The sequence below is a fragment of the Novosphingobium sp. GV079 genome (genome assembly GCF_003058045.1).
In the GTDB taxonomy this organism is placed as follows: domain Bacteria; phylum Pseudomonadota; class Alphaproteobacteria; order Sphingomonadales; family Sphingomonadaceae; genus Novosphingobium; species Novosphingobium capsulatum.
Genome location: NZ_QBUE01000004.1, coordinates 338,277 through 395,255, shown reverse-complemented (window position 1 = coordinate 395,255; position 56,979 = coordinate 338,277). Strand labels below are relative to the sequence as shown.

Below are 56,979 nucleotides of genomic sequence, written 5' to 3'. Positions count from 1 at the left end.
GCCGTCCGCGCTCATGATCGGTACGTGCGTCGCGCTCCAATAGCGCATTGTCGGCACTGTCCCCGGATCACCCACGGCATAAGGGATGAAGGCAATGTGATCGGTTTCATGGGCGCGCTGCACGCGATGGAGCGACTTGCGCAGCAGGCGGTAGCTTTCGCTGTCCGGATCAGCCGGAAAAGCCTCGAACAATGGCAGGCCGACGAAGGTTTCACGCGGGCGCCCCACGGCTGCGACATAAGCGTCGTTGCAACCCGCGATCGTCAGATCGGGTTGGAACAGCACATAGGCATTGGGTGCAGCGCCGATCAGCCCGCCCAGACGGCCATCGACAATAGTGATCTCGTCGATCGGTTCAAAGGCTGCGTCAGTTGGCGTGTGCGGGCGATCCATGCCGTTTCCTCAACATTGTGCACGGCGGTCCCGCAGCGATGAATCTGCCGCTGTGCAGACGGTTTTGGCAGATGTCATTCCGGGCGATAAAACACCAGATCGCCTTTGTCTGCCGACTTCAGCTTTCGGGCATGCTGTAAAACATTGCAAAGGGATTTTGCGCTATCTCGCTTTGCGCGCAGGCATTGCTAAGGAGGCGGTTGGTCGCCTGGGAATTGCGGGCGCAGAAGGGCCGCCGTGCGCATAGCGATTTTGGAAGATGACGTGGCCTTGGCCGGGTTGGTGGAAATGACCCTGGCCGAGGCGGGGCATAGTTGCGAGGTGTTCGGCGACGGGCAGGTGCTGACGCGCGCCCTGCATCGGACCACCTACGATCTGCTGATTCTCGATTGGAACGTGCCCGGCATGACCGGGCTTGCCATCATCGAATGGACACGCGGCAACCTGGAAGTGCCGCCGCCCGCACTCATGCTCACCAGCCGCTCGGCCGAGGAAGACATCGTGGCCGGGCTTTCTGCCGGCGCAGACGATTACGTGATCAAGCCGGTGGCGCCGGCCGTGCTCAAGGCGCGGGTCAACGCCCTGGTGCGCCGCGCCTATCCTTCGACCAGCCCCATGGTCGAACAGTTTGGCCCCTACAAGTTCGACACGCGCGCCGATACGGTGGAGCTGGAGGGGCAGCCGGTTGCCCTCACGGCCAAGGAATTTGCGCTGGCGCTCCTGCTCTTCCGCAACATGCACCGCGCCTTGTCGCGCGCCTATATCTTCGAGGCGCTGTGGGGCCGCAATCCCGATCTGCCCACGCGCACGCTGGATGCGCATATCTCCAACATCCGCACCAAGCTCAACCTGCGGCCCGGCAATGGCTTCAAGCTGGTGCCGATCTATGCCTATGGATATCGCCTTGAAGCGCTGGCTGCCTGACGCCGTGGCCCGGCCACGCCTTGCGCTCGCCCTTGCGCAGTCGCTGTCGCTGGCGGCGTTCCTGGCGCCTTGCGCCGCGCACGCTGCATCAGCGCCCGACAATGCGTTGTTGACGCCCGCCCCGGGTGACATGGTGCGGTACCTCGTGCGGCCGGGTGACAACCTGTTCCGCCTCGCCAGCGACTATCTGATTCGGCCCGAGACCTATCGCTCCGTCCAACAGCTCAACCGTGTAGCCGATCCGCTGCGCCTGCCCATTGGCAAGACCCTGTTGATACCGCGCGTGCTGCTCAAGCAGGAAGCGGTGCGCGGCACGGTGTTGAGCTGGCGCGGCGCGGTGCGCATCGATGGCCGGCCGGCGGCCAATGGCATGCCAGTGACCGAGGGCATGCTGCTCGAAACCGGGCAGCGCTCGTTTGTCACCGTCACGCTGCCCGATGACACGAGCATCGCGCTGCCATCGCAATCGGCCGTGCGGGTGCGCCGCCTGCGCAAGGTGGTGCTGGATCGGCATGTGGAGCGCCTGTTCGCGATCGAGCGGGGCCGGGCGAGCGCCGCCGTCACGCCGATGACCGATCCGGCCAGCACGTTTCAGTTCGCCACGCCCGGCGCCGTCACCTCGGTGCGCGGCACCCGTTTCCGCATGAGCTACGACGCCGATGCGCACCGTGCGACGAGCGAGGTGCTGGAAGGTAAGGTCGGGTTCGATCCCCAGGGGCGCAGCGCGCAGGTGCTGCCTGCCGGCTTTGGTTCCGCGAGCGATCTGGATGAGCCGATCGCGCTGTTGCCGCCGCCGCTGCTGGCTGATGCGGCAGCCCCGCAAACCGGAGCGGATCTGCGCTTTTCCTGGCAGGCCTTGCCGGGCGCGCGGGCCTATCACCTGCAACTGGCGGCCGATGCCCAGTTCCTCAAAGTGCTGGATGAAACCGTCGTGGCCGGATCTTCGGCGCAATTGGCGGGTCTGCCCGATGGACGCTATTTCGTCCGCGCTACCGCGATCGATGGCCATGGGCTGGAAGGCAAGCCGGCCCTCGCCGAATTCGAGCGGCGGCTGGAAAACAGCCTGCGCCTGTCGGTGGAAGAAAGCTGGAATGGCCCGGTGCGCCAGTATGTGTTCCACTGGGACCCGGCGCATGAAAGCCGCGCCACCTTCCGCTTCCAGTTGGCCAAGCCAGGCCGCGAAGACCGTCCGACGATCGACCGAGCCGGTCTTTCCAGCCACGCCTTGGTCGGTCTCGCTCTGGCCCCCGGCCGCTATCGCTGGCGCGTGCTGATGGACGAGATCATCGACGGGCATACCGTGTCGCGCTGGACCGATTATCAGGGCGTGCGGATCGAGGCATCCTGGTGAGCCTGGGCCATCAGCTGAAACTGCGCACGCAGTGGTGGCTGATCCTGCTGGCGGCAAGCGTGCTGGTCATCGTGCTGACCGCCGACCGCACGATGCTGCGGCTCGACAATGCATTCTACGATCGCCTGCTGCAACTGGGCGCACCGGCGCCGGGGCAGTCGGTGCTGATGGTTGAAATCGACGATGAAAGTATTGCGCGGCTGGGACGTTGGCCCTGGAACCGGGGCATCCATGCCGCGCTGATCGACCGGATCACGGCGGGGCAGCCGCGTGCAATTGCCTATGACGTGCTGTTTACCGAACCAGGCGATCCGGCCGTCGATGCGCTGCTGGCCGGCTCGATCGCTGCGGCCCGGCCGATCTTTCTGCCGATGGTGCCGCCCGCGCCCGGCCTTTCCGGTGTGGCCGCGGCTCCTGTGCTGCCGATCGCGCCCGTGCGTCAGGCCGCAAGCGGCATCGGCTATGCCACGATCGATCCTGACGCCGATGGCGTTGTGCGGTCTGCCACGGTTGCCGCCGGGCCGGCGCAGCACCTCATGGCCCTGGCCGCGTTGGCTGCCACCAGTCCGGCAATACCCGCTGATCATCTTGCGATGCCGGTCGGCGCGCGCTTGATTCCGTTCGGCGCTGGCGGCGGGCACTGGCCGGGTGTTTCGGCCGCGGCCGTGCTTGCCGGGCAAGTACCGCCCGAACTGCTGCGGGATCGCGTGGTTCTGGTCGGCGCCACTGCCACGGGGCTCGGCAGCCGCTATCCCACACCCACCGGCAGTGTCATGTCTGGCCTGGAAATCGAAGCCAATCTGGTGAACGGCCTGATCAGCCGCACGATGATCCGCCCGGCCGGCATGCCGGCGCGGCTTGGCCTGGGACTGATGCCACTTTGGGTGCTGATGATCGGCCTGGGTCCATGGCGACGGATGCCGGCCATGGTGGTCTTTGCTCTTTGCGCTGGCGTGGTGGTCGCGATCGCGGCGCTGTGCCTCTTGGTGTGGCGCTTGTGGTTGCCGCCCGGGGCGGCGCTCGCCGGGCTTGCCGTCGCCTATCCCCTGTGGGGCTGGCGACAGCTTGCCGTGATCGAGCAGTTCATGCGCGTGCAGTTGTTGCGGCTTGAGCAAGAGCCATCGATACTGCCCCGCGTGGCCTTGGTGGGGTCGGTCAAGCACGGTGTCGCCGGCACGATCGCGCTGTTGCATGCGGCCATCGCCCGCAACCGCGAGATGCAGCACTTCGTGGCCGATCGCCTGGACCAGTTGCCCGACGCCACCCTGGTGGCCGATCTGCCCGGCCGCATCGTGATGGCCAACGCCGCCGCCCATCGCCTGTTCACCACCTTTGGGCATCCGATTATTCCCGGCGCTACCCAGGCCCAGGCCCTGCTATCGGCGGTCCGCCTGGTTGGCAGCGGCAACCCGGTGCCATTCCCGCCGGAAGCGGAAGAGCCTGCGACACACGAAGTACAGCGCGATCAGGCGCATTTCTACCTGGTGGGCATGGCCCCACAGACGCAGGCCGATGGCCAGCGTGCCGGCTGGATCATCCGGTTTGTCGACATCAGCGAGTCCAAGGCCGCGCAGCGCCAGCGTGACGACGTGGTGCAACTCCTGACACACGACATGCGCTCGCCCCAGGCCTCCATCCTGGCGGTGCTGGAAACCGCGCCGGCCGATCGCATCGCTCCGGTAGAAGCCAGTGCCATCCGCCACTATGCCGAGCGCACACTGCGCCTGGCCGATGGTTTCGTGCAACTCGCCCGCGCGGAATACCTTGAGTATACGCTGGAAGAGGTCGAGTTGGGTGACATGCTGATCGACGCGATCGATGATCTCTGGCCGCAATCGCGCGCCAAGGCGATCGAGATCGTTACCCATGGCGAGGAGCAGATGCTGGTGATGGGGGAGCGATCCCTGCTGACGCGCGCGCTGGGCAACGTTATCGGCAATGCCATCAAATACAGTCCCGATGGCACCACCATCACCTGCACGCTGACGCGCCAGGTCCGTGCCGATGGCAGCGCCTGGGGTCTGTGCACGATCGCCGATCAGGGCTGCGGCATGGACGAAGACCTGCGCGCGCGCATGTTCGAACGATTTGCCCGTGGCCCGGTGGGGCTGGGGCCCAAGACCAGCGGCGCGGGTCTTGGCCTCAGCTTCGTACACACCGTGATGGTGCGCCACCACGGTGTGATTTCGTGCGAGACCGAGCCGGGCAAGGGCACCACGTTCACGCTGGCGCTGCCGATCAAGGATTGAGCGGCTGGACCCCGGCTCATGCCTGGTGTTAGCTTTGGTCGCCTTAGGGCCAGTTCCCACAAAGGGGAGGCGTGCATGCGGTTGGCGATCATGCTGGCGATGGCGATTGCGGCTGCAAGCACGCCGGCCTGGGCTAAAGACTTGCCCGTGCCCTTCGTGGGCTGCCGGTCAGACGGGCAAACCGGCCCGCTGGCGGCACCAAGGAATGATGACCATGCCCCTAAAGTGCCGGCGCAACTGGCACCACGGCTGGCCTGGTATGCCAGCAATACCACCGGCGGCGTTCTGGCACCGCGCGGTTGGCGCTGCTTTGAACTCTATGGTTCCAACGGTTCCGTGCTGATGCTTTCGCCCACGGGGCTTGGCGCCGATCCATTTTCGGCCAAACTGATCGGGCCCGCCATCCAGGTCAGCATCTCGCTGGGCGATACGTCTGGCCGGTTCGAAGCGGCGCGCATTGCGGCCCGCCTGTTTCTCGATCGCAAGGCTTTCGTGGAATCCGTCATAGCGGAGGGTATCGCGCCGCGTCGCCAGTTCCCTTTCGGCCCCTATCCGTATGATCGCATCCAGCGGGTAAACCGGGATTATGTGACGTTCGAAACCCCCGGCCACCGCGAAGGCCTTGGCACCATGACGCGCCTGCGTCCATCGGCGGACCCTATCAGGGGGCTGGTGTGGATGGATGCTGACAACAACGCCACCGTGCTGGCGGTGCGGCTCGCGCCGGCACAGCGGGATCTGGCAAACTATATCATCGCCGCGATGATACCGTGATAGCTGTAGGCCTGAATTTGCGAAGCGGCGAAGGTAGCATAATCTCTCCAGGCAGAAGTAGTGCCACAGCATTGGGTCCAGGGTTGACACATTACTGGTCACGGCAAGGCGTGTTACGTCAAGAGCATGTTGACTTCGATGATATGGGGCATTGCGATTTTAGGCGCCAGTGCATACTGCTTGGCGAAAGCCATCGCTGATTTTCGCGCGCGCAAATTCGTCTGGGGTGCTTTAGGCCTGGTAAGCGAGGTGGTGTTCTGGATGCTCCCGATCCAGACACTTCAGGTCATTGTCACCTTGCCCGAACCCCGACCTTAGCTGTTTTCTCAATTCCGGTTTGCGTCGTGGTGGTGCGGCACTGGTTCACGCTATGTCCTTGTCATAGCCTGTTACGCAAACATCTGGCAAACCAGCGCTTTGATCCCGTGTACCGATAACAGGCGGTTGTTGTCGCGTTGCGTCAGCCGTGCGTCACGAGCCAGGCTGCAACCAGCATGGCGCCCCACAGCGCAGTGTTGAGCGCGACAATATAGGCCAGCTTTCGGCCATTGGGTGCTTTCGCGCGCGATGCCTGGGCTTCGTCCGCGCGGGCGTGTGCCCACCCTGTGCTACGCCAATCCGTGCCGTGCCAATCCGTGCTGTGCATGCTTGTAGACACTACCGATACCCCGATCCATCCCCTCCGATTGCCATCGCACATCGGCCCGGCCCGCGCTTGTAAAGGAATGTCAATTTCGGATCATTCGACCGCGAACATCATCCGATCAGGAGCAGTTTGAATGAGCGCTGCGCCAGCGTGGCCGTTCAGGCTGGTGTTTCCACCAGTTCGGCTATCTCGAACCTGTGGCTTTTCCAGCCGCGCATGCGTGCTGCCTCGCGCGTCGGGGCCTCCTTGCGGCGCGCCTCGGCCAAGGATCGGGTGTGGCCCCAGAATACCTCGGTCTTGCCGTTTTCCAGCTCCGCCACGATCCGCCAGTAATGGGTAAAGCTGTCGGTGGTCGGGCCGATCGTCTTGACGTAGCCATCGGGCATCGTGGCAGTGAGATAGCGGCGTTTCTTCTTCATCGCAGCGGCCTTGTGCCCAAAGCTACGCGCCATCGCAACCGCGCTGCGCCGGCAAGATCGGCGGGCCCTTGGAACCAGGGCAGGTACGCGGCGTAGTGCTGGCAAGGCAAGCCGCCTGTCACTCCCCGCCAAGCCCGGAGCCAACGATGCGCCCGTTTGCCTGCCCTCAATGCCTGCGCCTGAATCACTTCGAAGTGCGGGTCTGCCCTGCCTGCACCGCAACGCTGGGTTATGACCCTGCGATCGACCGCTTTCGCTATCTGGCGGAAGAGGGCACCACGTGGAAGGATCGCACCGAGACTTCGGCCGATCTGGTGGTCTGCGCCAACAACAACGATTTCGGCATCTGCAACTGGCTGACCACGCGCGATGCGCCGGGCGGCATGTGCCGTGCCTGCCGGCACAACCGCACCATTCCCGATCTGGCCGATCCCGCCGTGCCGCCGCTGTGGGCCAAGGTGGAAGAGGCCAAGCGCCGCCTGTTCCACACGCTGATCCGCCTTGGCCTGCCGCTGGAGACCAAGGCAGAGGAAACGCCGGAACGGCAGGGGCTGGCTTTCGATTTCCTCTATGGCGAGCCTGGCGCTGCGGGCAGTGCCCCAAAGATCATCACCGGCCATGACGAGGGCCTGATCACGTTGAACGTGGCCGAGGCCGACGATGCGCATCGCGAGCAGGTCCGCCTCGACATGGGAGAGCCCTATCGCACTTTGCTCGGCCATTTCCGGCACGAGGTGGGGCACCATTTCTGGTCTCGCCTGGTCGCGACCGATCCCGCGACACTGGAGGCCTGCCGCGCCCTGTTCGGAGACGAACGCGCCGATTACGGTGCCGCGCTCGCCGCGCACTATGGCGGTGGCGCGCAGCCGTGGACCGAGGACTTCGTCAGCGCCTATGCCACCAGCCACCCGTGGGAGGATTTTGCCGAAACCTTTGCCCACTACCTGCACATCGTCGATGTGCTGGCAACGGCGCGGGGCTTTGACCTGTCGCTCACGGCGTTTGGCGGGCATGATGGCGACGGCCAGGTGGCGGTGGAGTTCGATCCCTATCGCGCCGATGCCGCCGCGCTGGCGGCGGAAATGGCGCCGGTGTCCTTTGCCATGAACGCGGTGAACCGGGCGATGGGGCAGGCCGACCTCTATCCCTTCCACTTGTCTGACGCGATCATCGCCAAGCTGTCTTTCATCCAGCAAACCGTGGCAGCCGCGCGGGTCAGCTAAAGCCTTTCGCTGCCAGAATGGGCGAGAGCACCTGCTCCATCACGGCATAGCCGGCCTCGGTCGGGTGCACGCCGTCATAGGCGAGGCCCGGCCGCATGCCGCCCGCGCCATCCTGCATCGCGCCGTGGTAATCGACAAAGGTGTGCCCGTGCGTGGCGGCATAGCTGGCCAGCCACTGGTTGATCGCCGCAATCGGGGTCACCGTATCCAGGCCCGGGCGCCAATAATACCGTGCAGCCGGTGGCACCGAGGCCAGCAGCACGGCAATGCCGCTGGCCTTGGCGAGCATGGCCATCGCCGCGAGGTTGTCCTGCGTCTGCTGCAGGGTCATTGGGCCGGTGTTGCCGGCAATGTCGTTCGTACCGGCCATGATGTGCACCGCGCGGGGCTTGAGCGCGATGACGTCGGCCATCATGCGCAGCACCATCTGCGGCGTGGTCTGGCCGCTGATTCCCCGGCACACGCGGCCCTCTGCCGCAAAGAAGGCGGGGTGCTTGTCGGGCCAGCCCTGCGTGATGCTGTCGCCCATGAAGACCAGCTTGACCGGCGTGGCGGCGGCGGTGATGCGTGCATTGTCTTCAGCATAGCGGGCGAGCCAGGGAAAATCGGTCAGCCGCCGCCGCTCGTCATCGGTCAATGCCACGGCGGCAGGGGGTGGCACAGGGGTGGGGGAAACGGGTGCCACGGCTTGCGCCGCGCGGGCGGCGGTGCTGGCGCCAGCGACACCCAGCGGCGCCGTTGCGATCAAACCCAGGAAGCGGCGGCGATTGGCAGGAATGGTCACAGATAGCGGCTCCAACGGCAGGGAAGGTCGGCCAGCGCCTCGCCAGTGCTGACGCCTTGCGGGCTGATGACAAGATGGGTGCGCTTTGGCGCATAGGCTGGCCATCCCGCGAGTGGCGCGCCATGTTGCGCCAGTGCGATCCAGTGGGCTTGCAGCGTGCTGCCATCGGCCAGCGGCGTGGCATTGTGGATATAGCCGATGTCCGCGCCGTGGAAGCTGCGCGCGCCACCTGGCCCGATATCGAATTCGTACCGCCACACCGGCCAGCCATGCGCGGCCAGGAGATCGGCCATGCGCCCGGTGGGGCAGCGGAACAGAATGTCGGTGGCGATCTGCAAATCGCGGCTGCCCAGGCGTGGGTCTTCGGGCGGATCGGGTTGATCCAGCCGATAGAATGCGCGCGCCTGCGCTTCATTGGGGCCAAAGGCCATGGCCACGTTGGCATCGCGATGCGGGCGGCCACCGGGCAGGCCAAATTCCGCGCGATTGGAACCCATGATCACGGGCCGGGGCGGGGCACTGGCCATCAGGGCTTCGGGTGCGGCTGGAAGCACGGCGCCATCCACTGTGGCGCGCAGCCACATGAAATCGTCGCTTTCCAGCGCGCTGTCGTGCAGCGCCTTGTCTGCATCGAGCAGGGCATGCGGCGATGCCGCGCGCAGCGGCGCGGCGCTGCCATCAGTGCCCAGTTGGGCGTCGAGCTGGTCACCCAGGCGCAGCGCCTCGGCCAACGGGCGCGGCGGCAGGCCAAAGCCAGGGGTGCCGCTTTGCAAGGCGGCGGCCTGGAACAGGCCGGGCGTTTGCGGGCTGGCAAGGAGATAGCCCACGTCTTCGGCGCCGGCGCTTTCGCCAAAGATCATGATCCGAGTGGGATCGCCGCCAAAGCGGGCAATATTGGCCTTGATCCAGCGCAGCGCGGCGATCTGGTCCATCAGGCCATAGTTGCCGGTCTTGCCATCGCGCTCTGCCGCCAGCGCGCGGTGCGGCAGAAAGCCAAAGATGCCAAGCCGGTACTGGATGGCCACCAGTATCACGCCGTGGCGCGCCAGGTCGCTCAACACCGTGCCCCCGGCCGATCCCGCGCGGTTGCTGCCGCCATGGATCCACACCATGACGGGGCGCTTGCCCGCCAGCGCCGGGCTGGCGATATCGAGCGTGAGGCAATCCTCGTTGCCGCGCACATAGTCGGCGTGGTTCCAGCCGTAATCGTTTTGCAGGCATGTTGCGCCTGGCGCGGTGGCGTCGCGCGGGGTCTGCCACGCCGGCGCCGGCTGCGGCGGTTGCCAGCGCAGCGGGCCTAGTGGCGGTGCGGCATAGGGCACGGCGCGAAAGCGCGTCACGCCATCGGCATCGGCCGTGCCGACCACCGGCCCGCTTTGCGTCAGCGCGACAGGGTGCCCGGCGCCGGGCGCTGCCCATGCCGGGGAAGCAGCCAGCGCCAGCGCGGCCAGGCCATGCCGCAGCCGCATTACTGCGACAGACCCTGTTGCGCGGCCGGCACGTTCCACCCTTCCAGCGTCACCGCCGCCGCCGTGCCGGCGCTGGCCGGCCAACGCACCGTGATGGTGCGGCTTTCGCCCGGCATGACCGCAACATAGTTGTCGCTGTAATAGGCCGGCAGGATGCGCTTGCCAGCCGCATCCACCAGCGTGGCGCGGGTGTTGAGAGCCGGCGTGCTGCTGCTGTTGGTCAGCGTGATGGCCATTTCCCGTTCGCTGCCGCTGTCCTGCGGGGCGCCGGTCTTGATCGCGAGCGGCGCGGCGCCCATGGCATTGAGCGCGCGATAGGCATCCTCGTCCTTGCCGCGCCAATAGACCGTGTCGCTGACCGCCTTGCCGGCACGATCGGTGATCTTGAGGCTGACGAGCACCATCGGCGCCGACGCAAAGATCGTGTCGAGCGGCAGGGGTTTGAGCGTGGTATCGCGGTTGGCCAGCGCGTCGGCACGGTCGCGCCGCGTGAACAGCACCTTGCCGGCCAGGTCTGTCACCGTGCTGGTCACCGTCAGTCCCCTGGCATCGTCCTGCGTGGTGTTGACTAGCACCAGCGCATTGTCGGGCAGGTTGAGCTGCGCGTGCAGCGGCCGGGCGGCACGCTGCGCGCCGTAATAGGCGGCGTGGGTGTCAAAGTCAGAGCTGTAGATTTGCCAGGCGTTCGATGGCCAGGACGGATGGGTCATCCAGAACAGGCGCCCGCTGTTCTTGGTCCAGAGATGGCCCAGGAAACCCTCGATCATGGCCTGGTGGGTTTCCAGGTTCATCATCTGCGCCTTGCGCTCGAAATCGGCAAAGCTGGTGGCCGTGCCGAACCGGCGGTTCAGGCTTTCCATGAACGTCTTGGTGTCGCCGTTCCCTGAAAAATGCCAGTCGTGATAGGCCAGCGTATCGCTCAGCGGCCAACGATCGGCCTCGGGCACATATTGCGCGATCGCGGCTGCCGTAGCCAGCGAGGGCGTGCCGGTTTCAACCGAAAAGCCGGTGGCCAGATCGGTGAAATAGCCCTGCGGCTGGCGATAGTTGTAGGGGCCCGATCCCTGCAGGTTCACGGTGTTGGAGCTGCCGGTGTACCAGCGGGTGCCGTCCAGCTTGAACAGCAGGTCGTCCAGCCCTTCGTTCAGCGTGGGATAGGGCACCCCTTCGTTGCGGCCGAACCAGATGATGATCGAGGGGTGGTTGCGATAGCGCTTCACCACGTCTTCGGCATTGGCCAGGAACAGCTGTGGGTCTTGCGGCTCCACCTGGAAATTCTGGGTCGATTGCCAGAAATCGTTGAGCACCATCATGCCGTACTCATCGGCCAGGTCATAGAATTCCGGCTCGGTGCTGGTGCCCATCCAGTTGCGGATGATGTTGAGGTGGGCTTCCTTGTGCAGGCGGAAGGCCGGCTCCAGCCGTTCGCGCGAAACGCGCTTCATCGCATCGTCCATGCCCCAGCTGCCGCCGCGCGCGGCGATCTTCACGCCGTTGACGCGGATCGTCAGATGCGGTTCGGGCAGCGTGTCGGCCGCGCCCAGCGCTTGCACACCGGACGAGGTTTCGCCGGCCGGCGTGAGCGATTCCACCCAGCCGCGCGGGGTTTCCTTGATCGCCTCGTGGCGCACGTCGATCAGCTTGGTGCCGGCAAGGCGCCCATCGGTGGGTTGCACGTTGACCCGGCGCAGCGCGCCGGCATGATCCATCAGCGAAAGGTCATAGGAAACCTCGCGAATGCCAAAGCGCGTCTCGGCACGGTCAGACACCGCGCCATCGACCGTGGCGGTGATATGCAGCGGGTGCAAGGCCTGCTCGCCATAGCCGTTGGGCCACCACAGGCGCGGGTTCTTGATGCGCAGTTGCGGGAAATCGGCGGGGGTAAAGCGCACTTCGCCTTCACCGGGGGCAAGCGTGACGCTGCGTTCGACGCTGACATCGTCAAACGCGGCGCGCACCGTCACCGTGCGCGGTGTCGTGCCATCGTTGCGCAGGGGCACGGTAATCAGCACGTCAGCGCTGTCGGTGCGGGGCAGGGGCAGGTCGGTCACCACCTGGCTGTCGAGCAGGCGCACATCGCCGCGTGCGCGCAACTGCACTTCCTGCCACAGCCCGGTGTCACGATCGCGAATGCCCGGAATCCAGTCCCACCCTTCGGTGGCCACGAACGTGGGGCCATCGATCGCCAACTGGCCACCGTTTTCACCCACGCCGGCGGCGATCGACTGCTCGTGCGGAATGCCCGGATGCGGCGGCGGCGAAACCCGCACGGCGATCACGTTTTCGCCGGCCACCGGCACCAGCGTGAATTCGCCGCGGGCAAAGGCGCCCTTGGTCTGCCCCAGATTCTGCCCGTTCACCCAGATTTCGGCGGCATAGTTGATGCCGTTGAAGCGCAGCGCCAGGCGCTTGCCCGCCGCATCCGCCGGCACGGTGAAGCTGGTGCGATACCACCAATCCTGCCGCGCCAGGCTTTCGGGAATGCGCAGGTTGTTGAGCCCGTAATAGGGATCGGGATAGACCCCGCGATCGACCAGCGTGGTCAGCACCGTGCCCGGCACGGTCGCTGCGCGCCATTGGCCCTTGGGCGTGCCGGGGCGCGAAAGCGTGGCCCCATCGGCACCCGGCACATCGGGCGCGCCAGCCAGTTGCCAGCCGTTGATCCGCCACACGCCATTGGCCAGCGGCTGAACCACGGCGGCAGCCGGCACGGGCTTGGCCACCGGTGCGGAGAAGCCGCCCTTGGCCTGGGGCAGTGTCCAGGGATCCTGCTGGCGCCAATAGCCGGTGTTGGCGGTCTTCTGGAATTCCCAGCCAACCCCCACGTGCCACATTTGCACCAGATCGAAATCGGGCCGTGCGGCAAACAGCGCCTGCACGGCGGGCAGCGGTAGCGCACCATCCTCGATCCGGGCGTCGACCAGGTCGCCGCCAAAGTGCGGCGCGCCGGGCATGGCGGGGGCGACGGCCAGGCGGGGCGCCAAGGCACCCGCATCGGCCAAGCCGCCGCGCGCCACTTCCTGCCCATCGACATAGAGCGTGGCGCGTTCACCATCCCAGCTGGCGGCCACATGGCTGAACCGCCCGGCGACAATCGCACGGGGCGCCACGATCATCGCCGATCCGATCCGCAGCGCCGGCTTGCCATCGATCAGGGCCAGGCAGCGGCAGGCCGTTGCCGGATCGCCCAGCGACAGCAGCACCACAGTGCCGCTTTGTATGGCCTGCGGGCGCACCCAGGCGGCCAGGGCCGTGGGGGCATGCGGGGCCAGCACCGCAGCCGTAGTCGGCACCTCGCGGGTGATGCCGATGCCGCCTTGCATCAGGGCAGCATTCCACGGGCCGCCGTTGGTCACAGGCGCAGCACCCGCGACCGGGGCCAGCATTCCACCCAGAATCGTGGCAGCAAGCAGGCTTGTGGCAAAACGCATCGAAAATCCCTCTCCTGGTCGGCGCGTCACCCGCTTGGCCGGGTGTTGGCACCAGTGTATGAGATGGCCCGTCGTCGCGGTCGCCAGCCCATCATCGTCGGTTCCTTTCTGACGCAAACCGAATTAATAAGTCAAATTGAATTAATGATTGGGAGAGCGCGATGCATGCGAATTTCGAGGGCGGTAGCGGCCCGGGGGAAGGGGCTCTGCAACCGATGCCGAAGGCGGCCGTGAGTGCAGCCGTCGCGGCCAGCCTGGCCGGGCTGCTGTTCGGGTTCGACACGGCGGTGATTTCCGGCGTGACCGAGGCGTTGCGCCAGCATTTCGCACTTTCCGCCACAGGGCTGGGCATTGCCGTTTCTGCCGCGCTGTGGGGTACCTTGGTGGGGGCCAGTGTGGCCGGGGGGCTGGGTGATCGCCTGGGCAGCCGCCGGGTGTTGACCTGGATCGGTGTCGCTTATCTCGTTTCGGCGATCGGTTCTGCCCTGGCGGGCGGGATGGCGCTGTTTGTGGCCTTTCGCTTTCTGGGCGGCCTTGCCATCGGCGGCTCGTCGGTGCTGGCGCCGGTCTATATCTCCGAAGTCAGCGCCGCGGCCCGGCGTGGCCGGCTGGTGGCGATGTTCCAGTTCAACATTGTTGCCGGCATCCTGCTGGCCTATTGCAGCAACTGGCTGCTGGCGCTGGCGCTTCCGGCTGACATCGCCTGGCGGGCCAAGCTTGGCATTGCGGCCCTGCCGGCGCTGTTCTTTGCGGTGATGCTGCCCGGCATTCCCGAAAGTCCGCGCTGGCTGGCGAGCAAGGGGCGTGGGGCGCAGGCACGGGTGGCGGCAGACCGGCTTGGCCTCGATGCCATGGCGCTGGCCAGCACCGATCAATCCGATGCACGCCTCGATTGGCGGCGCCATCGCCGGCCGATCCTGCTGGCGATCGCGATTGCCGCGTTCAACCAGCTTTCCGGCATCAATGCCATTCTCTATTACCTCAACGACATTTTCGCTGCGGCCGGCTTCACCGGTGTATCCGCCGATCTTCAGGCGGTCGCCATCGGATTGACCAACCTCGTTGCCACCATGGTGGCAATGACGGTGATCGATCGCGTGGGCCGTCGCCCGCTGCTGCTCACCGGCGCGATCGGCACCACGCTGGCGCTGGCGGGCGTGGCGGCGATCTATGCCACGGGCAGCGGCGCGCAGTTCCTGTTGCCTTTGCTCGTGCTGTTCATCGCTGCCTTTGCGTTTTCCCAAGGGGCGGTGATCTGGGTCTATCTGTCGGAAATTTTTCCCACGCCGGTGCGCGCACGCGGCCAGGCGCTGGGCAGCACCACGCATTGGGTGCTCAACGCCGCGATCAGCTTTGCCTTCCCGGTGGTCGCGCAGTTCACCCAGAGCCTGCCTTTCGTGGTCTTTGCCCTGGCCATGGCGGTGCAGGCGGTGGTGGTCTGGCGCTTCTTCCCCGAAACGCGCGGCGTCGATCTCGAGGAACTGGCCGCGCGGCTTTCGCACTGACCGTGCATGGGCGCGGGCCGGGAATCGTCCCGGCCCGCGTCATGCGCCAGCAGGGCTTGGCGCGGCGATCAATGCGTGGCGCAGGGCAGCCGCACTTGCGCATCCATCCCCAGCTTCACCCGGGCCAGGCTGATCGTCATCGCCCCGCCGGTTGACAGGATCAGCGGCGCGTCGACCGCATCCATCCGCGCCCCTGCCGTGCGCAGGCACTGCAGCGGAATGCCCAGCGTCGTCCAGGTGCCGCGCGGCAGCATGTCGAGCTTGCCCAGCGACAGGCTGGTGGCCTTTCCGGCGCTGTCGATCGCCAGGGTAACCGGCGCGGTGGGCGCCGCATCCACGCGGATCGTGGTCACCAGCATCATCTCGCCGTTGGTCTCGCGCGAGAGGTCTGCCGGGGCGTGGGTGGTGAGCGCCAGCGCCGCGGTGCCCTTCCTGCCGGAAAAGGCAAAGGTCCGCGCCCCTTCCTGCACCTGGTAATCGCTGGCGGTGATGGCCACGCCGCTATCGGCCACCGTGGCGGGCACGCTGGTGATCCGCGTCACCCCGCCGGTGCCGGCGTTCTGGATTTCCAGCGACCAGCCTGGCGTTGGCACGCCTTTCTGGAAATACTCGGTGGTGCTGCCCGCGCTGTCGTCAACGCCCGATTGCTCGGGCAGGGCCACCCAGCGCGGCGCGGGAGTTTTAAGCGACAGCCCATGGCCCAGCGGATAAAGCGTTGCTCCGCCGGGCACTGCGGTCATCGGCCAGCGGAACGGCAAGCGCCCGGTGAAATCGTGGGCCACGCTGCCATCGCTGCCGCGCAGCAGCACATCGGCCACGCCTTCGCCTTCCGACCCCGGCAACCACGCCACGACAAAGGCATCTGCCAGGTTGAGGAACGGGTTGGTATAGAGCGGCCGGCCGGTCAGCATCAGCGCAACCACGGGAACCCCAGCGGCCTTGAGCTTGCGCATCGTTTCCAGCGGCGCGCGCAGATCGGGCTTGAGTTGCAGGCTGCGCAGGTCGCCCTGGAATTCGGCATAGGGCGTCTCGCCAAAGACCACGATCGCCGCGTCGGGCTTTTGCCCGGCAAAGCTGCCATCGGGCGAAAGCGTGGCCTGCCCGCCTGCCGCGCGCACTGCTGTATCGATGCCCTGCCACAGCGTGGTGGCGCCGGGGAACAGCTTGGGATCAAGCCCGGTGCCTTGCCACGAAAGCGTCCACCCGCCCGATTGCCGGGCAATGTCGTTGGCGCCATCACCGGCCACCAGAATGCGCGCCTTGGGCGACAGCGGCAAAAGACCGCCTTCGTTCTTGAGCAGCACCAGCGATTCCTGCACTGCCTGGCGCGCCACGGCGCGGTGGGGGGCGCTGCCCAGCAGATCGAACTGCCCGGCATAGGGGCGGGAAGACGGGCGCCCGGCGCCAAACAGACCAGCGCGCATCTTGACGCGCAGCACCGCGCCCACGGCCTCGTCCAGTCGCGCCATCGGCACCGTGCCATCCTGCACTTGCGCTATGAGGCTGTGATAGAGCGCCTTCCAGCTATCGGGCGCCATGAGCATGTCGATCCCGGCGTTGACCGCCTGCGGGCACGAGGCGTTGCTGCACCCGGCCACCTGGCCATGCGCGTTCCAGTCGCTCACCACCAGGCCGGCAAAGCCCATGCGCTTCTTGAGCACGTCGGTCAGCAGGCTCTTGTTGCCGGTCATCTTAACGCCGTGCCAACTGGAAAAGCTGGCCATGATCGACAGCACGCCGGCGTCGATCGCGCTGACATAGGGCTGGGCATGCACCTTGATCAGCGTCGCTTCGTCGATCACGGCGTCGCCCTGGTCGCGCCCTTCGAACGTGCCCCCATCGGCCAGGAAATGCTTGGCCGTGGCGATCACATGCGGCCCGGCCAGCAGCGGGCCGGAATTGGGCTTGCCCTGCAGCCCTTCGATGAACGGCCGGGTATAGCTGGCCACCAACGCCGGATCTTCGGAATAGCCTTCAAAGGCGCGGCCCCAGCGGGTGTCCTGCGGCACGGTGATGGTCGGGGCAAAGGTCCAGTCGATGCCGGTCACGCGCACTTCGGTGGCGGTCACCGCGGCGATGCGTTGCAGCAACGCGGGATCGTGCGTGGCGCCCAGCGCGGAATTGTGGGGAAACAGCGTGGCGCCGACGATGTTGCTGTGCCCGTGCACGGCATCGGTGCCCCACATTACCGGGATGGCCACGCCGCCATCGCGCTTGTCGACGGAGGCATCATAGAACGCGTCCGCCAGCTTGAGCCATTCGGGCGCCGGGGCATAGTCGTTGCCGCCCGGCCCGGCATTGCCGCCATTGAGCACCGATCCCAGGTGATAGCGGTGTACGTCGTCGGGTGTGACGGTGGAAAGATCGGCTTGAAGGATCTGGCCAACCTTCTCCTCCAGCGTCATCCGCTTGATCAGGGCGGCGATGCGCGTTTCCATCGCGGCATCCTGGCGCCAGGGCCAGTGGGCCTGGGGCCACAGCGCGGGGTGGGCCACGGCGCTGGCAGCGGCCGCGGGAAGGGCTGCCTCGCTCGGCGCAGTCTGCGCGCAGGCCGCGCCACCCCACGACAGGCCCAGGCCAAAGGCCAGTGCAGCCGCTGTCGACAGGTAAGTTGATAGGCGAAAACGATTTACAGGCATTCCGGGCATCCTTAATTAAAACAAGTTTAAATATTTTTTGGTTTTCACGAGGGGCTGTGCCAAAGTCGGGCATAACCGACAGGCTGATGCATGAAATTTGCGCGCAAATGCCCCGCTTTTCGCATTTGTTTCGCAGGCCGTGCGTGGCAATAGAAACACATGGGATCGAGGCACGATGAACAGGTTGAAACCGCCCCGGACGGCAACCCCACAGGGGCGGGCGGCATAATGGCCAGCGATCAGATCCGTCTGTCGGGCACGAACCTTGAGCGTGCGGCCGATCACAACCAGCGCGTCACGCTGCATGCCATCCGCGTCAACGGCCCGCTTACCCGCATCGATCTGGCCCGCATCACCGGGCTTACCCCGCCGGCGATCGCCAACATTACCAAGCGTCTGATGGCCGATGGCCTGATCGAGGATGCTGGCCAGCGGCGCGGCGGACGCGGCCAGCCTGCCACGCGCCTGGTGATCAACCGGTCGGCCTGCTATGCCATTGGCGTCAACATCGATCGCGATCACATTACGCTGGTCGTGGTGGATTTTGCCGGCGCGGTGGTTGCCGGCATTACTCAGGACATTGCCTTCCCGATGCCGGCCGATGTCCAGGCGCTCTATCGCGGATCGATCCGCCGCCTGCTGGACGAGGCCGGGGTCGAGCCGGCGCGGCTTGTTGGGCTGGGGGTGGCAAAGCCCGACGATTTCGGTCTGGTCGATCTGCCCGGCCGGCCTGCCGATTTCGCCTGCTGGGAAACTGCCGACATTGCCGACCTGTTCCGTGGCCCGTTCGAACTGCCGATCTTCGTTGAAAATGATGCTGCCGCAGCCGCGATGGGTGAACAGCAACTGGGCCACGGCCAGACCTGCTCCAGCTTTTTCTACATCCTGGTTTCGTCCGGACTGGGCGGTGGCCTGGTCGTGGATGGCGCCTATTTTCGCGGTGCCAATGGCCGCAGCGGCGAAATCGGCTTCATGCTGGCGCGGCGGGAAGGACAGGCCCCGCACCCGGTGCAGGATCTCGTCTCGCTTTCGGGCGTGCGCCGTGCCCTTGGTGCGGTCGGCCTGACCGAGGCTGATCTGCGCGGCAACCCGGATGATCCTCGTCTCGCCAGTGCCATGGCTGCCTGGGTGGAAGGCGCCGCCGAAGAGTTGTGCGATCCCCTCATCGCGGTGAACTGCCTGATCAACCCGGCGGCGATTTTCGTCGGCGGCCGGTTGCCGGGGCGCTGGGTCGATGCGCTGGCCGATCGGCTGAATCAGCTGCTGCAGCGGCGTGGCGCGCATGTTCCGGCGCTGTCGCTGGTCCAGCGTGCCTGGCTGGCCGAAGATGCCCCCGCTGTGGGCGCGGCGATCCTGCCCTTCAGCCATTTCCTGCTGCCCGCCGCGCGCGTGCTGTGGACGGCAGACGCCCAGGGTTGAGCCGCAGGGCGGCAAGGCTGCTGGCCGGGCGCAGGCCATCCATGGCGGCATCATCCTTGGTGCAAACAGGCGGGCGCGGGTTCAGGCGGCCAACGGGCCGGCCGGTGGGCTGCCGGCGATATGCGCAATGAAATCGCGGTGGGGCCGTGCCTCGGCTACGGCACCTGCAACGGTTTCACGCATGCGGCGCAGCGCCTCGCTGATTTCCGCATCGGTAAAGTGATCGGCCATGGGATCGTGTGCTCGGGGCAGCCAGTCGAACCCGGCGTACATCGACAGCCAGCTGGGATCGAGGAAGCTTTCCCATTCATACCGCACCAGCCGCCCCCGTGCGCGGAACAGGCGCAGCTTGTGGGCCAGCATCTCGGGCACGTCGGCGTCGCGCAGGCGGTCCCAGAACGGCTCGCCCACGCGCCGGTTGCCCAGGTAATGCAGGATCAGGAAATCGCGGATGCGGGCGTATTCCAGTGTGGTGGCGCGGTTGAATTCGTCGGCCAGCGCCGGATCGAACGTAGCATCGGGAAAGAATTCCGCCAGGCGTTCGATCGCCGTCTGGATCAGGGTGATGCTGGTCGATTCCAACGGCTCCAGGAACCCCGCCGCCAAGCCCATGCCCACGCAGTTGCCCGCCCAGAAGCGCTGGCGATGCCCGGCGCCAAAGCGGATGAGGTTGGGCTCGGCCAGGGCTTCGCCTTCCAGGCGCGACAGCAGCTTGGCCGTGGCCTCGTCATCCGACAGCATCGCGCTCGAATAGACATAGCCATTGCCCACGCGATGCTGCAGCGGGATGCGCCATTGCCAGCCGGCCTCTTGCGCGGTGCTGACGGTATAGGGCCAATCGCGCGTCGCATCGGCGGCGCAGGGAATGGCTACCGCCCGGTCGCACGGCAACAGATCGGTCCAGTCGGTCCACGCCACGCCAAGCGCCTTGCCCAGCAGCAGTGAACGAAAGCCCGTGCAGTCGATGAACAGGTCGCCGGCAACGCTGCCGTGCTCCTTTGTTACCAGATGCGCGATATGGCCAGTCTGCGCATCCAACGCCACGTCGTTGATCACGTCATCGATGTGGTGCACGCCCTGCGCCAGCGCGCGATCGCGCAACATCGCGGCAAAGCGGCTGGCGTCGAAGTGTACCGCCCAGTCGAACACAGCCAAGTCGTTCACCGGCTTGTCAGGCGGCAGCATGAACGCGCCGCGCTGCGCCAGCGCGCTGCACAGGCTGTAGGCCGCAAGGTCGGTCGGCTCGCCGGCATGCTGCAGCTTGAGCCAGTATTGGTGAAACGGCACCCCGCGTGAGGGCACGCCATAGAGCCCGAACGGATGGAAGAAGCGGCTGCCGGGTTGGGCCCAGTCGCGAAACTCGATGCCCAGTTTCACCGTGCCGCCGGTGGCACGAAGCACGTCGATATCCTCAACCCCGATCGCGCGGAAATAGTCGCGGATGCCCGGCACCGTGGCTTCGCCCACGCCCACCGTGCCGATCGCGCTGGATTCCACCACGGTGATGGTCACGCCTTGTCGCGCCAGCCGGCCCGAAAAATAGCAGGCAGCCATCCAGCCCGCCGTGCCGCCGCCGGCGATCACGATCTGGCGGATGGGCTTGGCGTGCTGGGTGGCTGGCATGTCGGTCATGGCAACACTCGTGTGGTTGAAACGAAAAGACCCGCCGCCCAGGGGAGAAGTTGGACGGCGGGTCAGTCAGGAGGCTCGTGAAAAGATCCTCTTTGGTTCGATAGACTTAGAACTTGGTACGGGCGCCGATCAGGAAGCGGCGTTCGTAGATGTTGTTGAAGGCCTTCTGGTCGGGGAACGCGAGGTAATAGCGCTCGTGTTCACCGGTCAGGTTGGAGCCCTGGGCATAGATCGTCAGACGCTTGTTGATATCATACGAAACCGACGCGTCGACATAGTTGGTCGGGGCCTGCATCAGCGTGAGGCCGTCGATGCCGGCAAAGTTCGTCTGCTCCACGCGGGCCGAGCGATAGTTCCACGCCACGCGGGCCTGGAGACCATACTTTTCGAACCACAGCGCCGCGTTGACTTGGTGCTTGGAGTTATCCTGGAACGGCAGCTTGGCCCCGTTCAGGTTGGTGCCCCCGGCGTTGGAATCAGACAGCGTGTAGTTGAGATCGACGCCAAAGCCGCTGAGCACGCCCGGCAGGAAATCGAACCCAAGCTTGGCCCCGGCTTCGATGCCCTGCAGATAGCCGCCGCGACCCTGCACCTGCGAGTTGATGAACACGGTGCTGCGCACCACGCCGTCAAGATCGGGCAGGTCCGTCCGCTTGACCGAGTCCGTCTTCACAAAGCTGGCGATATCAATGCGATAAAGGCCAAAGTTGATCAGGCTGGTACGGTTCAGGTAATATTCGAACGACACTTCATAGTTGGTCGACCGCCAGGGATCGAGCATCGGGTTGCCGTTGGAATTGCCGCCCGACACGCGGAAGATCGGTGGGTTGAACGTGGTATCGATCGCATAGTTGAGATCGAGGCCACCGCCCCACTGCGCCAGATCAAGCAGCGTCATGTTCTTTGAGAACGCGGCGCGCACGCGGAACTTTTCAGTCACGTCGAGCGAGGCGTTGAGCGCCGGCAGCCAGTCGGTGAACGAACGGTGGGTATAGATATCGCCCACGTCGGCAGCCGGAAGACCATAGGGCTGCCCCGGACCCGAGATGTTCTGGCGCACGTTGAAGGTGGTGTTGATCACGCGCAGGCCGGCGTTGGCACGCAGCGCCATGCCACCGATCTCGGTGTTCCAGTTGAGCTGGCCATAGGCCGACTTCTGGTGGAGCTTGATCGAATAGGACCGGCCCGGAATGACGAATTCCTTGTTGCCGGGATAGAAGCTGTTCTGGAACGAGGCGGCATCATCCATCGCGTGCGGATCGAGCACGTAGAACGCGCCGACGCCCCCGGCCGGCACGGTGTACTGCTTGAGGTACTTGGAGATCGTCGCGTCGTTGCCCAGGCGCGTCAGGCCGGCGGTATAGAAACCGTTGGCGTCGCCCGCCGAACAGCTGCTGCTGTTCATCTGAACGTCGAACGCCTTCCACTTCACGTAGCAACCGTTGGGATCGGATGCGCCCTGGCCGGCATAGAACGGCGCGGCACGATCGAAGTAATAGGCTTCTGCACCACGCTCGCCATAGCGCGCACCGAAATCGAACGACACATCGGGCGAAAATTCATAGCTGGCGTCAAAGCGCGCCACCTTGAGATCCGAATTCGACCGGTAGTTGTTTTCCGAAGACGTGGTCTTGAAGCCGTAGGCAGCCGGATTCCCCAGGTTGCTGGCCAGCGCGTTCGGCAGGGTGAAATTGGGCATTTCGCCGCGATAGTCGATCGAGGCGGGCAGGGTGTTGTAGGTGTAGCCCAGCGGGTTGAACGTGCGATCGCCGCCCAGCGCGGCCGGATAGTGGCCCACGCCGTTGAACCACTGCTTGCCGTTCGACAGGCTCAGCTGGAAATAGCTGTCGTCGAAGTTCTTGTGCGCCTTGCCATAAAGCCCGCGCAGCGTCGCCTTGAACGGCCCGCTGTTATAGCGCAGTTCCAGGTTGAGGTTGATCGAGTCAGACTTGGTTCGGCCGGTTTCGGAATAGCTGTCGAAGTTCTGCAGCGTGTAGTTGTACTGGTCAACGACGTTGAAGTTGTAGCCGTTGATCTTTACACCGGTATCGCGCGAGTGGCCCGGCACGAAATCGGCCGCCTGCCAGTTCACCGCCTGGAACTGGAAACCAGCGGTGCGATCATACTGCGTCTGCTTGGTGTAGAACCCGTCGGCAACCAGGTCGAGCTTGTCGTTGAGGTGCGCCTGGAACGAGCCGTTGAGGCCGAAGCGCTCACGTGTGGTGATGCGGTTCCAGCCGGTGTGGGCCTGGGGCGAGAAATAGGTATCGTTGGCATCGCCATCGCCGTTCACGTCCACGCCGGTGAGCAGGCCGTTGTTGTAGATCGAGGTGCCGCGATTGGGATCGTCAAAGCGGAAGCCGCCGTAGCCGGTGGCATCGCCAATCGATTCATTGGCGAGGCGGCCGCCGTAATCGCGCTGGATGCCCGAATACGAGTTCGACAGATCGACCTTGGCGTAGGACGCCGAAACCAGGAAGCCGACGTCATCGTTGCGCCAGGCGAGCAGGCCATTGACCTGCGGGTTCCACTTCTTGGCCTTGTCGCCATAGGAACCTTCGACGGCGGCTGCGCCCGAAAGGCCCGACTTGAAATCGAACGGACGGCGCGTGAGCAGGTCGATCGTGCCGCTGATGCCCGAAGCGAGCAGCGTGCCAGTGGGCGACTTGATGACGTTCGCGCCCGAAAACAGCTGCGACGGGATGTCGGTGAAGTTGGGCTGGACCGACGTGATCGAGTTCGCGCCGAGATAGGCTTCGCCGTTGAGCAGCGTCTGCACCTGGGGCAGGCCGCGCACGTTCACGCTGGCACCTTCGCCGGCGTCGCGGCGGATCTGCACGCCCGGAATGCGCTGAAGCGAGTCGGAAATCGTCACGTCGGGCAGCTTGCCGATATCCTGCGCGGAAATGGCATCGACCACGCTGGCGCTGTTGCGCTTCACGTCGATCGCGCGGGCGACCGAGGCGCGAATGCCAGTAACGATAATCGCCTGTTCGGGCGTTCCGGCAGCGCTGTCAGTGGTAGGATTTTCAGCGGTCTGGGCCGTGGCAAGGACCGGGGTTGCCAGTGCGATGGCCGATACCGCGTAACGCAGCACGCGGGAACGAGACGCAAACGATCGCATCGAAATGTCCTCTCCTGAAGATTGTAGGTCTTGCCTACGATTAAACAATTTTGTTTTATCAAATTGCCCGCGAATGCCCTTTGCGTCAAACGTTTTCTGAACGTTACCAAAACGCCTTTCGAAAAATCCAATTTCGCCAGTTGTTTGAAGGCACATGGTGATGGCTTCTCGACAACGCGGTTGCAGCAATACCGTGGCGACGAGCAGGGCGGCCGGGCCATGCCGCACACGAAAAACACCCCCGGAATCGCTTCCGGGGGTGATGGGCCTACGCCAGCGTCGCGGAATTCAGATCAGGGCGTCGATGATTCCAGCCAGGGCCAAGTCACGCGTCGAAATGCCGCCCGCGTCGTGCGTGGTCAGCCAAATGTCCACCCGGTTGTAGACATTGCTCCATTCCGGGTGATGGTCCATCCGCTCGGCGGCAAAGCCGACTTGCACCATGAATGCCATGGCCGCAGGAAAATCGGGCATGACGACCCGGCGGTACAGTGCGGCGCGCGCCCGGTCATGCTGCCAGTTCGGCAACAGCGCCAGGGCTTGTACCAGTTCGGCTTCTCCAAGGGCGGCGAGGGATATGGTTTCGTTCATGGCGTTCCTTCAGGCAGCGGGCATGCGCCGGGCATAGGCCTGCGTGCCGTGGTGCAATACCCGATCCTGCGGGATCACGGCGTCGGGGGCAAGCGTGGGCAGGTCAGCCACGGCGGCATAGAGCGGGGCGAAATCGGTATTGCGGGTCTGGTCAAGCAGGTCGGCAAAGCTGTCGATTACGAAATAGCTCTGCTGATAGGTATCGATGCGATAGTCCGTGCGCAGCAGCCGCGACAGGTCAAAACCCAGTCGGTTGGGCGAGGGATCATCCAGCGCGAACACGCTTTCCCCGTGCGAGGACACGATCCCCGCGCCATAGATGCGAAGCCCGTGCGGCGTGCGCAACAGCCCGAATTCCACGGTATACCAATAGAGCCGCGCCAGGTTGGCGAGGGCGTCCATGCCCTGCGCCCGCAGTCCGCCTTGGCCATAGGCCTGCATGTAATCGGCAAAGACCGGATTGGCGAGCAGCGGCACATGGCCAAAGACATCGTGGAATACGTCGGGTTCGGACAGGTAGTCCAGCTGATCGGGCCGGCGGATGAAGCGCCCTGCCACGAAGCGGCGGTTGGCGAGGTGATCGAAGAACACCGCATCGGGAACCAGCCCCGGCACGGCCACCACTTCCCAGCCCGTGGCCTGATAGAGCCGCTCTGACAGTTCGGCAAAATCGGGAATGCCGGGGCGTGACAGGCGCAGGATGTCCAGCCCGGCCAGGAATTCCGGCGCCGCGCGATCGTGCAGCATTTCCACCTGGCGGCGGAACAGGGTGTCCCACGTGGCATGGTCGGCCGGCGTGTAGCTGGCCCAGTCCTGCGGCACTGTCCAATCGGCGGCAGCACCAGGGGGCGGCGTGAGGGGAAGATCGCTGGCCATCCGCGCAGTGTGTCGCAGGCGATCTGGAAAGTCGTTTCAGAATGCGAGGTCGATCGCCCGAGAGTGAATGATCTGTATCGTTTTGCGCCATGATGCTGGTATGAATGCTTCACAATTTTTTTGGCAATGCACAAATTTCTTTTTGATTCGCTGCTTCCCTCTGTCGTTCGCAACTCCATAAGAGACGCCATGACCGCCCCGCTTGCCCTTGACGCTCTTGATCGCCGCCTGCTTCAGGCCGTGCAGCGCGAGGCCGATCTCAGCCACGCCGCCCTGGCCGAGGCGGTGGGAACCTCGCCCGCATCGTGCTGGCGCCGGCTCAAGGCGCTGGAAGAGGCCGGGGTGCTGGGGCCGGCGGTGCGCCTGCTCGATCCTGCTGCGCTGGGCCTGGCGCTCGATGCCGTCTGCCAGGTGCGGATGAAGGCCCACGATGCACAGGCCCGTGGCAGTTTCGAGCAATTCGTGCTAGATCGCGATGAAGTACTCGAATGCCTGTCGATGTCGGGCGAATGGGACTATCAGCTGCGCATCGTGGTGCGCGATATGGCGCAATACGAGCATTTCCTGATGCATGCCCTGCTGCGCCACCCGGCGGTGGCCACGTCCGCCTCGCACTTTGCGCTCAAGCGGATCAAGGCCACCACGCAATTGCCGGTTTAGCCGCCGTAGGTGCCGAGCACGGGTACGTGAGCACCGGAAGCGCGAAAAGCGGCCGTTCGCAGCCCGCCATGGGCTGAATCCCCACACATCCTAGCCGCCGTAGGTGCCGATCACGCCATAGAGTTCTGGCCGGCGATCGCGGAACAGGCCCCAGCCGGCACGCTGCGGGGCAATTTCGTCCAGGTCGAAGCTGGCGGTGATCACCGCCTCACCCTGGCGCGGGGCCTGGGCTACCACGGCGCCGAACTGGTCGGCGATGAAGGACGAGCCGTAAAAGGTGATGTCACCGTCCTGGTTCGTTTCAAAGCCAACCCGGTTTGACGCGATGACGGGCACCATGTTGGCGCCGGCATGCCCCTGCATCACGCGCTGCCAGTGTGGCTGGCTGTCATAGCCGGGAAAGGCCGGCTCGCTGCCGATCGCTGTTGGATAAAGGATCAGTTCGGCGCCCTGCAAGGCCAGGGCGCGCGCACACTCGGGAAACCACTGGTCCCAGCAGATGCCAGCGCCGATGCGGCCGAAGGCGGTGTCCCACACCTGGAACCCGGTATCCCCCGGGGCAAAGAAGTACTTTTCGCGATAGCCTGGCCCTTGGGGAATGTGGCTCTTGCGATAAAGCCCCAGCTGGGTGCCATCGGCATCGATCATCGCCAGGGTGTTGAAGTGCGCTGCGCCCACGCTTTCGAAAAAGCTGATCGGCAGCACCACGCCCAGTTCAGCCGCCAGATCGGCAAAGCGGGCGATCACCGGGTTGCCGGCCCAGGGGCGGGCCAGCGCGAAGTGATCGGGCCGTTCGTCGGCGCAGAAGTAGGGCGCTTCGAACAGTTCCTGCAGCAGGACGACCTGGGCGCCCTGCGCAGCCGCCTCGCGCACCAGCATTTCGGCGCGATCGAGATTGGCGGCAAGATCCCAGGTGCAGGCAAACTGGGTGGCGGCAACGGTCACTGGGCGCATGGCTGGGCTCCATCGGGCAGAAAATGCGGTGCAGGCTGGTGCTGGGTGATGCAGTGGATCGAGCCGCCGCCATAGGGCAGGGCCGGCAACACCAGCTGAACCACGGCGCGATCGGGAAACGCGGCGGCCACGGCAGCGCGCGCCGCGTCGTCTTGCGGCACGCCATGGCCGGGCATGATCACCGCGCCATTGGCAATGTAGAAGTTGACATAGGAAGGCTGGTGCCGGGCATCGCGCGGATCGATCGTGGGCGCGGCGGGAAGATCGATGATCGCAAAGGGCCGCCCGCGCGCATCGCGCTGCGCCAACAGAGCGGCGCGGTTGGCCGCCAGCGTCTCCGCGCGCGCACCGCTGGCCGTCGCCGGGTCTTCCATCATCACCACGCCGGGCCGCACGACGGCCGCCAGGCAATCGACATGGCCATCGGTTTCCACTTCGGCCGCGTCGCCCGGCAACCACACGATCTTTTCCGCACCCAGCGCGGCGAGCAGCTCCGCCTCGACCTGGGCACGGGTGAGCCCCAGGTTGCGGTTGGCGTGCAGCAGGCAGCTTTCGGTGGTGATGACCGTGCCTTCGCCGTCAGACAGGATCGCGCCCCCTTCGGCAGTCAGGGGACAGGTGACCAGCGGCAGGCCAAGTTGCTCGGCCATCCGGCGCTTGAGCGCGGCATCGGCGGCATAGGGGTGGTATTTGCGCCCCCAGGCGTTGAACGCCCAGTTGACCACGGCGAGGCCGCCCTTGCTGCCCCGCACGAACGTCGGCCCGGAATCGCGCATCCAGCTGTCATCGATCGGCGCGATGAATGGCGTTACGGCATCGCCGCACTGTTCGCGCACGGCCGTAACGTCCTGCTCGCGGCACACCATGTGCACCGGTTCGAAGCGGGCGATGGCACGCGCCACCGTGGCAAAATCTGCTTGGGCGGCGGCGAGGCGATCGCCCCACAACGCGGTCCGTACCGGCCAGGCCATCCAGCACGCGCTGTGCCGCTCGGTTTCCGCTGGCATGAGGAATTTTTGCGAAAGATAGGGCGACACGTCCAGCCGCATGGGATTTGCCTTTTGCCAATGATGCATGGCCCTGCCTTGATCGGGCGGGCGTGGCTGATCATGGCTTGTGGTTCCCGGCTTGCCAAACGCGACCTTTTCACGCTTTTGATGAAAAGCGTTCACCTGACCTCACGCGCCGAGCCATTCACGCAGCAAAGCGGGCGATCGCGGCCAGTTCGGCATCGTCCAGCCCGCGCTGGTGCAACTCGCCGATCAGCGTGCCATCGGGCAGCCGGCCGGCGCGGGTGGCGCAGGCAAAGCGGCGCACGGCCTCCAGGCGTGGATCGGCCAGCGGCATCGGGGCATTGTCGCCGAACAGGCGGGTCATCCAGCGTTGCAGGCGGGTTTTGGCGTGATCGGGCATGGCCGGGGCGCGGCAACCGATCGTGTCGGCATCGTGCGCGCCAACGTGGGCGGCCAGCCAATCCTGGCGAGAAAGTGCGGGGGTGACGGCGGCGGGAACCATGGCAAGACCTCTTGCAAAACGGGGGATGGGGAAGGGCAGCCGCTCAGGCAGCCAGGACAGTGGCTACCGTGGCACCCTGCGTCAGCGTCTTGTGCACCGGGCAGCGGTTGGCGATGCCGAGCAACTCGTCACGAACCGCTGGTTCAAGCGAGGGGTCAAGCGTGATGGCGCGGGAAAACTGGTCGGGCGGGGTCTGCCCGGCAACGCGGGCATGGGTGACCACGGTGTGGACTGCGCCAATGTCCCAGCCCTTGCGCCCGGCATAAAAGCGCAGGGTCATCGTGGTGCAGGTGGCCAGCGCGGCGCACAGCAGATCATAGGGTGTCGGGCCAGTGCCCAATCCGCCCAGCGCCACCGGTTCATCGGCCAGGATATCGTCCTGCCCTTCGCGCCCGCCGATCGCCAGGCGAGACTGGAACGTGCCCGCGCCGGTGCTGGTGGCGCTGGCATGGGGCACATGGGCGGGGGTGGTGGCTTGGGTCATGGCCGTGAACCTTTCGATCGGCGCGCCTGGGAGGATGGGGGCGGCCGCCGCGCCTTGCGGCCGCCCCGTTGGTCAATTGCCGGCGTCAGGCCATCACAGCGTGTCGACCAGCACGATTTCGCTGTCTTCCAGCGCGGAGATGGTGATCGTGTCGACATCGGCAATGGCCAGGCCATCGCGCGCGTCGGCCGTCACGCCGTTCACCGTGATCTTGCCGGTGGCCGGCACCAGATAGCCCTTGCGCTCTGCGCCCAGGACATAGTCCACGCTCTGCCCGGCCAGCAGCGTTGCGGCGACCAGGCGCGCTTCGGTACGGATCGGCAGCGCGTCCTTGTCTTCGGCATAGCCGCTGGCGAGGACCACCAGCTCGCCTGAGCGTTCGGCCTTGGGAAACTGGCGCGCACCCCAACTCGGCTGCTCACCCTGGCGGGTGGGCATGATCCAGATCTGGAAAATGCGGGTGGTTTCGTCTTCCAGGTTGTATTCGGCATGGGTGATCCCGGTGCCTGCGCTCATCACCTGCACGTCGCCAGCGGCGGTGCGGCCCTGGTTGCCCAGGTTGTCGCGATGGGTGATCGCGCCTTCGCGCACATAGGTGATGATTTCCATGTCGCGGTGGGGATGGGGCGGAAAGCCGCTCTTGGCCGCGATGGTGTCGTCGTTCCACACGCGCAGGTTGCCCCACGCCATCCGCGTCGGTTCATAGTAGTCGGCGAAAGAGAAGTGGTGGGCAGCATCGAGCCAGCCGTGGTTGGCGCGGCCGATGCCGGAAAAGGGGCGCAGTTCGATCATGGCTTGTCTCCAGTGGCTGGCGGCGTTCGGTGCCGTTCAGCTGTTGGGGCCAATCTAGGCATTCTCACTTGCAAAGAAATGGCAATGATGGAAAAGCATCAGTGAAGGAAATTGCATAATGTCTTTGCCTGATCTCGAAGCCTGGGCGATCTTTGCCAAAGTGGTCGATACTGGTTCCTTCGCGGCAGCCGCCGATGCCCTGGGCTTGTCCAAGCCCACGGTGTCCAAGGCGGTGACCCGGCTGGAAGCGCGGCTGGGCGTGCCGCTGCTCCACCGCACCAGCCGCCGCCTGGCGCTGACCGAAAGCGGGCGCGGCGTGCTCGATCGGGCGCGGCGCATCCTGGCCGATGGCGAAGCGGCCGAGGCGCAAGCAGGTGCGGAAGGCGATGTGCCGCGCGGTCTGGTGCGCCTGGCCGTGCCCATGGGCTTTGGCCTGCGCCATGTCGCACCGATCCTGCCGCAATTCCTGGAGGCTTACCCGCACGTCGGCCTCGATCTCGATCTGTCGGACGCACGGGTCGATGTCGTGGGCGGCGGGCACGACGTGGTGCTGCGCATTGCCGGGCTGGATGATAGCTCGCTACGGGCGCGGCGGCTGTGTGCGGTGCGCCGGCCGCTGGTGGCGGCGCCCTCCTATCTTGCGGCGCATGGCACGCCCACCCATCCGCGCGATCTGTCGCGGCATGTCGGGCTGCTCTACACCAATCTCGATGCGCCGGAATCCTGGCGCTTCCACAACGCGGTGGAAGGGGATTATGTCGTGACGGTCAAGGGCCGGCTTGGCGCCAACAATGCCGATGCGCTGGCTCCGGCGCTGCTGGCAGGCCAAGGGCTGGCGCTGCAACCCGATTTCATGGTGTGGGAAGACATGGCCGCCGGCCGCCTGGTCGAGGTAATGCCCGAATGGCGCATCCCCGATATCGCGCTGCATCTCGTAACGCCGCCGGGCAGCCAGCGCCCGGCACGGGTGCGGGTGCTGATCGATTTTCTCGCCCGCCACCTGTCTCGCGCGCCATGGTCGGTCGATCAGGTAGCAACGGCGCCCGTGCCGCCCGCCCAGTGAAGAATCGCGGCGGTCAGCGCTTCTGCCGCCAGGTTGTGGCCACCGGGCGCGATTACGGCAAATTCGATTGCCGGTAGCTCGGGCAATGTGCCGGGCGGGCGCAGCGGCGCCAGCCCTTGCGGCACCAGGCGCAGCGAGTGCGGCATCACGCCAAGCCCGGCCCGCGCCGCCGCGGTCAGCCCGCTCAATGAGCCGCTGGTAAACGCCACGCGCCAGGGCGCGCGCACGCGATCCAGCTTATCGAGCGCCAGGGCGCGGGTCACGCTGGGCGGCGGATAGAGCAGCAGCGGCACGGCGTCGCCCGGATCGAGCCGGAAATCGGGCGAGGCGACCCAGCCGACCGTCTCGCGCCAGGCGGTCACCCCGCGCCGCTCGCCGGAGCGCTTCTTCACGAACATGATGTCCAGCCCGCCCGCGTCGAACTGGTCGTAAAGCGTTTCGCTCAGCGCCACGGTCAATGCCACGTCGACATCGGGATGGCGCCGCGAAAACTGCGCCAAGACATCGGGCAGGGCCGACAGCACGAAATCTTCGCACGCACCAAAGCGCAATTGGCCGCGAAGGCGCAGGCCGGACAGGTGGGCATCCATCCGGCCGTGGGCGTCGAGCACGCGGCGGGCATGGTCGAGAAACGCTTCCCCTTCGGCCGAGAGCGCCACGCGGTGGGTGTCGCGCGCCAAAAGACGCCGCCCGGCCAGTTCCTCCAGCCGACGGATCTGCTGGCTCACCGTGGATTGCCGCGTGCCCAGCGTCCGGGCTGCGGCGGTAAAGCTGCCGCATTCGGCGACGGTGACAAACGCGCGCAGCAGGTCAGGTCCGATCATCGGGCCATCATGCCACAGTATCGCCTGCTATCAAGATGGTGAATGACTGTTATCGCGATGATCATGATTGTGCATGGCCATGCAGAGCCCTAGGTGCAGGCTGACATTTTTGGCAAGGACACGCCGCCCATGGGCAAGCTGCGCACTCTGATCGATCCCTATCTGCTGCTGCTGATCAGCACGATCGCGATTGCGGCGGTGTTTCCCGCGCATGGCGCCGGGGTCGCCGTGGCCGACGTGGCGGTGACCGCTGCTGTTGCGCTGCTGTTCTTTCTCTATGGCGCGCGGCTGGCGCCCCAGGCGGTGTGGCAGGGCATGGCCCATTGGCGGCTGCAGGCGCTGGTGTTCGCCAGCACCTTCGTGCTGTTTCCGCTGATCGGGCTGGGCGTCGTCCACCTCATCGGCGGGCTGGTCGCGCCCGATATTGCCGTGGGCCTGCTGTTCCTGTGCGTGCTGCCGTCGACCGTGCAGTCCTCGATCGCCTTCACCTCCATCGCGCGGGGCAACGTGCCTGCGGCGCTGTGCAGTGCGTCGCTGTCCAACCTCGTCGGGGTGGCGCTCACCCCGGTGCTCACCGCGCTGCTGCTGCCCACCTCGGCCAGCGGTGGCTTTTCCGCCCATTCGCTGGAAACCATCGCCATGCAGATCCTGCTGCCCTTCGTGGCCGGGCAGGTGGCGCGGCCGTTCATCGGCGATTGGCTGGTCCGCCACAAGAAGATCGTCAGCTATGTCGATCGCGGGTCGATCCTGCTGGTGGTCTATGCCGCGTTCAGCGCGGGCATGGTGGCGGGTGTGTGGACCCGTCTGGCTCCGGCGGATCTGCTGATCGTGCTGGTGCTCGATCTGCTGATCCTGGCACTGGTCATTGTCGCCACCACGCTTGCCAGCCGCAAGCTGGGCTTCAACACCGAAGACGAGATTACCATCGTGTTCTGCGGATCGAAGAAGAGCATGGCGAGCGGCATCCCCATGGCGACGATCCTGTTCGCCGGCCACGCCGTCAGCCTCATCGTCCTGCCGCTGATGCTGTTCCACCAGGCGCAGCTGTTCGTCTGCGCCACCCTGGCGCGGCGCTATGCCGCCCGGCCGGAAAGCTGATCATTGGCAGTCTGATCCAGCGGATCGAGCACCAGCAACAGCCGCCGCTGCCCCGTGCCGGCGATCGGCGGAGAGCGGTGAAGCACGGCCGGCTCTGTCACCGCCAGCCGCCCCTTGAATAGGCCAACATGCCCCGGCTGCAACTGCTGCACCGGGGCGTGTGGCGGCGCATCGGCCATGACCCACTGCGTGCCTGGCCCGACCAGCGGCAGCAGCAGCCGCACGCTGACATAGTCCATGTGAAAGCGGCGGCAGGCATCGGTTTCCACCACATCGAGGCGCAGGCGCAGGCGCGGGCTGTGCGTGATCGCGGCAAAACCGCGCATCTGCCGCACGATGTCGGCGGTCAGCGCGGCAGTGGCCGGTTGCGCCGGAAATCCTGCGGCATGCAACTGCTTGCCCACCGCATCTGCCCGAAACGGCGCATCGATCCAGCAGTCGATATCGGCAATCGCCGCAAGGTCGATCCCGTCTAGCCAGGCCAGCGCCGCCGGGCGAGGCCGCTGCCACAGGGCGAGCTGCACCGCGGGCTGGTGAATCTGTGCCAGCACCGCTTCGCATGGGGCGCAGGCGATGGCGGGATGGCGGGGCAGGGGGACGGTCATGGCATCTCGTTACATGTAATGTGATACCATTACATTGACGCCAAAGCGTGCCACGGTCAAGCCAGGCGGTCTTTACGGAATCCTTATGCCCTGCACGCACCGCGCCGTGGAACCTTAACGGCCACAAGGCCCACATCGACGCCATCTCACAGCCAAGGAGCTGATCATGGACTATCGATCTGTGGGGCCGCGCGGACGCGATATGGGGTTGCGCCTCGCAGGGCTGGCCGCGTTGGCCGCCGTCCCCTTGCTTGCCCGGGGCCTGGCCCAGGTTGAACACGCGGAAAACGGCCATCCCGGCCCGCTGGCGCTGCTCGTCGCGCTGCTGATCGTGGCCGCGCTGTGGACCGGGCTTGGCCTGGGCATCGGTGGCTCTGGCCTATTCCGGTTGCAGCCGCGCCCGCCGCGTGCCTGGCTGCCCGTGTCGCGAAAGGATCGCGCATAATGACTGATCTTGTCTGGCTGGCCATTCTTGCCGGCCTGTTCGGTATCACGCTCGCCGCCGTTGCCCTGTGCGACAAGGCCTGAAGCTTTGGCTCCGACACCACGGGGCCTGAGGAACACTCCGATGACCATTCCCGAAATGCTCGCTGCGCTCGTCGCGGCTGGCCTGCTTGTCTATCTCGTGGCCGTGCTTCTGCGGCCCGAACGCTTCTGATGGGGGCCGTGCAATGACATCTGCCACCCTTGCGTCGGGCTTTGGCCTGATCCTGGTATTCACCGCGCTGGTCGCCCTGATGGCCAAGCCATTCGGCCTCTGGCTGTTTGCCGTCTATGAAGGCCGCACCACGCCGCTGCACCGCATGCTCGGCCCGGTCGAGCGCGCATTCTACCGTGTCGCCGGCATCAATCCGGACCAGGAGCAGGACTGGCGGCAATATGCCGTGCACCTGATGCTGTTCCAGGTCGTGACGGTGATCTTTACCTACGCCGTGCTGCGGCTGCAGGGCAGCTTGCCGATGAACCCGCGCGGCCTGGCCGGCCTGTCGCCCGACGGGGCGATGAACACCGCGATTGCCTTCGTCACCAACACCAACTGGCAGTGGTACGCCGGTGAAACGGCGCTGTCGAACCTGTCGCAGATGCTTGGCCTCACCATTCACAACTTCCTCTCGGCAGCCACCGGCATCGCCGTGGCCTTTGCCCTGTTCCGCGGCTTTGCCCGCGCCGAAACGCGCCACTTGGGTAACTTCTGGGCCGATCTCACCCGCGTGACGCTCTATGTCCTGCTGCCGGCGTGCATCGTCTATGCACTCTATCTGGTGGCCAGCGGCGTGCCGCAGACCTTTGCCAGCCTGATCGATGCCAGGACGCTGGAAGGCGCGCACCAGGCTATCGTGGTCGGCCCGGTCGCCTCGCAGGAAGCGATCAAGATGCTCGGCACCAACGGTGGCGGCTTCTACAATGCCAACTCGGCCCATCCCTTTGAAAACCCCACCGCGCTGGTCGATTTCGTCCAGATGCTGTCGATCTTCGCGCTGGGCGCCGGGCTGACCTACACGTTCGGCAAGGCCGTGGGCAACACGCGCCAGGGCTGGGCGATCCTGTGGGCCATGCTGCTGCTGTTCGTGGCCGGTGCCTCGTTCGCGTGGTGGCGTGAAGCTGCCGGCAACCCGATGCTGCATCACCTGGGCGTGATGGGCGCCAACATGGAAGGCAAGGAAGTGCGCTTTGGCGCGGCGGCCAGCGCCCTGTTCGCGGCGGTGACCACGGCGGCTTCGTGCGGGGCGGTCAACGCCATGCATGACAGTTTCACCGCGCTCGGTGGCCTGGTGCCGCTGTTCAACATGCAGCTGGGTGAAATCGTCATCGGTGGCGTGGGCTCGGGCATCTATGGCTTCCTGCTGTTTGCCGTGCTGGCAGTGTTCCTGGCTGGTCTCATGGTGGGCCGCACCCCGGAATACGTGGGCAAGAAGGTGGAAGCGCGCGAGGTGAAGCTGGCGGTGCTCGCCATTGTCATCCTACCGCTGTGCATCCTGGGGCTTACCGCCGTGGCCGTGGTGCTGCCGGCGGGCCTTGCCGGGCCGCTGGCCAAGGGGCCGCATGGCTTTTCCGAAATCCTCTATGCCTTCACTTCGGCCACGGCCAACAACGGTTCGGCCTTTGCCGGGCTGACTGCCGGCACCCCGTTCTACAACGGCCTGCTGGGCGTGGCGATGTGGCTTGGCCGCTTCCTGGTCGTGATCCCGGTGCTGGCGATTGCCGGCAGCCTCGCCAGCCGCAAGCACACGCCGGCCGGGCCGGGCTCGTTCCCGACCACGGGTGGCCTGTGGATCGGCCTGCTGGTCGCCACGATCCTGATCGTCGGTGGCCTTACCTTCCTGCCTTCGCTCGCGCTTGGCCCGGTGGCCGATCATCTCACCGGCGCTGCCGGCCTGCTTTACTGAGGATACCTGCCGTGTCGCAACCTACCTCGATGTTTTCGGCCGAACTGGTCGTACCGGCGCTGGGTGGCGCGCTGCGCAAGCTGCATCCCGCCCAGCTGGTGCGCAACCCGGTGCTGTTTACCACTGCCGTCGTCGCGCTGCTGCTTACCGTGCTGCTGTTCGTGGGCCACACCGGCCTGTCGCTGGGCTTTCAGATCCAGCTGATCGTCTGGCTGTGGCTGACAGTGCTGTTCGGCACCTTTGCCGAAAGCCTGGCCGAAGGGCGCGGCCGCGCCCAGGCCGCCTCGCTGCGTGCCACGCGGTCTGACCTGGTGGCCCGCCTGCCCGATGGCAGCAAGGTTTCGGCCGCCACCCTCCAAAAAGGCGCGGTCGTCATGGTCGCCGCTGGCGAACTGATCCCCGCCGATGGCGAAGTGATCGCCGGCGTCGCCTCGGTCAACGAAGCGGCCATCACCGGCGAAAGCGCGCCGGTGATCCGCGAAGCTGGGGGCGACCGTTCGGCCGTCACCGCCGGCACCCGCGTGCTCTCTGACGAGATCACTGTGCGGGTGACGCAGGAAGCCGGGCAGGGCTTTCTCGATCGCATGATCGCCCTGGTCGAAGGCGCCCAGCGCCAGAAGACCCCGAACGAGATCGCGCTCACCATCCTGCTGGTCGGCCTCACGATCATCTTCCTGATCGCGGTCGCCACCATTCCGGCATTTGCCCGCTATGCCGGGGGCCAGATCCCCGTGGCGGTGCTGGCCGCGCTGCTGATCACGCTGATCCCGACGACGATCGCGGCGCTGCTTTCGGCCATCGGCATCGCCGGGATGGACCGCCTCGTGCAGTTCAACGTGCTCGCCAAGTCGGGCCGCGCGGTGGAAGCGGCCGGCGATATCGACGTCCTGCTGCTCGACAAGACCGGCACGATTACCGTTGGCGATCGCCAGGCCAGCAACTTCCTGCCCCTGACGGGCACGGCTCCGGCCACCTTGGCGCGCGCCGCGCTCATGGCCAGCCTGGCCGATGAAACGCCCGAAGGCCGCTCGATCCTGCGTCTGGCGCAGGAAGCGCACAGCCTGGACGTGCCAGACGTGCCTGCCGGTGCCGAAGTCATTCCGTTCACCGCGCAGACCCGCATCTCCGGCCTTGATAACAACGGCCACGTGGTGACCAAGGGCGCGGTCGATGCGATCCTGCGCAGTGTGCCCGATGCGGCACGCGGCACGGCGGCGGCCGAACTGCGCCGCATTGCCGAAGACGTCGCGCGCCAGGGGCAGACCCCGCTGGCGGTTGCTGAAAACGGCACGCTACTGGGGATCGTCGCGCTCAAGGACGTGATCAAGGCCGGCATCCGCGAACGCTTTGCCGAACTGCGCAAGATGGGCATCCGCACCGTGATGATCACGGGCGACAATCCGCTCACCGCCGCTGCCATTGCCGCTGAATCCGGCGTCGACGATTTCCTGGCGGAGGCCACGCCCGAAGACAAACTCGCGCTGATCCGGCGCGAGCAGCAGGGCGGCCGCCTGGTGGCGATGTGCGGCGATGGCACCAACGATGCGCCCGCCCTGGCCCAGGCCGACGTGGGCGTGGCGATGAACACCGGCACCCAGGCTGCGCGCGAAGCGGGCAACATGGTCGATCTCGACAGCGATCCGACCAAGCTGATCGAGATCGTCGGGCTGGGCAAGCAGTTGCTGATGACGCGGGGCGCACTCACCACGTTCTCGGTGGCGAACGACGTGGCCAAGTACTTTGCCATTATCCCGGCGATGTTCCTGGTGCTCTATCCGCAGCTCTCGGTGCTCAACGTGATGCACCTGGCCACCCCGCAAAGCGCGATCCTGTCGGCGATCATGTTCAACGCCCTGATCATTCCCGCGCTGGTGCCGCTGGCGCTCAAGGGTGTGCGCTATCGTCCGGTGGGGGCTGGCGCACTGCTTGCTCGCAACCTGGCGGTCTTTGGCGTCGGCGGGCTCATCGCGCCGTTCGTCGGGATCAAGGCGATCGATATGCTCGTCGCCGCTCTGCATCTTGCCTAAGGGATTTCGCTCATGTCGTCTGTAATCAATCGGGAACTCGTCGCTGCGGTGCGTCCCTCGCTGATGATGACCGGGCTGTTTGCCGGCCTGCTTGGCCTGGCATACCCCGCCGCCATCACCGCCGTGGCCCAGGCTGCCTTTCCCTGGGCCGCCAATGGCAGCCTGATCACCGACCACGGCCAGGTCATCGGCTCTGACCTGATCGGCCAGGCCTTTACCAGCGCCCGCTACTTCCACGGTCGGCCCTCGGCGGCGGGCAGCAATGGCTACGATGCCTCGGCATCTGCCGGGTCCAACCTCGCGCCGTTCTCGCAAACCTTGCACGATCGCGTGGCCGGCGCGGTCAAGGACTTTGCCACCTCTTCACCAGGCTCTCCCGTTCCGCCTGACCTGGTGACCACCTCTGCCTCGGGGCTTGACCCCCATATCAGCCCCGAGGCAGCCTTTTCCCAGGTAAACCGCGTGGCCGCTGCCCGCAGCCTGGCCCCGGAAAAAGTGCATGAACTGGTAGAGACGCAGGTGGAGCAGCCGCTGCTGGGCCTGCTAGGCGAACCGCGGGTCAATGTCCTGGCGCTCAACAGGGCACTGGACGAAGCCACGTCGGCGCGCGCACAAGGGCATTGATGACGCCGGCACGCCCCGATCGCGAAGCCCTGCTGCGCCTTGCCGAGCAGGAAACCTCAGGCCGCCTCAAGGTTTTCCTTGGGGCGGCTCCTGGCGTTGGCAAGACCTGCGAAATGCTCGACGACGCGCTGGGCCAAGCCCGCGCCGGGGTGGACGTGGTGGTGGGCGTGGTCGAAACCCATGGTCGGGTGGAGACCGAGGCACGGCTGCGCCCGCTCTCGGTGCTGCCGCGCAGAGAGGTGGCCCATCGCGGCCATACCCTGCTAGAAATGGACCTCGACGCCATTCTCGAGCGTAAGCCCGCGCTCGTGCTGGTGGACGAACTCGCCCACGCCAACGCGCCGGGCAGCCGGCACGACAAGCGCTGGCAGGATGTGGAGGAAATCCTCGCCGCCGGGATCGACGTGTGGTCCACGCTCAACATCCAGCATCTGGAAAGCCTCAACGATGTCGTCGCTTCGTTCACCCATGTTCGCGTGCGCGAAACCGTGCCCGATCGCCTGCTCGACCGGGCCGAGATCGAGGTGGTCGATACCCCGCCCGATGAACTGATCGAGCGGTTGCGCGCGGGCAAGGTCTATGTCCCGCACGAAGCGGCGCGCGCGCTGCATCACTTCTTTTCCCGCTCCAATCTTTCGGCCCTGCGCGAACTCGTGCTGCGCCGCGCGGCCCAGGCGGTCGATGCACAGATGCTCGATGACGTCCGCGCCCAGGCGCTCGCCGGCACCTGGGCCACCGCCGATCGCGTGCTGGTGGCCGTGGGCAGCCATGATGCGGCCAGCGACGTGGTGCGCGCCGGGCGCCGCCTGGCTGATGCCCTGCGCGCGCCATGGACAGCGGTGCACATCGAAACACCGGGCGAACGCAGCGCGCAGGCCAATACGCGCTTGGCCGAAGCCATGCACTTGGCCACCCAGCTTGGCGGCCAGGTTCTGGCGTTGCCCGCCGCAGGGGTGGTCGATGGCCTGCAACAGGCCGCTGCCGATACCCGCGCCACCCTGCTGGTGGTTGGCGCGCCGCGCCCGCGCCGCTTTGCCTGGCAACGCCGGCTTACGGTCGATACCTTGGCGCGGCGCTTGCCCGATCTTGCCCTGCAGCAGGTGCCCGTGGCCCATGGCGCGCAGGCGCGTATCGCACTGGACCGCGCGCCGATCGCGGCTTGGGGCTGGGGGCCGTTGCTGCGTGGCCTGGTGCCGGCCATGGGCGCCACGGCGCTGGTTACCGCACTGGGCCGCCTGCTGTTTGCCGCCGCGCCGATCACCAACGTCGCGCTGCTCTATTTCCTGCCGGTGATGCTGGCGGCCACGCGCTATGGCCTCGCCACCGGGGTGATCACCGGCCTGGTCGCCTCGCTCGCCTACAACTTCTTCTTCATCCCGCCGACCGGCACGTTCACGATCGCCGATCCGCAGAACATCATCACCGTGCTGGTGCTGGTGGCAGTGGCGGCGGTCAGCAGCCAGTTGGCCGCGCGACTGCGGCAGCAGGCGCTGCTCGCGGGCGCCAGTGCCCGCACCAGTGCGGCCCTGGCCGGGTTTGCCCGGCTGCTCACCGGGGTGACCACGGCCGAGGAACTGGGCCGCGTGCTCTGTGCCGAAGCATCCCGCCTGCTCGATGCCCATGCCCTGATGCTGTTGCCCGAAGACGGCAAGCTGGCCGTGGCCGCCGCCTTTCCGCCCGAGCACCGGCTGGAAGTGCTCGATTTCGCCGCGGCGCAGTGGGCGTTCGATCGCGCGCAGCCTGCCGGGCGCGGGTCGGGCACGCTCACCGCGTCGGAATGGCTGTTTACCCCGCTTTCGGCCGGCGGGGCGCCGCTGGCGGTGCTCGGCCTGGCACGCGGCGATGCCAGCGCCCCGGTGCGCAGCGATCGCCTCCCGCTGCTGGGCAGCCTGGCGGACCAGGCCGGCCTCGCGCTCGAACGCATCCGGCTTGAGCATGACATGGCCGGCGTGCGCCAGCTGGAAGAACGCGACCGGCTGCGCGCCGCGCTGTTGTCTTCGATCAGCCACGATCTGCGCACCCCGCTCACCGCCGTGGTCGGCACCCTGCGCGAGCTCACGCCCGCCAATCCCGAGCAAGTGCCGATCCTCGCTACCGCCCGGGCCGAGGCGGAACGGTTGCAACGCTTCATCGCCAACCTGCTCGACATGGTGCGGATCGAGGCAGGCGCCATCGCCCTTCGGCCCGAGGCTGTGGACCTGGCCGAGGCGGTGGCCAGCGCCGTGCACGATCTGCGCCGCACGCTTGGCACCCGCGCCGTGACGATGGATATCGCCCCCGATCTGCCGCTGGTGATGGTCGATCCGCGCCTGTTCCACCATTGCCTGATCAACCTGATCGAAAACGCGGTGCGCCATGGCGGGGAAGAAGGGGCAATCGTTTTATCCGCCCAGCGCCGTACCGATGGGCTCGACCTGCTGGTGCTGGATGAAGGGCCCGGACTACCGCCCGGCATGTCGCTTCGCATATTTGAAGTTTTCACAAGAGTGGAAGGCTCCGATCGCAAGGGCGGCACCGGCCTGGGCCTGGCCATCGTCAGGGGTTTTGCCCGCGCGATGGGCATCGATGTCAGCGCCGCCAACCGCAGCGATCGCCCCGGCGCCCGCTTCACCCTGCATTTCTCGGAAAGCCAGTTGCGAAAGATCAGCGCCGAATGAGCAGCCTTGCCACCCGCGTCCTGGTGGTGGACGATGAACCCGCCATCCGCCGCCTGCTGCGCGGCAGCCTGGCCCGCGCCGGGCACGAGGTGATCGAGGCCGCCGATGCCCGCGCTGCCCTGGCGGCACTGGCGATCGACAAGCCCGATCTGGTGCTGCTCGATCTGGGCCTGCCTGACCGCGACGGGCTGGAACTTATCCCGCTGGTCAAGGCCACGGGCGCAGCACTGCTGATCGTTTCGGCGCGCGACGCCACGGATGAAAAGGTCGCCGCGCTCGATCTGGGCGCTGATGACTATGTCACCAAGCCGTTCGATACCGAGGAAGTGCACGCCCGCATCCGCGTGGCCCTGCGCACGCGGCTCAACCGCGTGGCGGAAGAGCCGGTGGTCCAGGTTGGCCGCGTGACGGTGGATCTGGCGGCCCGCCGCGTGTTGCGCGATGGGGTGGAAGTGCACCTGACGCCCAAGGAATACGGCTTTCTGGCGCAACTGTGCCGCCATCCGGGTCGCGTCGTGTCGCATGCCGCACTGCTGCGTGCGGTGTGGGGGGCGGGGCACGAACACGATGTCGAATACCTGCGCGTCGCCGTGCGCGGGGTGCGCCGCAAGCTGGAGGACGGCGACGTTGAAGCGAGCATGATCCGCAACGAGCCCGGCGTGGGCTATCGCCTGATTACCGCTTAATCTGCACACTGGTTGCGCAGCGCTGCGTTATCCTGCATTTGCGTGGCAGGAGGTCTTTCGTATGCTCAATTCGCGTGATCTGGCTATACTCGACGTTCTGCAGCGTGACAGCGATACGCCGCTGGCCGATGTCGGCGCCAAGGTGCACCTTTCGCCCTCGGCCTGCTCGCGGCGTATCGCCCACTTGCGCGAGGCAGGCTATATTCGCCGCAACGTGGCGGTGATCGATCGCGCCAAGGTGGGCCTGCCGACCACGGTGTTCGTTACCGTCAGCGTGCGCACGCACAGCGCGGCGTGGACCGAGCAGTTCCGCCAGGCCGTGGCCGGCATTCCCGAAATCATGGAAGTCTATCGCCTGACCGGCAACATCGATTACCTGCTGCGCATCGTGCTGCCCAGCGTTGATGACTATGACCGCGTGTATAAGGCATTGGTTTCGCGGATAGAGATGAACGTGGTCTGCGCCTCGATCGTGATGGAGACGGTCAAGTCTGCCGAAAGCCTGCCGTTGCATCATTCCGCCGCATCCTGAACGCGGCGGTTGACCCCGCCTTCGCGGCACTGCACCATCGCGCCTCCCTTGCGTTTTTGCCAAAGGATGCCCGCGCCATGACGGACTTTTCCGCTGCCCTGCCGCTCGATCGTCGGCGCATGTTCCAGATCGCCGCTGCCCTTGGCACCAGCGCCGCGCTGGGGGAGCGGGCCTTGGCCGCGCCGGCTGGCCAGGCCGGTCCGCAGCCCAGCGCGGCTTCGGCTGCCAACGACCTGAAAGTGGCGTCCGGCACGATCCGCCTCAATGGCAACGAATATTGGGAAGGGCCGGTCGACGATGGAACCGATGCCGCCCGCGCTGCCGTTGCTCGCAGCAACTATTATGATCCCGCCGGAGAGCGTGACGCCCTGATCGAAACCGTCGCGACGATGGAGCAGGTGGGCGCCGATCACGTCGTGCCCTGGGCGGGATCGGGCAGCCCGCTCGCCCGCGCCGTCGTCGGCTTTTGCAGCCCAGAGCGGGGGCTGGTCACCGCCGATCCCACCTTCGAAGTGGCCTGGATGGTGGCCGGCTATATCGGCGCGCCGGTGGCCAAGGTGCCGCTGCGCGCCAGCGACCAGGCCCACGATGTGCGTGCCATGCTGGCGGCCAATCCGCGCGCCGGGCTCTATCACATCTGCAACCCCAACAATCCCACCGGATCGCTGACTCCGATGGCCGACATCGTGTGGCTGGCCAATGCCATGCCCAAGGATGCCGTACTGCTGCTGGATGAAGCCTATCTGCACTTTTCCGGCGCCGCATCGGGCATGGATCTGGTGCGCCAGGGCCAGAACGTGGTGATCCTGCGTACCTTCTCCAAGATTTTCGGCATGGCCGGCATGCGCATGGGCCTCTCGATCGCCCGGCCTGACCTTCAGGCCAAGCTGATGCAGTACGATGGCGTGATACAGACGCTGCAACTGCCGGTGCCGGCGCTCGCCTGCGCCAGCGCCAGCCTGCGCCGAATGGACCAGATGACCGCCCGGCGCGAACAGAACACGCAGACCCGCGAAAAGACCGCCGCTTTCCTCACGCAGCGCGGTTTCCCGGTGCTGCCCAGCGCCGCCAACATGCTGATGGTCGATTGGGGCCGACCCGCCGCGCCGATCAAGGCCGCGTTCGAGGCCAAGGGCATTGCCATCGGTCGCTCCTGGCCGATCTGGCCGACGCGATCGCGCATCACCATCGGCTCGCCCCAGGAAATGGAACGCTTTTGCAATACGGTGGAGCGGGTGCTGGCGTAGGGCCGAAGTTCCGTAGCTACCTGGTTTTTCCGCTGCTTCCGGTCAGGCCACAGCCCCCAATTTGCGCCTAAGCCGGGCGCAGCAACCCGGACGCCACCAGTTCTGCCAGTTCCGCGGGTAGCGGCACCCCCACTGCCATCTCCGGCGCGGGTTCGGGCGTACCGAGAGTGGTCAGCATGGGCAGGACGCCAGCCCAGACTGGTACGTCCGCCTCATCCGCGTCGCCGGGTGGGCCGACGCGGTCTTTCACGCTCGCTTCGGCGATATCCATCCACATCACCGTCGTGGCCTTGGCCTCCTGCGCGGTCATCGGGCGCAGTGTCTCCCACCGGCCAGGGAACAGGCTGTCGACCATCTGGCGAAGCGCCGTAGCGCTTTCCTGCGCATCGGTGATCTTGTTGGCGCGCCCAAACACCATGGCGCTGCGATAGTTGACCGAATGGTTGTAGGCCGATCGCGCCAGGACATAGCCATCCATCAGGCTTACTGTCAGGCATACCGCTTGCCCTTCGGCCTGGCGCAGAAACCGGCTGGCCGAAGACCCGTGCCAGAACACGCGGTTGCCCTGCCGCCAGTGGAGCGTTGGCGTCACATAAGGCGCGCCGTCGATCACATAGCCAACGTGGCACATGGGCGCGGCATCCAGCACCGCATGAACATCGGCCCAGGCATGGCTGGCGCGATCGTGCATGCGCCGCACGCGACTGCGGTCTGTGACGGGAAACTGGTTTGTCATCGCTTAGGCCTCTTGCTGTGGCAAGCTGGTTTTGCCGACAAAGTGGTTTGTTGATGAGGTCCACTTGTCAAAATATGAGCAGTCCGCTTAAAGCGCCCCCATGCATGCCGAACCGCTGACCTGGCTGGTGTTGAACCGCGCTGCGGGCGATCTGGAAGGGCAGGTCTATCGCGCGTTTCGCGAACGTATCCTGGCAGGCACGCTGCCGGCCGGGGCGCCTTTGCCGTCGACGCGCGCGCTGGCTGTGGCGCTGGGCATCGCGCGCAGCACGGTGGTGGCCGGCTATGACCGGCTCGCCGCCGAAGGCTTTGTCCATGCCACCCCCGGCTCTGCCACCCGCGTCGCGCCTTTGCCGCCGCCGCCGTTGAGCGGAGGGGGCCGGCCAAAGCGGGCAGAACCTGCAGGCCTGGCTACCGCGGCCCAGGAAGATCCCAGCCGCTTCCTGCCGCTGCGCCCGGGCCTGCCTGATCTGGCGTCGTTTCCCCATGCGGCCTGGGCGCGCTGCCTCGGCGCCCGCGCCCGGGCCTTGCGCGTCCATGACCTGGGCTATGCCGATGCCCAGGGCCTGCCGATCCTGCGTGCCGCCGTGCTCGATCACGTGCGCCGGCGCCGCGCCGTGGTGGCCGATCCGGCGCAAGTGGTGATCGTGCCGTCAACCGCGGCGGCGCTGGCGTTGCTGGCGGGGCTGGTCGTGACGCCGGGCGATACCGCCTGGGTGGAAGACCCCGGCTATGCCACGGCCCAGGCGCTGTTGCGCCGGGCGGGTGCCACGCTGGTGCCGGTGCCGGTGGATGACGAGGGGCTCGATCCGGCGCGCGCGCCGCAGGCATCGCCGCCGCGACTGATCCACGTCACCCCGTCGCATCAGTATCCATCCGGCGCGGCGATGAGCCTGTCGCGGCGGCTGGCGCTGCTCGATCGCGCGTCCAGTCACGGCGCCCTGATCGTGGAGGACGATTACGACAGCGAGTTCCACTATGCCGGACGCCCGCTGGCCAGCCTTCAGGGATTGGATGATGCCGGCTGCGTTGCCTATCTGGGCACGTTTTCCAAGGTTCTCGCGCCGGGCTTGCGCGTCGCCTATGCGATCGTGCCACCGCGCCTGGTGGCCCCTATGCAGGCGGCGGTGCGCCTGTCGGGTGGCATGGTGCCGATGCACGTGCAGGCGGCGATGGCCGATTTCCTGGCAGAGGGGCATCTCAACGCCCATGTACGCCGCATGCGCAAGGTCTATCACCAGCGCATGCTGGACCTGGCCGGGCGATTGGCTGGGATGGCGCGGGGCCGCTGGCAGATCGGGCCGGTCGATGGCGGCCTGCAACTCGCGCTGTGGCTCGATCCCTTGGCCGGGCAGGACGATGCTGCGCTGGCGCAGGCGTTGCATGAGCATGGGTTGGGCGTGATGCCATTGTCGCAGCTATTTCTCGGCCCGCCGCGTGCCGGCCTGCTGCTTGGTGTGGCCACGGCTACGCCACAGGCGATCGACCGCCTCGCCACCGCGCTTGACCGGCTGGTGCCGCTGCCCGCCTGACGGGGTTACGGGCGCCAGTCGCGATGGCCCATGTGGCGCAGGCGGCGGCCACAATGGCGGCACGGGCAATATTCCACGCCAGCCTCGTAAAAGCGTTTTCCACGGTTGGGCTGGTGGCGGCCAATGCTGCATAGCAGCACTGCCCAGATCTTGGGTGAAAGCTCCATGGTCGCGCTCCCCAATGCAAAAAGATGCGACGGTGCCGTGGTTTAGGCGAATCCAAAATCAACGTGCAATTCGTTGATTATTGCACTGCACACAGATTTTGGCGAGCGATTTTACAATTGCCCGGCATTTTCGCCAGGATGGTTAGGCGCGGTTGGCCATGTGCCAGGCCAGCCCTTCCACCCGTTCCACGATCGTGCTGGAAAGCGGCGAAGGCGGCACGTGTTCGGCCCAGGCCTGGTGGAAGCACAGCAGCCAGCCCTTTATCTCTTCCTCACCGATCGAGGCACCCATGTGGCGCATGCGCAGGCGGGGATGGCCATATTGGCTGGTATAGAGCGGCGGTCCGCCGAGCCACCCGGTCAGATATTCATACAGCCGCTGTTCGGCGCGTTCGAGGGAGGGCGGGTGCACCGCGCGGCAGGTTGCAGCGCCGGGCAGGCTGTCCATCAGGTGATAGAACCGGGCGCAGAAGGCCCGCACCATGGCTTCCCCGCCCAGCAGGTCGTACGGGGTGGGCGCAGTGCTGTCGCCAGAGGCATCCGGGGCTTGGGTCATGCCGCGCCCATAGCCCTGGCCGTGCGTGCTGGCCAGCGCCCGCGTTCGCGGCTAAAGCACCCTGCCATGGCACGCATTCTGGTTATCGAGGACGATCCCGACACGGCCGGCGAAATCGTGGCCGAACTGCGCGGCCACGGACACGAGGTGCGCGCGGCGAACGACGGCGACAGCGGGGTGGAACTGGCCCTGCGCGAACCGTTCGACGCAATCACGCTCGATCGCATGCTGCCCGGGCTCGATGGGCTGTCCGTTGTCGCCCGCCTGCGCGCGGCCGGGCTGACATTGCCGGTGCTGATGATCAGCGCGCTGGGCGATGTGGACGAGCGGATTGCCGGACTGCGCGCGGGCGGCGACGATTACCTGATCAAGCCGTTTGCGCCCGACGAGATGGCGATGCGCGTGGAAGTGCTCCTGCGCCGCCAGGGCCAGATGGCCGCATCCACCGCGCTGCTGACGGCAGGGCCGGTGGAAATGGACCTGATCCGTCGCGAGGTGCGCGTGGCTGGCGAGCCGGTGCGCCTGTTGCACATGGAATTTCGCCTGCTCGAATTCCTCATGCGCAATGCCGGTGAAACGGTGGCGCGGCAGATCATCTTTGAACGGGTGTGGGGGTATTATTTCGATCCCGGCGCCAACCTGATCGCCGTGCATATCGCCCGCCTGCGCAAGAAGATCGATCTGCCGGGGCAGCCGTCGCTGATCGAAACGGTCAAGGGCGAAGGGTATCGCTTCGATGCCGGCTGAATGGCCCTGGGCCACCTGGCCGCGCTTTTCGGCCATTCGCAAGACCAGCACGTTTCGCTTGGCGGTGATGTTTGGTGCGGCATCGGTGCTGGCCGTGCTGCTGGTGCTGGCGATGGTCTATAGCCTCACGGCCGGAAACCTCGACACGCGCGTCGATCTGATCCTGCGCGCGGAAATGGCCCGCCTGGTAGCGGTGCCGCCGGCCGATCTGCCCGCCGCCATCGATGCCTCTTCCCGCGCCGGGGCCAATCCGCTGGGGCATTTTGGCCTGATCTCGCCCGGCGGGCGCTGGGTGGCGGGCGATCTCGGTGCCAGCCCGCCGCTCCGGCTGGGGCACACCTATGCGCGTGAAGATGGGCCGGACGTGCGCGGGCCGTTGCATATCCTGGCTGAGCGAACCGCCGGCGGCTTCATCATCATGGTTGGCCGCGATTCCACCGTGATCACCGAACTGCGCGATCACGTGCTTGCGATCCTGCTCGCCAGCGGCCTGGTGGTCGTGCCGATGCTGCTGGGCGCCGGCCTGGCGCTGAGCCTGGGGCCGTTGCGGCGGGTGGACCGCCTGCAACGCGTGGCCAGCACGATCGCCGGCGGGCGCCTGGATGCGCGCATGCCGATCGAGGGGCGCGGTGACGAACTCGATCTGCTGGCCGACACGGTCAACCACATGGTCGGCGAGGTCGAGCGATCGATGGCACAGGTCAAATCGGTGACCGATGCCATTGCCCACGATTTGCGCACCCCGCTCACCCGCGTGCGCAACCAGCTGTATCGCGCCGCCCGCGCGCCGAACTTGCCCGAGGCGGAAGGGCAGCGCATCAATGCCGCGATCGAGGATCTCGACACCGTGCTCGCGCGCTTTGCCGCGCTGCTGCGCATTTCCGAGATCGAGGCTGGCCACCGCCGCCAGGGCTTTGCCGCCACCCGCATCGATGAACTCGTGGCGGTGGTGATCGATCTCTATGCGCCCCTGGCCGAGGAGCGCGAGGTGGCGCTGCTGGCAGGCAGCCTCGCGCCGGTCACGCTGGTGTGTGATGCGCAACTGATGGTCGAGGCGCTGAGCAACCTGGTGGACAACGCCATCAAGTTCAGCCCGCCTGGCGGCACCGTCATGGTCACTGTCACGCGCGAGGGCGGTCAGGCCGTGATCGCCGTGGTGGACGAAGGCGAGGGGATTCCGGCCGAACAGGTCGACGCGGTGGTGCGCCGGTTCGATCGCGGCGCGGCATCGCCTGCCGTGCCAGGTTCGGGCCTGGGCCTCAGCGTGGTCGCGGCGGTTGCCCACCTTCACCAGTTTGCGCTCGAACTGGCGCCGGCGCGGGCCGATCGCACGCGTCCGGGGCTGGCCGCACGCATCCGCGCCGGGCACGTTCCGGCAATGTGAAATTCATTTCATTGGCAACGCGCTGCCGCTCGGTTCAATGGAGCCGGCGGTTGGCGCCGCACCATTGGCGGCGTCCCACGTTTCTGGCGCCTGCCTGCGCCTGCCTTCGCGCGTGCGAAGGCGGTGCGGGCGGGCCAAACCCATTGGGAACGCCATGCTGCAATTGGTCAAGCTTGCGCTCAGCAAGCCATATACCTTCGTCGTCCTGGCCATCCTGATCGTGCTTTCGGGTTCGATCGCCTGGCTACGCACCCCCACCGACATCTTTCCCGATATCCGCATCCCGGTGATTGCCGCAGTGTGGCAATATCGCGGGTTGCCGCCCGAGGACATGGCCGGCCGGGTGGTCTATTATTACGAACGCTCGCTCACCTCGACGGTCAACGATATCGATCATATCGAAAGCCAGTCGATGAACGGCGTGGGTGTGGTCAAGATTTTCTTCCGCCCCGGCGTCGATATCCGCACGGCGACCGCGCAGGTCACCTCGGTGTCGCAAACCGTGCTCAAGCAGATGCCGCCAGGCATGACGCCGCCGCTGATCCTCAACTACAGCGCGGCCACGGTGCCGATCCTGCAGATGGCGCTGTCGTCGGGCAAGCTTTCCGAACAGGCGATCTACGACCTGGGGCAGAACGGCATTCGTCCGCAACTTGCCACCGTGCAGGGTGCGGCCGTGCCATCGCCCTATGGCGGGCGTGAACGCCAGATCCAGATCGATCTCGATCCCGCCGCGCTGTTGCAGCATAATCTCTCTGCCGCAGACGTCGGCGCCGCGCTCGCCGCGCAGAACCAGATCGTGCCCGCCGGCACCACCAAGATCGGCGAGTTCGAATATTCCATCCGCCTCAACAACAGCCCGCAGGTAATCGACCAACTCAACGCGCTGCCGATCCGCACGGTCGATGGCACGACAGTGACGATCGGTGACGTTGCGCATGTGCACGATGGTTCGCCGCCGCAGGTGAACGAAGTGCGAGTCGACGGCGGGCGCGCGGTCTTGATGACGATCCTCAAGTCGGGCTCTGCCTCGACCGTTGATATCGTCAACGACGTCAAGGCGCTGCTGCCCAAGCTCAAGGAAACGCTGCCCGACAGCCTCAAGATTCAGCTGCTGTCGGACCAGTCGCTGTTCGTGAAGGCGGCCGTTTCGGGCGTGGTGCGCGAAGGCGTGCTGGCGGCGGCCCTGACCAGCCTGATGATCCTGCTGTTCCTGGGCTCGTGGCGGTCAACCGTGATCATCGCCACCTCGATCCCGCTGGCGATCCTGGCCGCCGTGGCGGGCCTGGCGGTGACCGGTGAAACGCTCAACATCATGACGCTGGGTGGCCTGGCGCTGGCCGTTGGCATCCTCGTGGACGATGCCACCGTCACCATCGAAAACATCAATTGGCACCTCGAACAGGGCAAGGGCGTGGCCGAGGCGATCATGGACGGGGCCGAGCAGATCGTGCGCCCGGCCTTCGTCTCGCTGCTGTGCATCTGCATCGCCTTCTTGCCGATGTTCTTCCTGCCCGGCGTGGCCGGCTTCCTGTTTGCCCCGATGGCCAAGTCGGTGGTCTTTGCGATGATCGCCAGCTTCGTGCTCTCGCGCACGCTGGTGCCGACCATGAGCAACTTCCTGCTGCGCGCGCATGGTTCTGAGCATGCCGTGGATATCATGGTCAGCCATGATGCCATGACCGGGCAGAAGCCGGGCATGCACCCGCTGCGCCGGTTCCAGCATGGCTTTGAAACGCGATTCGAGGCGATCCGCGCCTGGTACGTTGACGTGCTGCGCGCCGCGCTCGAAAGCCGCCGGCGGTTTGTGCCCGGGTTCATGATCGTGGTGCTGGCCTCGTTGGTTCTGGTGCCGTTCCTGGGGCGCAACTTCTTCCCCAGCGTCGATTCCGGTCAGATCAGCCTGCACGTGCGCGCGCCGGTCGGCACGCGCCTGGAAGAGACCGCCGCCCTGTTCGACAAGGTGGAGGACCAGATCCGCGCCACGGTGCCTCGCGATGAGCTGGTGTCGATCGTCGACAACATCGGCATGTCGTCTTCGGGCATCAACACCGCCTATGCCAACAGCGGCGGCATCGGTGCGCAGGATGGTGACATCCTGGTGACCCTGGCCGAAGATCATCACCCGACCGACGGCTATGTCCGCGCCTTGCGTGAGCATCTGCCGCATTTGTTCCCCGGCACCACGTTCTCGTTCCTGCCGGCCGACATCATTAGCCAGATCCTCAACTTCGGTGCGCCCGCTCCGATCGACGTCATGGTGACCGGGCCCGATACCAAGGCCAACGCCGATTATGCGCGGATGCTGGCCGGCCGCATCAACCATGTTGCCGGGATCGCCGACGTGCGCATGCAGCAGGCGACCAACGCCCCGGAACTGCGCTTTGACATCGATCGTGCCCAAGCCGATCGGCTTGGCGTGACCGAAAACGACGTGACCAAGAGCCTTTCGGTCAATCTTGCCGGCAGTGCGCAGGTGGCGCCCACGTTCTGGCTCAATCCCAAAAACGGCGTGTCCTATCCGATCGTGGTGCAGACCCCGCAATACCGCACCGACAGCATCGGCGCGCTCGACAACATCCCGGTCAGTTCGGCCCGGCCCGGTTCGGTCCAGCTGCTGGGTGCCCTGGGCACCATGACGCGGGAGCCAACGGCGGCGCTGATTTCGCACTATGCGGTGCAGCCGGCGTTCGACGTCTATGCCACCACCCAAGGGCGCGATCTGGGCGCCGTGGCGGGCGACGTGCAGAAGATCCTGAACGATACGGCCGCCAGCCTGCCCAAGGGTTCGACCGTAAAGATCCGGGGCCAGGTGGAAACCATGAACGCGGCCTTCACCGGGCTGGTCCTGGGTCTGGTTGGCGCGATCGTGCTGATCTACCTGCTGATCGTGGTCAACTTCCAGAGCTGGATCGATCCGGCGGTGATCGTTTCGGCCCTGCCGGCTGCGCTTGCCGGGATTGCCTGGACGCTGTTTGCCACGCACACGCCGCTATCGGTGCCGGCCTTGACCGGGGCGATCATGTGCATGGGCGTGGCCACGGCCAACTCGGTGCTGGTGGTCAGCTTTGCCCGCGAACGCCTGGCCGTGCTGGGCAATGCCACCCTGGCCGCGATCGAAGCCGGTTCCACCCGCTTCCGCCCGGTGCTGATGACGGCGCTGGCCATGATCATCGGCATGGCGCCGATGGCGCTCGGCCTGGGCGAGGGGGGCGAACAGAACGCCCCGCTCGGCCGCGCCGTGATCGGCGGCCTGATCTGCGCCACCATTGCCACGCTGGTGTTCGTGCCCGTGGTCTTCTCCATCGTCCATCGCAAGGAACGCCGGGGCGGCGCCACGTCGCAGCCCACCCCGCCGCCGTCCGATGATCCCACTTTCATCAAGGGAGACCTTGTCCATGCAGAATGAAACCAGCCTGGTCGTGGGCCAGGAAGACGCCCCAGCGCGCGCGCCGCGCGGGCTCAAGACCGCCGGCATCGTTGCTGGCGTGGTGGCCGCCGTCATCGTGGGCGTGGGCATCTACAGCCGCCATGGCGAGGCACTAGACACTCGCAACTGGAGCGAGGCGCAGGCCATTCCCACCGTTCACCTGGTGGACGTGACGCCGGCCGCAGCCAGCGGCGCGCTCAGCCTGCCTGGCACCATGGCGGCGTGGAACACCGCGCATATCTTTGCCCGCGTGCCTGGCTACATGCAGGCCTGGACGCGCGACATCGGCGCCACCGTGGGCCAGGGCACACCCCTGGCGCAGATCGAGACGCCCGAGCTTGACCAGCAGATCGCGGCCGCCCGCGCCGCGCTGGCCAAGGCCAAGGCCAGCGCGGGCCTAGCCCGCAGCACCGCGGCGCGCTGGAACGACCTGTTGACCGACCATTCGGTTTCGCAGCAGGAAGCCGACGAGCGCAACGGCAACCTGGCGGTTCAGGTTGCCACCGTGCGCGGGGCAGAGGCAGACCTTGCCCGGCTTCTGGCGATGAAGGGCTATGCCACGGTGCGCGCGCCCTTTGCCGGCGTGGTGACCCAGCGCACTGCCGACATCGGCGATCTGGTGGGGCCTGGTGCCACCAACCAGCAGCCGATGTTTACCGTGGCCGACGTCAGCCGCATCCGCATCTACGTGGGCGTGCCGCAGACCTATGCCGCCGCGATGAAACCGGGCGTGGAAGCGACCCTGACCGTGCCCGATCTGCCGGGCCAGACGTTTGCCGCCAAGGTTGTCGGCACGTCGGATGCGATCAATCCGCAGAACGGCGCCTTGCAAGTGCAGTTGCTGGCCGACAATACCGCCCACGCGCTGCGCGCAGGCGGCTTTGCCCAGGTGGCGTTCAAGGTGCCGGGCAGCGCAGGGGCGGTCATGATCCCGTCTAGCGCGCTGCTGTTCCGCTCTGCCGGCACCCAGGTGGCCACGGTGGGCAGCGATGGCCGGGTGCGGCTGCTGTCGATCACGCTCGGCCGCGATCTGGGCAAGACGGTGGAAGTGGTCAGTGGCCTGTCCGCCGGGACCAAGATCATCGACAACCCGCCGGATTCGATCGCCAACGGCGAAGCGGTGCATGTCGCCCATGCCGGTGCAAACGGTGGGGGCGGCCAGCATGCCTGAGCGTCTTGCCAAGCTGCGGCTGGGGCTGGGCGCTGCCCTGGCCATGGCCCTGGCCGGGTGCGCCAGCGCCCCGGCCTATAAACCGCCGCAGGTCAGCCTGCCCGCCGCCTTTTCCGGCACCGGGCCGTGGGTGCCGGCCAGCGGCGATGCGGCCACGCCACCCGCCGCCTGGTGGACCGTGTTCGGCGATCCCGTGCTCAACGGGTTGGAAGACCAGCTCAACGCCGGCAATCCCTCGCTTGCCGCTGCCGTTGCCCGGCACGACAAGGCCGCGGCACTACTGCGCCAGGCGCGGGCCGATCTCTATCCCCAGCTGGGCGCCGGGGCGACGGTCACGCAGAACCGGCAATCGGCTGATCGCCCGCTGCGCGGCAGCACCCAGCCCGATTATTATGGCGCGCAAACCCTGGGCCTGACCGGCAGCTATGAAGCCGATCTGTGGGGTCGTGTGCGGGCCAATGTCGCCGCTGGGCGGGCCGATGCCGAGGCTGCTGCCGATGACGTGGCCGACACCCGCCTGCAACTTCAGGCGGAACTGGCTGAAGGCTATGCCGTGCTGCGCGGGCAGGATCGCATCATCGCGCTGCTCGACGACACCGTGGCCGCCTATGCCCGGGCCGACCACATGACGCAGCGGCGCTTTTCCGGTGGTATCGCCAATGCCATGGAAACCGGCCAATCCGCGACGCAGCTGGCAGAGGCGCAGGCCGCGCTGGCCGATGCCCGCAATGCCCGTGCCCTGGCCGAACATGCGCTGGCGACGCTGGCGGGCGTGCCGGCCACCGGCTTTGCCATCGCGCCATCCGATCGCAGCCTGGCGCTGCCCGCGGTGCCGGTGGGCGTGCCTTCCACGCTCTTGCAGCGCCGGCCCGACATCGCTGCCGCCGAACGGCGGATGTATGCCGCCAATCGGCGCATTGGCGTTGCCCGCGCGGCCTTCTTCCCCTCGCTGTTGCTGGGCGGGCAGGTTGGCCTGCAGGATACCACGCTGGCCAATATCATCGCCGCGCCCAACACGTTCTGGTCGATTGGCCCGGCGGCGGTGATGACGTTGTTCGATGGTGGGCGTCGCCACGCCCGCGTGATGCAGGCCCGCGCCGATTGGGATGCTGCCACCGCAGACTATCGGGGCCACGTGCTGAGCGCGGTGCAGGATGTGGAAGACGGCCTGTCCCGGCTCCATCACCTGGGCGACGAAGCCAGCGCCGAGGCGCGCGCGGCCGAGCAGGCTGGCACGGTCGAGGCGCTGGCCACCCGCCGCTATGAACGCGGCGCGGTCAGCTATCTCGACGTCGTCACCGCCCAGACCACGGCGCTGCGCACACGGCAAAAGGCGATCGAGGTGGATACCCAGCGCCTGCAGGCAGCAGTGCGCCTGTTGCGCGCCGTGGGCGGCGGCTGGCAGGGCGATACCAGCATGGCTGCGGCGCCGTCATCGGCAAAGGCTGGCTGATCAGGCCCGACGTCGTGCCGATCGTTGCGGGGGCTTGGCTTTTCCGCCAGCCCCCGCGATGATGGCGGCATGGTTCACTCTGTTGCCGCGCCCGCTGCTGGCCATGACGCGGCCGATACCCGCCTGGCCTGGCGCGCACGCGTGGCGGCATTGCTGTTTGCCCTGCTGGTGGCGGCGCTCGCCGGGCTGGTCGTGGCCTTTGCCATCAGCGCGCGCGGCGCCAACCGCCAGTTCACGCAGGCCAGCCTGTCGGAGCGGCAGGCGGCCGTTGTCGCGCGGATCGTCGCGCTCGCCCCAGCGGGGCAGGGCCCCGCGCTCGAACGGGCCTTGGCCGATTATCGTGCGCTGGTAGCCGAAGAAGTAGGTCTGGCGCGCGGCCCGACGCTAACGCGAGAGCAGATCCGTGCCGATGCCTTGGTGCAGCTTGCCCGCACGCCCGGCGCGCAGATGCGGTTGGAAGCGCTGGCCCGCACGATCGATGGCCAGGAAAATGGCGAGCTTCAGGCCGGGCGCAGGGCGCTGGCCCGCGCCGGGCAGCGCAGTATGGTCCTGGCCGGCTTGCTCGCCGCCGTCGCCCTGGCCTGCGCGGCCTGCGGGGCTTGGCTGCTGTGGCGCAGCAACCGCGCGCTGGCGGCCATGGTCAAGGCTCGCACCGCCCGCATCGCCGCCGTCGATGCCTCGCGCCGCCTGTTCTTTGCCAAGGTCAGCCACGAATTGCGCACCCCGGTGGCCGCAGTGCGCAGCGCCGCCGAAGTGGCGCTGGACCAGCCCGATGCCGATCCACACCTCTTGCGCGAAACGCTGGGGCACATCGTGGCGCAGGCCGGTTTCCTTACCCACCGCATCGACGAACTGCTTGGCCTTGCTGCCGCAGACGATGGGCGCTTGGCCCTGGCGAGCGCGCCGTTCGATCTCGGGCAGGTGGTGGCCGAGGCCGTGGCGGCGGCGCGGCCCTATGCGGCAAGCGTCGATGTGGCAATGGCGCTGGCCGCCCCGGCTCGCCTCCTGCCGATGATGGGCGATGCCCGCTGGCTGCGCCAGGCGCTGTTGGCGGTGATCGAAAACGGTATCAAGTTTTCACCAATGGATTCGGCCCTTGGCGTCACGCTGATGCCCGCTGATGGCGTGGCTGAGGTGGTGATCCACGATCGCGGGCCGGGGGTGATGGAGGCCGAACTGCCGCGCATTTTCGATGCCTATTACCAGACCCACGAAGGCCGGCAGCGCGGTGGCAGCGGGCTGGGCCTGGCCCTGGCCCGCTGGGTGGCAGAGCGCCATGGTGGCAGCGTGCAGGCAGCAAACCAGCCCGATGGCGGCTGCGCGATCCGTTTTCACCTGCCCTTGCAGGATGGCGCGGTATGAGCCTGGTCCTGCTGGTGGAAGACGATGCCGGCATTGGCCGGGCGATCGTCCAGGGCCTGGGCGGCCGCGGCCTTTGCGTGCGGTGGCTGCGCCAGGGGGCGGGCGTGCTCGACGCCCTGGTGCGCGAGCAGATGGCCACGGTCATTCTCGATATCGGCCTGCCCGATGCCGATGGCCTGGCGCTGTGCCGCCAGATTCGCGACGCCGGGCATGCCATGCCGATCCTCATGCTTACGGCGCGCACAGCGCTCGATGATCGCCTGGAAGGGTTTGATGCAGGCGCCGATGATTACCTGGCCAAGCCCTTTGCCTTTGCCGAACTGGCCGCCCGGGTGGGCGTGCTGGTGCGCCGCGCCGGGCAATTGCTGCCGCCGCCGATCACCTGGCAGGGCCTTTCCATCGATCGCGCCGCCGGCACAGCCGCATGGCACGGCACCCCGCTGGCGCTGGAGCCGCGCAGCCTGGCGCTGCTGGCCGAACTGGCGCTAGCACGGGGTGAGGTGGTGGAGCGGACCGCGCTGATCGATCGGGTGTGGGGCGCCGATGCCGTGATCACCGACAACGCCGTCGATGTGGCGGTAAGTGCGCTGCGCAAGCGGCTTGGCCCCTGCGGCCTGGCGATCGCCGCGGTTCGCGGCCGGGGTTTTCGCCTGGCCTTGCCGGAATAGGCGCCAGCACCGTCTCATACCTTGGGTCAGTCTGAGCGTTCGCTCAGGTTATTGGCGTTTCATCCTGTTACGGCCTTTATGTTGAAAAACAGGGAGAGCGTGATGCGGGACATGAGGGGCTGGTTCTGCGCGGGTGCATCGTGCCTGTGCCTCGCGATGCCGGCACAAGC

The 56,979-nt window shown here is 66.5% G+C and carries 48 protein-coding genes (2 of these 48 running past the window's edge); 28 read left to right on the top strand and 20 right to left on the bottom strand.

Going from position 1 to position 56,979, the window contains the following annotated elements; genetic code table 11:
- On the bottom strand, positions 1-393 hold the 5' portion of the coding sequence (locus C8K14_RS07775; protein WP_107716235.1) for a sensor histidine kinase. It extends 1,086 nt beyond the left edge of the window; 393 of the gene's 1,479 nt are visible here — the first part of the coding sequence; its start codon is at positions 391-393; its stop codon lies off the left edge, out of view.
- A 237-nt stretch (positions 394-630) separates the two neighbouring features.
- Here C8K14_RS07775 and C8K14_RS07770 point away from each other — a divergent pair, with 237 nt between their 5' ends.
- The 4 genes from C8K14_RS07770 to C8K14_RS07755 all read left to right on the top strand — a co-directional run bounded on the left by C8K14_RS07770 (position 631) and on the right by C8K14_RS07755 (position 5,691).
- Positions 631-1,317: a response regulator transcription factor gene (locus tag C8K14_RS07770; RefSeq protein WP_022676752.1), complete on the top strand. Its 687-nt coding sequence runs from the start codon at positions 631-633 to the stop codon at positions 1,315-1,317.
- A complete protein-coding gene (locus C8K14_RS07765) occupies positions 1,298-2,668 on the top strand; it encodes a FecR domain-containing protein (RefSeq protein ID WP_233250959.1) in 1,371 nt (456 codons plus the stop codon). The genes C8K14_RS07770 and C8K14_RS07765 overlap by 20 nt, the downstream gene beginning before the upstream one ends.
- Positions 2,665-4,917 (top strand): CHASE2 domain-containing protein, encoded by a 2,253-nt coding sequence (locus C8K14_RS07760; protein WP_233250958.1) that lies wholly within the window; start codon positions 2,665-2,667, stop codon positions 4,915-4,917. The genes C8K14_RS07765 and C8K14_RS07760 overlap by 4 nt, the downstream gene beginning before the upstream one ends.
- 75 nt (positions 4,918-4,992) lie before the next feature.
- Positions 4,993-5,691: a hypothetical protein gene (locus C8K14_RS07755; RefSeq protein ID WP_133726777.1), complete on the top strand. Its 699-nt coding sequence runs from the start codon at positions 4,993-4,995 to the stop codon at positions 5,689-5,691.
- Positions 5,692-6,495: 804 nt separating this feature from the next.
- Here the strand turns inward: C8K14_RS07755 and C8K14_RS07745 are convergent.
- The gene (locus C8K14_RS07745; RefSeq protein WP_062784780.1) at positions 6,496-6,756 is read right to left on the bottom strand and encodes a hypothetical protein; all 261 of its coding nucleotides are present in this window, start codon (positions 6,754-6,756) and stop codon (positions 6,496-6,498) included.
- A 146-nt stretch (positions 6,757-6,902) separates the two neighbouring features.
- On the opposite strand from C8K14_RS07745, the gene C8K14_RS07740 reads away from it, so the two are divergent.
- Positions 6,903-7,979 (top strand): putative zinc-binding metallopeptidase, encoded by a 1,077-nt coding sequence (locus C8K14_RS07740; RefSeq protein WP_107716232.1) that lies wholly within the window; start codon positions 6,903-6,905, stop codon positions 7,977-7,979.
- Here C8K14_RS07740 and C8K14_RS07735 read toward each other — a convergent pair.
- The 3 genes from C8K14_RS07735 to C8K14_RS07725 are packed head-to-tail and all read right to left on the bottom strand — an operon-like array spanning position 7,972 to position 13,663.
- Positions 7,972-8,763 carry a GDSL-type esterase/lipase family protein gene (locus C8K14_RS07735; RefSeq protein ID WP_231627581.1) on the bottom strand — a complete coding sequence of 264 codons (792 nt, stop codon included), beginning with the start codon at positions 8,761-8,763 and terminating at the stop codon, positions 7,972-7,974. The two genes, C8K14_RS07740 and C8K14_RS07735, sit on opposite strands and share 8 nt — an antisense overlap.
- Entirely contained in the window at positions 8,760-10,232 is a 1,473-nt protein-coding gene (locus tag C8K14_RS07730; protein ID WP_107716230.1) for a carboxylesterase/lipase family protein, read from the bottom strand. Before C8K14_RS07730 ends, C8K14_RS07735 begins: the two co-directional genes overlap by 4 nt.
- Positions 10,232-13,663: a LamG-like jellyroll fold domain-containing protein gene (locus C8K14_RS07725; protein WP_107716229.1), complete on the bottom strand. Its 3,432-nt coding sequence runs from the start codon at positions 13,661-13,663 to the stop codon at positions 10,232-10,234. Before C8K14_RS07725 ends, C8K14_RS07730 begins: the two co-directional genes overlap by 1 nt.
- 215 nt (positions 13,664-13,878) lie before the next feature.
- Between C8K14_RS07725 and C8K14_RS07720 the strand changes: the two genes are divergently transcribed.
- Positions 13,879-15,168 (top strand): sugar porter family MFS transporter, encoded by a 1,290-nt coding sequence (locus C8K14_RS07720; protein ID WP_107716301.1) that lies wholly within the window; start codon positions 13,879-13,881, stop codon positions 15,166-15,168.
- A gap of 68 nt (positions 15,169-15,236) precedes the next feature.
- Here C8K14_RS07720 and C8K14_RS07715 read toward each other — a convergent pair whose 3' ends face one another.
- Positions 15,237-17,807, bottom strand: coding sequence for a glycoside hydrolase family 3 protein (locus C8K14_RS07715; protein ID WP_107716228.1), 2,571 nt, complete (start codon positions 17,805-17,807; stop codon positions 15,237-15,239).
- A 228-nt stretch (positions 17,808-18,035) separates the two neighbouring features.
- Here C8K14_RS07715 and C8K14_RS07710 point away from each other — a divergent pair, with 228 nt between their 5' ends.
- On the top strand, positions 18,036-19,226 hold the full coding sequence (locus tag C8K14_RS07710; RefSeq protein ID WP_107716300.1) for an ROK family transcriptional regulator: 1,191 nt from the start codon (positions 18,036-18,038) through the stop codon (positions 19,224-19,226).
- An 81-nt stretch (positions 19,227-19,307) separates the two neighbouring features.
- Here the strand turns inward: C8K14_RS07710 and C8K14_RS07705 are convergent, their stop codons facing one another.
- The 4 genes from C8K14_RS07705 to phhA all read right to left on the bottom strand — a co-directional run bounded on the left by C8K14_RS07705 (position 19,308) and on the right by phhA (position 25,449).
- The gene (locus C8K14_RS07705; protein ID WP_199223700.1) at positions 19,308-20,858 is read right to left on the bottom strand and encodes a tryptophan halogenase family protein; all 1,551 of its coding nucleotides are present in this window, start codon (positions 20,856-20,858) and stop codon (positions 19,308-19,310) included.
- Positions 20,859-20,964: 106 nt separating this feature from the next.
- A complete protein-coding gene (locus C8K14_RS07700; RefSeq protein ID WP_054131162.1) occupies positions 20,965-23,982 on the bottom strand; it encodes a TonB-dependent receptor in 3,018 nt (1,005 codons plus the stop codon).
- Positions 23,983-24,270: 288 nt separating this feature from the next.
- Positions 24,271-24,561, bottom strand: coding sequence for a 4a-hydroxytetrahydrobiopterin dehydratase (locus C8K14_RS07695; RefSeq protein WP_369974044.1), 291 nt, complete (start codon positions 24,559-24,561; stop codon positions 24,271-24,273).
- Positions 24,562-24,582: 21 nt separating this feature from the next.
- Positions 24,583-25,449: a phenylalanine 4-monooxygenase gene (gene phhA, locus C8K14_RS07690; RefSeq protein ID WP_107716226.1), complete on the bottom strand. Its 867-nt coding sequence runs from the start codon at positions 25,447-25,449 to the stop codon at positions 24,583-24,585.
- A gap of 189 nt (positions 25,450-25,638) precedes the next feature.
- On the opposite strand from phhA, the gene C8K14_RS07685 reads away from it, so the two are divergent.
- A complete protein-coding gene (locus C8K14_RS07685; RefSeq protein ID WP_022675350.1) occupies positions 25,639-26,109 on the top strand; it encodes an Lrp/AsnC family transcriptional regulator in 471 nt (156 codons plus the stop codon).
- Positions 26,110-26,199: 90 nt separating this feature from the next.
- On the opposite strand, the gene aguB is transcribed toward C8K14_RS07685, so the two are convergent.
- The 5 genes from aguB to C8K14_RS07660 form a co-directional block, all read right to left on the bottom strand.
- Positions 26,200-27,063, bottom strand: coding sequence for an N-carbamoylputrescine amidase (aguB, locus tag C8K14_RS07680; RefSeq protein WP_107716225.1), 864 nt, complete (start codon positions 27,061-27,063; stop codon positions 26,200-26,202).
- Entirely contained in the window at positions 27,051-28,112 is a 1,062-nt protein-coding gene (locus tag C8K14_RS07675; RefSeq protein WP_199223699.1) for an agmatine/peptidylarginine deiminase, read from the bottom strand. Before C8K14_RS07675 ends, aguB begins: the two co-directional genes overlap by 13 nt.
- A 145-nt stretch (positions 28,113-28,257) precedes the next feature.
- Positions 28,258-28,578: a hypothetical protein gene (locus C8K14_RS07670; protein ID WP_054131161.1), complete on the bottom strand. Its 321-nt coding sequence runs from the start codon at positions 28,576-28,578 to the stop codon at positions 28,258-28,260.
- 43 nt (positions 28,579-28,621) lie between these two features.
- Positions 28,622-29,062 (bottom strand): OsmC family protein, encoded by a 441-nt coding sequence (locus C8K14_RS07665; RefSeq protein WP_107716224.1) that lies wholly within the window; start codon positions 29,060-29,062, stop codon positions 28,622-28,624.
- A 93-nt stretch (positions 29,063-29,155) separates the two neighbouring features.
- Entirely contained in the window at positions 29,156-29,854 is a 699-nt protein-coding gene (locus C8K14_RS07660) for a pirin family protein (protein ID WP_022675355.1), read from the bottom strand.
- 118 nt (positions 29,855-29,972) lie between these two features.
- Here C8K14_RS07660 and C8K14_RS07655 point away from each other — a divergent pair, with 118 nt between their 5' ends.
- Complete coding sequence (locus C8K14_RS07655; RefSeq protein WP_107716223.1) at positions 29,973-30,917, top strand: LysR family transcriptional regulator; 945 nt, start codon at positions 29,973-29,975, stop codon at positions 30,915-30,917.
- On the opposite strand, the gene C8K14_RS07650 is transcribed toward C8K14_RS07655, so the two are convergent.
- The gene (locus tag C8K14_RS07650; protein WP_107716222.1) at positions 30,881-31,741 is read right to left on the bottom strand and encodes a LysR substrate-binding domain-containing protein; all 861 of its coding nucleotides are present in this window, start codon (positions 31,739-31,741) and stop codon (positions 30,881-30,883) included. The genes C8K14_RS07655 and C8K14_RS07650 overlap by 37 nt on opposite strands.
- Positions 31,742-31,870: 129 nt before the next feature.
- Here C8K14_RS07650 and C8K14_RS07645 point away from each other — a divergent pair, with 129 nt between their 5' ends.
- Complete coding sequence (locus C8K14_RS07645; RefSeq protein ID WP_107716297.1) at positions 31,871-32,839, top strand: bile acid:sodium symporter family protein; 969 nt, start codon at positions 31,871-31,873, stop codon at positions 32,837-32,839.
- Here the strand turns inward: C8K14_RS07645 and C8K14_RS07640 are convergent.
- The gene (locus tag C8K14_RS07640) at positions 32,815-33,444 is read right to left on the bottom strand and encodes a DUF1826 domain-containing protein (RefSeq protein WP_107716221.1); all 630 of its coding nucleotides are present in this window, start codon (positions 33,442-33,444) and stop codon (positions 32,815-32,817) included. The genes C8K14_RS07645 and C8K14_RS07640 overlap by 25 nt on opposite strands.
- A 166-nt stretch (positions 33,445-33,610) precedes the next feature.
- Here C8K14_RS07640 and C8K14_RS07635 point away from each other — a divergent pair, with 166 nt between their 5' ends.
- The 9 genes from C8K14_RS07635 to C8K14_RS07595 all read left to right on the top strand — a co-directional run bounded on the left by C8K14_RS07635 (position 33,611) and on the right by C8K14_RS07595 (position 43,604).
- The gene (locus C8K14_RS07635; protein ID WP_133726776.1) at positions 33,611-33,889 is read left to right on the top strand and encodes a hypothetical protein; all 279 of its coding nucleotides are present in this window, start codon (positions 33,611-33,613) and stop codon (positions 33,887-33,889) included.
- A 123-nt stretch (positions 33,890-34,012) separates the two neighbouring features.
- Positions 34,013-34,102 (top strand): K(+)-transporting ATPase subunit F, encoded by a 90-nt coding sequence (gene kdpF, locus C8K14_RS07630; protein ID WP_022675158.1) that lies wholly within the window; start codon positions 34,013-34,015, stop codon positions 34,100-34,102.
- Positions 34,103-34,115: 13 nt separating this feature from the next.
- A complete protein-coding gene (gene kdpA / locus C8K14_RS07625) occupies positions 34,116-35,831 on the top strand; it encodes a potassium-transporting ATPase subunit KdpA (protein WP_107716220.1) in 1,716 nt (571 codons plus the stop codon).
- A 29-nt stretch (positions 35,832-35,860) separates the two neighbouring features.
- Positions 35,861-37,858 (top strand): potassium-transporting ATPase subunit KdpB, encoded by a 1,998-nt coding sequence (gene kdpB, locus C8K14_RS07620; RefSeq protein WP_107716219.1) that lies wholly within the window; start codon positions 35,861-35,863, stop codon positions 37,856-37,858.
- A gap of 24 nt (positions 37,859-37,882) precedes the next feature.
- Positions 37,883-38,482 carry a potassium-transporting ATPase subunit KdpC gene (gene kdpC / locus C8K14_RS07615; protein WP_369974043.1) on the top strand — a complete coding sequence of 200 codons (600 nt, stop codon included), beginning with the start codon at positions 37,883-37,885 and terminating at the stop codon, positions 38,480-38,482.
- Positions 38,482-41,139, top strand: coding sequence for a sensor histidine kinase KdpD (locus C8K14_RS07610; protein WP_107716217.1), 2,658 nt, complete (start codon positions 38,482-38,484; stop codon positions 41,137-41,139). The genes kdpC and C8K14_RS07610 overlap by 1 nt, the downstream gene beginning before the upstream one ends.
- Complete coding sequence (locus tag C8K14_RS07605; protein ID WP_107716216.1) at positions 41,136-41,825, top strand: response regulator; 690 nt, start codon at positions 41,136-41,138, stop codon at positions 41,823-41,825. Before C8K14_RS07610 ends, C8K14_RS07605 begins: the two co-directional genes overlap by 4 nt.
- Before the next feature lie 61 nt (positions 41,826-41,886).
- Positions 41,887-42,357, top strand: coding sequence for an Lrp/AsnC family transcriptional regulator (locus C8K14_RS07600; RefSeq protein ID WP_107716215.1), 471 nt, complete (start codon positions 41,887-41,889; stop codon positions 42,355-42,357).
- 77 nt (positions 42,358-42,434) lie between these two features.
- Positions 42,435-43,604: a pyridoxal phosphate-dependent aminotransferase gene (locus tag C8K14_RS07595; protein ID WP_107716214.1), complete on the top strand. Its 1,170-nt coding sequence runs from the start codon at positions 42,435-42,437 to the stop codon at positions 43,602-43,604.
- Between the two features lie 67 nt (positions 43,605-43,671).
- Here C8K14_RS07595 and C8K14_RS07590 read toward each other — a convergent pair whose 3' ends face one another.
- Entirely contained in the window at positions 43,672-44,340 is a 669-nt protein-coding gene (locus C8K14_RS07590; protein ID WP_107716213.1) for a pyridoxamine 5'-phosphate oxidase family protein, read from the bottom strand.
- Between the two features lie 100 nt (positions 44,341-44,440).
- On the opposite strand from C8K14_RS07590, the gene C8K14_RS07585 reads away from it, so the two are divergent.
- Entirely contained in the window at positions 44,441-45,871 is a 1,431-nt protein-coding gene (locus C8K14_RS07585) for a PLP-dependent aminotransferase family protein (protein WP_107716212.1), read from the top strand.
- Positions 45,872-45,876: 5 nt separating this feature from the next.
- Here C8K14_RS07585 and C8K14_RS22600 read toward each other — a convergent pair whose 3' ends face one another.
- Together C8K14_RS22600 and C8K14_RS07580 are read right to left on the bottom strand one after the other, a co-directional pair.
- A complete protein-coding gene (locus C8K14_RS22600; RefSeq protein WP_022677979.1) occupies positions 45,877-46,038 on the bottom strand; it encodes a hypothetical protein in 162 nt (53 codons plus the stop codon).
- Between the two features lie 142 nt (positions 46,039-46,180).
- Entirely contained in the window at positions 46,181-46,594 is a 414-nt protein-coding gene (locus tag C8K14_RS07580) for a group II truncated hemoglobin (protein ID WP_107716211.1), read from the bottom strand.
- Positions 46,595-46,660: 66 nt separating this feature from the next.
- On the opposite strand from C8K14_RS07580, the gene C8K14_RS07575 reads away from it, so the two are divergent.
- The 8 genes from C8K14_RS07575 to C8K14_RS07540 all read left to right on the top strand — a co-directional run.
- A complete protein-coding gene (locus C8K14_RS07575) occupies positions 46,661-47,341 on the top strand; it encodes a response regulator transcription factor (protein ID WP_022677977.1) in 681 nt (226 codons plus the stop codon).
- Positions 47,331-48,725: a HAMP domain-containing sensor histidine kinase gene (locus tag C8K14_RS07570; RefSeq protein WP_107716210.1), complete on the top strand. Its 1,395-nt coding sequence runs from the start codon at positions 47,331-47,333 to the stop codon at positions 48,723-48,725. Before C8K14_RS07575 ends, C8K14_RS07570 begins: the two co-directional genes overlap by 11 nt.
- A gap of 154 nt (positions 48,726-48,879) precedes the next feature.
- Entirely contained in the window at positions 48,880-52,134 is a 3,255-nt protein-coding gene (locus tag C8K14_RS07565) for an efflux RND transporter permease subunit (RefSeq protein ID WP_054131152.1), read from the top strand.
- Positions 52,124-53,326, top strand: a complete 1,203-nt coding sequence (locus tag C8K14_RS07560) for an efflux RND transporter periplasmic adaptor subunit (RefSeq protein ID WP_022677974.1) — start codon at positions 52,124-52,126, stop codon at positions 53,324-53,326. The genes C8K14_RS07565 and C8K14_RS07560 overlap by 11 nt, the downstream gene beginning before the upstream one ends.
- Positions 53,319-54,779 (top strand): efflux transporter outer membrane subunit, encoded by a 1,461-nt coding sequence (locus C8K14_RS07555; RefSeq protein WP_062784770.1) that lies wholly within the window; start codon positions 53,319-53,321, stop codon positions 54,777-54,779. Before C8K14_RS07560 ends, C8K14_RS07555 begins: the two co-directional genes overlap by 8 nt.
- Positions 54,780-54,848: 69 nt before the next feature.
- Positions 54,849-56,141 carry a sensor histidine kinase KdpD gene (locus C8K14_RS07550; protein ID WP_107716209.1) on the top strand — a complete coding sequence of 431 codons (1,293 nt, stop codon included), beginning with the start codon at positions 54,849-54,851 and terminating at the stop codon, positions 56,139-56,141.
- Complete coding sequence (locus C8K14_RS07545; RefSeq protein WP_233250956.1) at positions 56,138-56,809, top strand: response regulator transcription factor; 672 nt, start codon at positions 56,138-56,140, stop codon at positions 56,807-56,809. The genes C8K14_RS07550 and C8K14_RS07545 overlap by 4 nt, the downstream gene beginning before the upstream one ends.
- Before the next feature lie 102 nt (positions 56,810-56,911).
- Positions 56,912-56,979, top strand: the 5' portion of a protein-coding gene (locus C8K14_RS07540) for a TonB-dependent receptor (protein ID WP_199223698.1). 2,389 nt of this gene lie beyond the right edge of the window; 68 of the gene's 2,457 nt are visible here — the first part of the coding sequence; it begins with the start codon at positions 56,912-56,914; the stop codon falls past the right edge of the window.

Excerpts from the sequence above, each read along its gene's own strand:
- C8K14_RS07755 (WP_133726777.1), top strand. The coding sequence starts at position 4,993 with ATGCGGTTGGCGATCATGCTGGCGATGGCGATTGCGGCTGCAAGCACG.
- C8K14_RS07610 (WP_107716217.1), top strand. The coding sequence starts at position 38,482 with ATGACGCCGGCACGCCCCGATCGCGAAGCCCTGCTGCGCCTTGCCGAG.
- C8K14_RS07605 (WP_107716216.1), top strand. The coding sequence starts at position 41,136 with ATGAGCAGCCTTGCCACCCGCGTCCTGGTGGTGGACGATGAACCCGCC.
- aguB (WP_107716225.1), bottom strand. The coding sequence starts at position 27,063 with ATGCGCCCAGTGACCGTTGCCGCCACCCAGTTTGCCTGCACCTGGGAT.
- C8K14_RS22600 (WP_022677979.1), bottom strand. The coding sequence starts at position 46,038 with ATGGAGCTTTCACCCAAGATCTGGGCAGTGCTGCTATGCAGCATTGGC.
- C8K14_RS07585 (WP_107716212.1), top strand. The coding sequence starts at position 44,441 with ATGCATGCCGAACCGCTGACCTGGCTGGTGTTGAACCGCGCTGCGGGC.
- C8K14_RS07745 (WP_062784780.1), bottom strand. The coding sequence starts at position 6,756 with ATGAAGAAGAAACGCCGCTATCTCACTGCCACGATGCCCGATGGCTAC.
- C8K14_RS07725 (WP_107716229.1), bottom strand. The coding sequence starts at position 13,663 with ATGCGTTTTGCCACAAGCCTGCTTGCTGCCACGATTCTGGGTGGAATG.
- C8K14_RS07645 (WP_107716297.1), top strand. The coding sequence starts at position 31,871 with ATGGGCAAGCTGCGCACTCTGATCGATCCCTATCTGCTGCTGCTGATC.
- C8K14_RS07730 (WP_107716230.1), bottom strand. The coding sequence starts at position 10,232 with ATGCGGCTGCGGCATGGCCTGGCCGCGCTGGCGCTGGCTGCTTCCCCG.
- C8K14_RS07595 (WP_107716214.1), top strand. The coding sequence starts at position 42,435 with ATGACGGACTTTTCCGCTGCCCTGCCGCTCGATCGTCGGCGCATGTTC.
- C8K14_RS07635 (WP_133726776.1), top strand. The coding sequence starts at position 33,611 with ATGGACTATCGATCTGTGGGGCCGCGCGGACGCGATATGGGGTTGCGC.
- C8K14_RS07675 (WP_199223699.1), bottom strand. The coding sequence starts at position 28,112 with ATGCGGCTGGACGTGTCGCCCTATCTTTCGCAAAAATTCCTCATGCCA.
- C8K14_RS07600 (WP_107716215.1), top strand. The coding sequence starts at position 41,887 with ATGCTCAATTCGCGTGATCTGGCTATACTCGACGTTCTGCAGCGTGAC.
- C8K14_RS07705 (WP_199223700.1), bottom strand. The coding sequence starts at position 20,858 with ATGACCGACATGCCAGCCACCCAGCACGCCAAGCCCATCCGCCAGATC.
- C8K14_RS07740 (WP_107716232.1), top strand. The coding sequence starts at position 6,903 with ATGCGCCCGTTTGCCTGCCCTCAATGCCTGCGCCTGAATCACTTCGAA.
- C8K14_RS07550 (WP_107716209.1), top strand. The coding sequence starts at position 54,849 with ATGGTTCACTCTGTTGCCGCGCCCGCTGCTGGCCATGACGCGGCCGAT.
- kdpA (WP_107716220.1), top strand. The coding sequence starts at position 34,116 with ATGACATCTGCCACCCTTGCGTCGGGCTTTGGCCTGATCCTGGTATTC.
- C8K14_RS07565 (WP_054131152.1), top strand. The coding sequence starts at position 48,880 with ATGCTGCAATTGGTCAAGCTTGCGCTCAGCAAGCCATATACCTTCGTC.
- C8K14_RS07655 (WP_107716223.1), top strand. The coding sequence starts at position 29,973 with ATGTCTTTGCCTGATCTCGAAGCCTGGGCGATCTTTGCCAAAGTGGTC.
- C8K14_RS07685 (WP_022675350.1), top strand. The coding sequence starts at position 25,639 with ATGACCGCCCCGCTTGCCCTTGACGCTCTTGATCGCCGCCTGCTTCAG.
- kdpF (WP_022675158.1), top strand. The coding sequence starts at position 34,013 with ATGACCATTCCCGAAATGCTCGCTGCGCTCGTCGCGGCTGGCCTGCTT.
- C8K14_RS07660 (WP_022675355.1), bottom strand. The coding sequence starts at position 29,854 with ATGATCGAACTGCGCCCCTTTTCCGGCATCGGCCGCGCCAACCACGGC.
- C8K14_RS07570 (WP_107716210.1), top strand. The coding sequence starts at position 47,331 with ATGCCGGCTGAATGGCCCTGGGCCACCTGGCCGCGCTTTTCGGCCATT.
- C8K14_RS07575 (WP_022677977.1), top strand. The coding sequence starts at position 46,661 with ATGGCACGCATTCTGGTTATCGAGGACGATCCCGACACGGCCGGCGAA.
- C8K14_RS07720 (WP_107716301.1), top strand. The coding sequence starts at position 13,879 with ATGCCGAAGGCGGCCGTGAGTGCAGCCGTCGCGGCCAGCCTGGCCGGG.
- kdpB (WP_107716219.1), top strand. The coding sequence starts at position 35,861 with ATGTTTTCGGCCGAACTGGTCGTACCGGCGCTGGGTGGCGCGCTGCGC.
- C8K14_RS07715 (WP_107716228.1), bottom strand. The coding sequence starts at position 17,807 with ATGCCTGTAAATCGTTTTCGCCTATCAACTTACCTGTCGACAGCGGCT.
- phhA (WP_107716226.1), bottom strand. The coding sequence starts at position 25,449 with ATGGCCAGCGATCTTCCCCTCACGCCGCCCCCTGGTGCTGCCGCCGAT.
- C8K14_RS07560 (WP_022677974.1), top strand. The coding sequence starts at position 52,124 with ATGCAGAATGAAACCAGCCTGGTCGTGGGCCAGGAAGACGCCCCAGCG.
- C8K14_RS07670 (WP_054131161.1), bottom strand. The coding sequence starts at position 28,578 with ATGGTTCCCGCCGCCGTCACCCCCGCACTTTCTCGCCAGGATTGGCTG.
- C8K14_RS07665 (WP_107716224.1), bottom strand. The coding sequence starts at position 29,062 with ATGACCCAAGCCACCACCCCCGCCCATGTGCCCCATGCCAGCGCCACC.
- C8K14_RS07590 (WP_107716213.1), bottom strand. The coding sequence starts at position 44,340 with ATGACAAACCAGTTTCCCGTCACAGACCGCAGTCGCGTGCGGCGCATG.
- C8K14_RS07710 (WP_107716300.1), top strand. The coding sequence starts at position 18,036 with ATGGCCAGCGATCAGATCCGTCTGTCGGGCACGAACCTTGAGCGTGCG.
- C8K14_RS07640 (WP_107716221.1), bottom strand. The coding sequence starts at position 33,444 with ATGACCGTCCCCCTGCCCCGCCATCCCGCCATCGCCTGCGCCCCATGC.
- C8K14_RS07580 (WP_107716211.1), bottom strand. The coding sequence starts at position 46,594 with ATGACCCAAGCCCCGGATGCCTCTGGCGACAGCACTGCGCCCACCCCG.
- C8K14_RS07650 (WP_107716222.1), bottom strand. The coding sequence starts at position 31,741 with ATGATCGGACCTGACCTGCTGCGCGCGTTTGTCACCGTCGCCGAATGC.
- C8K14_RS07700 (WP_054131162.1), bottom strand. The coding sequence starts at position 23,982 with ATGCGATCGTTTGCGTCTCGTTCCCGCGTGCTGCGTTACGCGGTATCG.
- C8K14_RS07545 (WP_233250956.1), top strand. The coding sequence starts at position 56,138 with ATGAGCCTGGTCCTGCTGGTGGAAGACGATGCCGGCATTGGCCGGGCG.
- C8K14_RS07555 (WP_062784770.1), top strand. The coding sequence starts at position 53,319 with ATGCCTGAGCGTCTTGCCAAGCTGCGGCTGGGGCTGGGCGCTGCCCTG.